Annotated in this window: 30 protein-coding genes, 3 tRNA genes and 1 pseudogene (1 of these 34 only partly in view); 19 read left to right on the plus strand and 15 right to left on the minus strand. The window is 72.5% G+C overall.

The genetic code is table 11. The features are described 5' to 3' along the window. The 5 genes from nirB to ACIRS4_RS31525 form a co-directional block, all read right to left on the minus strand. Nucleotides 1-2,453: the 5' portion of a nitrite reductase large subunit NirB gene (gene nirB, locus ACIRS4_RS31505; RefSeq protein WP_404202503.1), read on the minus strand. Its footprint begins 145 nt before the window's first position; only the first 2,453 of its 2,598 coding nucleotides appear in the window; its start codon is at nt 2,451-2,453; the stop codon falls past the left edge of the window. Then, nucleotides 2,453-3,664, minus strand: coding sequence for an NAD(P)/FAD-dependent oxidoreductase (locus tag ACIRS4_RS31510; RefSeq protein ID WP_404202505.1), 1,212 nt, complete (start codon nt 3,662-3,664; stop codon nt 2,453-2,455). The genes nirB and ACIRS4_RS31510 overlap by 1 nt, the downstream gene beginning before the upstream one ends. Nucleotides 3,665-3,813: 149 nt before the next feature. After that, on the minus strand, nt 3,814-4,452 hold the full coding sequence (locus ACIRS4_RS31515) for a class F sortase (protein ID WP_404202507.1): 639 nt from the start codon (nt 4,450-4,452) through the stop codon (nt 3,814-3,816). A 113-nt stretch (nt 4,453-4,565) separates the two neighbouring features. After that, a complete protein-coding gene (locus tag ACIRS4_RS31520) occupies nt 4,566-5,090 on the minus strand; it encodes a hypothetical protein (protein ID WP_404202509.1) in 525 nt (174 codons plus the stop codon). Between the two features lie 282 nt (nt 5,091-5,372). Beyond that, a complete protein-coding gene (locus tag ACIRS4_RS31525; RefSeq protein ID WP_404202512.1) occupies nt 5,373-5,843 on the minus strand; it encodes a gamma-glutamylcyclotransferase family protein in 471 nt (156 codons plus the stop codon). A 171-nt stretch (nt 5,844-6,014) separates the two neighbouring features. Between ACIRS4_RS31525 and ACIRS4_RS31530 the strand changes: the two genes are divergently transcribed. Further along, the gene (locus tag ACIRS4_RS31530; protein WP_404202514.1) at nt 6,015-7,661 is read left to right on the plus strand and encodes a M4 family metallopeptidase; all 1,647 of its coding nucleotides are present in this window, start codon (nt 6,015-6,017) and stop codon (nt 7,659-7,661) included. A gap of 134 nt (nt 7,662-7,795) precedes the next feature. After that, on the plus strand, nt 7,796-8,506 hold the full coding sequence (locus ACIRS4_RS31535) for a DUF6215 domain-containing protein (RefSeq protein WP_404202516.1): 711 nt from the start codon (nt 7,796-7,798) through the stop codon (nt 8,504-8,506). Nucleotides 8,507-8,610: 104 nt separating this feature from the next. Here ACIRS4_RS31535 and ACIRS4_RS31540 read toward each other — a convergent pair whose 3' ends face one another. Further along, nucleotides 8,611-10,113 carry an MFS transporter gene (locus tag ACIRS4_RS31540; protein ID WP_404202518.1) on the minus strand — a complete coding sequence of 501 codons (1,503 nt, stop codon included), beginning with the start codon at nt 10,111-10,113 and terminating at the stop codon, nt 8,611-8,613. A 199-nt stretch (nt 10,114-10,312) separates the two neighbouring features. Between ACIRS4_RS31540 and ACIRS4_RS31545 the strand changes: the two genes are divergently transcribed. Beyond that, nucleotides 10,313-11,041: a TetR/AcrR family transcriptional regulator gene (locus ACIRS4_RS31545; protein ID WP_404202520.1), complete on the plus strand. Its 729-nt coding sequence runs from the start codon at nt 10,313-10,315 to the stop codon at nt 11,039-11,041. 29 nt (nt 11,042-11,070) lie between these two features. On the opposite strand, the gene ACIRS4_RS31550 is transcribed toward ACIRS4_RS31545, so the two are convergent. Further along, nucleotides 11,071-13,167: a molybdopterin oxidoreductase family protein gene (locus ACIRS4_RS31550; protein ID WP_404202522.1), complete on the minus strand. Its 2,097-nt coding sequence runs from the start codon at nt 13,165-13,167 to the stop codon at nt 11,071-11,073. 332 nt (nt 13,168-13,499) lie between these two features. Between ACIRS4_RS31550 and ACIRS4_RS31555 the strand changes: the two genes are divergently transcribed. From ACIRS4_RS31555 to ACIRS4_RS31565, 3 genes are read left to right on the plus strand one after another with little or no spacing between them, the layout of a single operon-like run. After that, a complete protein-coding gene (locus ACIRS4_RS31555; RefSeq protein WP_404202524.1) occupies nt 13,500-15,020 on the plus strand; it encodes an amino acid adenylation domain-containing protein in 1,521 nt (506 codons plus the stop codon). Beyond that, nucleotides 15,017-16,321: a hypothetical protein gene (locus ACIRS4_RS31560; protein ID WP_404202526.1), complete on the plus strand. Its 1,305-nt coding sequence runs from the start codon at nt 15,017-15,019 to the stop codon at nt 16,319-16,321. The genes ACIRS4_RS31555 and ACIRS4_RS31560 overlap by 4 nt, the downstream gene beginning before the upstream one ends. 17 nt (nt 16,322-16,338) lie before the next feature. Then, a complete protein-coding gene (locus ACIRS4_RS31565; RefSeq protein ID WP_404202528.1) occupies nt 16,339-17,106 on the plus strand; it encodes an enoyl-CoA hydratase-related protein in 768 nt (255 codons plus the stop codon). A 96-nt stretch (nt 17,107-17,202) separates the two neighbouring features. Here ACIRS4_RS31565 and ACIRS4_RS31570 read toward each other — a convergent pair whose 3' ends face one another. Further along, a complete protein-coding gene (locus ACIRS4_RS31570) occupies nt 17,203-17,880 on the minus strand; it encodes a vancomycin high temperature exclusion protein (protein ID WP_404202530.1) in 678 nt (225 codons plus the stop codon). Nucleotides 17,881-18,096: 216 nt separating this feature from the next. On the opposite strand from ACIRS4_RS31570, the gene ACIRS4_RS31575 reads away from it, so the two are divergent. From ACIRS4_RS31575 to ACIRS4_RS31595, 5 genes are all read left to right on the plus strand, one after another. Next, nucleotides 18,097-18,930, plus strand: a complete 834-nt coding sequence (locus tag ACIRS4_RS31575; RefSeq protein WP_404202532.1) for a sirohydrochlorin chelatase — start codon at nt 18,097-18,099, stop codon at nt 18,928-18,930. A gap of 57 nt (nt 18,931-18,987) precedes the next feature. Continuing rightward, complete coding sequence (locus ACIRS4_RS31580; RefSeq protein ID WP_404202534.1) at nt 18,988-20,283, plus strand: deoxyguanosinetriphosphate triphosphohydrolase; 1,296 nt, start codon at nt 18,988-18,990, stop codon at nt 20,281-20,283. A gap of 148 nt (nt 20,284-20,431) precedes the next feature. Beyond that, on the plus strand, nt 20,432-21,697 hold the full coding sequence (locus ACIRS4_RS31585; RefSeq protein WP_404202536.1) for an NAD(P)/FAD-dependent oxidoreductase: 1,266 nt from the start codon (nt 20,432-20,434) through the stop codon (nt 21,695-21,697). A 56-nt stretch (nt 21,698-21,753) separates the two neighbouring features. Next, a complete protein-coding gene (gene dnaG / locus ACIRS4_RS31590) occupies nt 21,754-23,655 on the plus strand; it encodes a DNA primase (protein WP_404202538.1) in 1,902 nt (633 codons plus the stop codon). Nucleotides 23,656-23,936: 281 nt separating this feature from the next. Then, nucleotides 23,937-25,061 carry an RNA polymerase sigma factor gene (locus ACIRS4_RS31595; protein ID WP_404202540.1) on the plus strand — a complete coding sequence of 375 codons (1,125 nt, stop codon included), beginning with the start codon at nt 23,937-23,939 and terminating at the stop codon, nt 25,059-25,061. A gap of 463 nt (nt 25,062-25,524) precedes the next feature. On the opposite strand, the gene ACIRS4_RS31600 is transcribed toward ACIRS4_RS31595, so the two are convergent. The 4 genes from ACIRS4_RS31600 to ACIRS4_RS31615 all read right to left on the minus strand — a co-directional run bounded on the left by ACIRS4_RS31600 (nt 25,525) and on the right by ACIRS4_RS31615 (nt 31,228). Next, nucleotides 25,525-27,453, minus strand: a complete 1,929-nt coding sequence (locus ACIRS4_RS31600) for an ABC transporter ATP-binding protein (protein ID WP_404202542.1) — start codon at nt 27,451-27,453, stop codon at nt 25,525-25,527. After that, on the minus strand, nt 27,453-29,186 hold the full coding sequence (locus ACIRS4_RS31605) for an ABC transporter ATP-binding protein (protein WP_404202544.1): 1,734 nt from the start codon (nt 29,184-29,186) through the stop codon (nt 27,453-27,455). Before ACIRS4_RS31605 ends, ACIRS4_RS31600 begins: the two co-directional genes overlap by 1 nt. 196 nt (nt 29,187-29,382) lie before the next feature. Further along, a complete protein-coding gene (locus ACIRS4_RS31610; protein ID WP_404202546.1) occupies nt 29,383-30,834 on the minus strand; it encodes an FGGY family carbohydrate kinase in 1,452 nt (483 codons plus the stop codon). Nucleotides 30,835-30,922: 88 nt separating this feature from the next. Beyond that, nucleotides 30,923-31,228: a YtxH domain-containing protein gene (locus ACIRS4_RS31615; protein ID WP_130436903.1), complete on the minus strand. Its 306-nt coding sequence runs from the start codon at nt 31,226-31,228 to the stop codon at nt 30,923-30,925. Nucleotides 31,229-31,389: 161 nt separating this feature from the next. On the opposite strand from ACIRS4_RS31615, the gene ACIRS4_RS31620 reads away from it, so the two are divergent. The 5 genes from ACIRS4_RS31620 (at nt 31,390) to ACIRS4_RS31640 (ending at nt 37,222) form a co-directional block, all read left to right on the plus strand. Continuing rightward, nucleotides 31,390-31,462, plus strand: a tRNA-Asn gene (locus tag ACIRS4_RS31620). Between the two features lie 5 nt (nt 31,463-31,467). Next, a tRNA-Asn gene (locus tag ACIRS4_RS31625) sits at nt 31,468-31,540 on the plus strand. A gap of 211 nt (nt 31,541-31,751) precedes the next feature. Beyond that, nucleotides 31,752-31,828, plus strand: a tRNA-Ile gene (locus ACIRS4_RS31630). Nucleotides 31,829-31,993: 165 nt separating this feature from the next. After that, complete coding sequence (locus ACIRS4_RS31635; protein WP_404202548.1) at nt 31,994-32,797, plus strand: hypothetical protein; 804 nt, start codon at nt 31,994-31,996, stop codon at nt 32,795-32,797. 1,116 nt (nt 32,798-33,913) lie between these two features. Further along, nucleotides 33,914-37,222: a FlgD immunoglobulin-like domain containing protein gene (locus ACIRS4_RS31640; protein WP_404202550.1), complete on the plus strand. Its 3,309-nt coding sequence runs from the start codon at nt 33,914-33,916 to the stop codon at nt 37,220-37,222. Nucleotides 37,223-37,322: 100 nt separating this feature from the next. On the opposite strand, the gene ACIRS4_RS31645 is transcribed toward ACIRS4_RS31640, so the two are convergent. Continuing rightward, a complete protein-coding gene (locus ACIRS4_RS31645) occupies nt 37,323-38,318 on the minus strand; it encodes a hypothetical protein (RefSeq protein ID WP_404202552.1) in 996 nt (331 codons plus the stop codon). 162 nt (nt 38,319-38,480) lie between these two features. Between ACIRS4_RS31645 and ACIRS4_RS31650 the strand changes: the two genes are divergently transcribed. Next, nucleotides 38,481-38,765, plus strand: a complete 285-nt coding sequence (locus ACIRS4_RS31650) for a hypothetical protein (protein WP_404202554.1) — start codon at nt 38,481-38,483, stop codon at nt 38,763-38,765. Between the two features lie 198 nt (nt 38,766-38,963). Here the strand turns inward: ACIRS4_RS31650 and ACIRS4_RS31655 are convergent. Then, a pseudogene (locus ACIRS4_RS31655) lies at nt 38,964-39,842 on the minus strand (LysR family transcriptional regulator). A gap of 130 nt (nt 39,843-39,972) precedes the next feature. On the opposite strand from ACIRS4_RS31655, the gene ACIRS4_RS31660 reads away from it, so the two are divergent. Both ACIRS4_RS31660 and ACIRS4_RS31665 read left to right on the plus strand, forming a co-directional pair. Next, entirely contained in the window at nt 39,973-40,362 is a 390-nt protein-coding gene (locus ACIRS4_RS31660) for a VOC family protein (RefSeq protein ID WP_404202556.1), read from the plus strand. Nucleotides 40,363-40,644: 282 nt separating this feature from the next. Then, the gene (locus ACIRS4_RS31665) at nt 40,645-41,004 is read left to right on the plus strand and encodes a hypothetical protein (protein ID WP_404202558.1); all 360 of its coding nucleotides are present in this window, start codon (nt 40,645-40,647) and stop codon (nt 41,002-41,004) included. 54 nt (nt 41,005-41,058) lie between these two features. Here ACIRS4_RS31665 and ACIRS4_RS31670 read toward each other — a convergent pair whose 3' ends face one another. Beyond that, the gene (locus ACIRS4_RS31670) at nt 41,059-42,024 is read right to left on the minus strand and encodes a YihY/virulence factor BrkB family protein (protein WP_404202560.1); all 966 of its coding nucleotides are present in this window, start codon (nt 42,022-42,024) and stop codon (nt 41,059-41,061) included. Nucleotides 42,025-42,138 lie beyond the last annotated feature (114 nt).

Raw genomic sequence — 42,138 nt, forward strand, 5'->3', positions numbered from 1 at the left:
TTCTCGGGGTCGTTGATGGTGGTCGCCCACTCGTCGGCGTAGTGCGCCACATGGGCCGTCATCAGGGATTCCAGCTCCTCGCAGATGCCGAGGGAGTCCTCCACGACGACGTCCCGCACATGGTCCAGGCCGCCGGGGATGCGCTCCAGCCAGGTCGAGGTGCGCTCCAGACGGTCGGCGGTGCGGATGTAGAACATCAGGAACCGGTCGATGAGGCGCACCAGTTCGGCGTCGGACAGGTCCTGGGCCAGCAGGTCGGCGTGGCGCGGCGTCGCGCCGCCGTTGCCGCCGACGTACAGGTTCCAGCCGTTGGAGGTGGCGATGACGCCGAAGTCCTTCGACTGGGCCTCGGCGCACTCGCGGGCGCAGCCCGAGACCGCCGACTTCAGCTTGTGCGGGGAGCGCAGGCCCCGGTAGCGCAGTTCCAGGTCGATCGCCATGCGGACGGAGTCCTGGACGCCGTAGCGGCACCAGGTCTGACCCACGCAGGACTTCACGGTGCGCAGCGACTTGCCGTAGGCGTGCCCGGACTCGAAGCCGGCGTCCACCAGCCGGGTCCAGATCAGCGGCAGTTGCTCGACGCGCGCGCCGAACATGTCGATGCGCTGACCGCCGGTGATCTTCGTGTAGAGGCCGAAGTCGCGGGCGATCTCGCCGATCACGATGAGGCCCTCGGGGGTGATCTCGCCGCCGGGGATGCGCGGCACGACCGAGTACGAGCCGTTCTTCTGCAGGTTGGCGAGGAAGTGGTCGTTGGTCTCCTGCAGCGCCGCCTGCTCGCCGTCCAGGACGTAGCCGCTCGCGCCGATCGTCGGGGCGAGGGAGGCGATGATCGACGCGATCGCGGGCTTGCACACGTCGCAGCCGTCGCCGCCGCGGGCGCCGTCGCGGCCGTAGCGGTCCAGCAGGTCCTGGTAGGTGTTGATGCGCAGGGCGAGGACGATCTCGTACAGCTCCTCGCGGGTCTGCCCGAAGCAGCCGCACAGGCCCTTGTCGACCGCGACGCCGCTCGCCTCCAGCTCGGCGGTGACGAGCTGCCCGAGCACCTTGACGCAACTGCCGCAGCCGGTACCGGCCTTGGTGCACTTCTTGACCTCGGGCACGGTGGTGCAGCTGTGCTCGGTGACCGCGCCGCGGATCGCGCCCTTGGTGACGTTGTGGCAGGAGCAGACGACCGCCTCGTCCGGCAGCGCGGACGGGCCGAGCTGGGCGCCGCCTCCCGCGTCCGCCGGCAGGACCAGCGACTCGGGGGCCACCGGCGGCACGGAGCCCGTCAGCGCCCGCAGCGTGCCGTAGGCGTCCGCGTCGCCGACGAGGATGCCGCCGAGCAGGGTGCCGTCGCGGCCGATGACCAGCTTCTTGTACAGGCCGGAACGGGAGTCGGAGTAGACGACGTCGAGGCAGTCCTCGGCGGTGCCGTGGGCGTCGCCGAAGGAGGCCACGTCCACGCCGAGCAGCTTCAGCTTGGTGGACAGGTCGGCGCCGACGAAGGACGCCTCGTCCGAGGCGATGGTCGCCGCAGCCGTCTCGGCCTGCTCGTAACCGGGGGCCACCAGGCCGTACACCCGGCCGTCGGAGGCCAGGGCGCACTCGCCGATCGCGAAGACGTGCGGGTCGTTCACCGTGCGGCACTGCTCGTCGACGGTGATGCCGCCGCGCTCCCCGACCGTCAGACCGCAGTCGCGGGCGAGCTGGTCGCGGGGGCGGACGCCGGCGCTGAACACCACCATGTCGGTGGCGAGTTCGGATCCGTCGGACAGCTTCATGCCGGTGACGGCGCCCGATGCGTCGACGACGACCTCCTGGGTGCCCACCCCCGTGTGGACGCTCAGGCCCATGTCCTCGATGGTGCGCAGGAGCGCCGCGCCGCCGCCGTCGTCGACCTGCACCGGCATCAGGCGCGGCGCGAACTCCACGATGTGGGAGGTGAGTCCGAGTCCCTTGAGGGCTCCGGCCGCCTCCAGGCCGAGCAGACCGCCGCCGACGACCGCGCCGACCGTCGCCTTCCTCTTCGCGTACTCCTCGATCGCGAGGAGGTCGTCGATGGTGCGGTAGACGAAGCAGCCCTCGGCGTCCTTGTTCGGCACCGGCGGCACGAACGGGTAGGAGCCGGTGGCCAGGACGAGCACGTCGTAGTCGAAGACCTGCCCGGACCGGGCGGTGACCCTGCGGGCCTCGCGGTCGACGGTCACCGCCGGGTCGCCGACGTACAGCTCGATGCCGTGCGCGGCGATGAACTCCATGTCGGTCATGGAGAGTTCCTCGGGGGTCTTCCCGGAGAAGTACGAGGTGAGGGCCACGCGGTCGTACGCCGGGCGAGGCTCCTCGCAGAGCACGACCACGCGGTGCGTGGCGGTCAGGCCGCGCTCGGCGAGCGCTTCGAGGAAGCGCTGGCCGACCATGCCGTGGCCGACGAGCACGATCGTGGGGTTCGCCCCCGGGGTGGCCGTCATCAGAAGCCTCCATCGTTGGTGAGCAGGTGGAGCAGGGGGCCGTCGTCCGGGAGCGGCTCTGCTCCCTCCCAGGCGCGGGCGAGCGCGCCGACGGTGCCGAGTTCGCCGACGAGCACGCCGCCGACCAGGCGGTCGTCGCGGACGACGACCTTGCGGTAGGTGCCGCGGGTGGCGTCGGCGAGCTGCACGACGTCGTCGCCGGGGCGCGGCTGCGTCTCGCCGAACGCGGCGAGGTCGAAGGGGCCGTGCCCGGAGAGGGTGAGCCGGGTCAGGGAACGGGTCCCGGTGTAGCGGGAGTCGGCGTCACCGGCGAGCAACGCGGCGAGCGCGTCGGCCTGTTCGTAGGCGGGAGCCGCAAGCCCGTATACGGTCCCGTCGTGCTGCGCGCAGTCCCCGATCGCGTGGATGTGCGGGTCCGAGGTGCGCAGTTCGTCGTCGACGAGGATGCCCTTGCCGACGTCGATCCCCGCGTCCCTGGCCAGGCCGGCGCGCGGGGAGACCCCGCAGGCCAGCACCACGAGGTCGGCGTCGAGGGCGTACCCGTCGGCCATCTCGACCGAGCGGACCGCACCGCCGACGCAGCGGACGTCCCGCACCCGGCACTCGGTGTGGATCTCCACGCCGAGTCCGGCGAGGTGAGCGCGCACCAGGGCCGAGGCCGCCGGGTCGAGCTGGCGTTCCATGAGCCGCTCGGCCTGCTGGGCGAGGACGACCTGCGCGCCGCGCAGCGCGAGGGCGCGGGCGGCGGAGACGCCGAGCAGCCCGCCGCCGATGACGACGGCCCGCACGCCCGGCCGGACCGCCTCGGACAGGCCCAGGCAGTCGTCCATGGTCCGGAAGGCGTGGACGCCCTCGGGCAGGACGTGGTCGGGGGTGAACAGGCCGCGCAGCGGCGGCAGTACGGGGTTGGAGCCGGTGGCCAGGACCAGCGTGCCGTACGCGATGCGGGAGCCGTCCGCGCAGACCACGACTCGCCGGTCGCGGTCGATGCCGGTCACCCGGGCGCGGACGGTCCGGGCGGGCGCGGGAGTCGCGATCACCTCGGGGGCGTACCGGCCGGCCAGCACCTCGGCGAGCAGGACCCGGTTGTACGGGGCGTGCTCCTCGTCGCCGACGAGCAGTGCGGGCGTGCCCAGCTCGCCGAGCCGGCGGGCGAGTCGTACGCCCGCGAGGCCGGCGCCGATCACCACCACACGCGAATTCGAGGTCATGCCGTCGAGCGTGCGCTGCGGAGGTTTCCCGACCGCATCACGGTTGTTTCCCCCGGGGAACGCTGCCCTCAGCGGGGCGGTACGGCGGGTGTGAGGGTTCCCGGGTGCGGTGGAGGGCCCCCTGTGAGGCCGCGTCCCCGCGGCTCAGGTCACCGGCGGGCGCCGGTGAGGTGGGCGAAGACGACCACGTTGCCCCGGTAGCCGGTCGAGCGGGAGTAGCCGCCGCCGCAGGTGATCACCCTGAGTTCGGGACGCGGGGCGGCGCCGTACACCTTGCGGTCGGGGAAGGCGCTCGCCTCGTACACCTCGACCGCGTCCACCGTGAACACCGCGACGACGCCGTCGCGTCGGGCCACCTCGATGGCCGCGCCCTTCTTCAGCGCGCCCAGGTCGTAGAAGACGGCCGGGCCGTCGGCGTTGTCCACATGGCCGGCGACGATCGCGGTGCCCGTCTCACCGGGGGTGACGCCGGCCTCGTACCAGCCGGCGAGGTTCTCGCGTGCGGCGTCCGGCACGTCGAGGCTGCCGGATGCGGTCAGGCCCAGCCCCGTCAGGGGGGCGTCCACGTGGATGGAGGGTATGCGGACGCGGTCGGGCGGGGAGGCCGGCAGCGCGGGCGCGGCGCGGACGTCGGCGCCGCCGGGGCGGGCCTCGGCCGCCGACGGCTGGGGCGGGGCGGGGTGGTCGGCCGCGCCTATCAGCAGCCACACGCCCGAGCAGAGCGCGAGCCCGGTGACGACGGCTATCGCGGTGTTCGCGACCCCGCGGGGCCTGGGCTTCCTGCGCATCCGGCGATCCCCTCTCGGCGTTGGGCCCCATGCCCCCTCCGGGCCGCGAGGGGCGTCGGGCCCGGAGGGGGAGGGACATGCGGTACCGGCGGACGGACAGCGGAGGGTGTCCGTCAGATCCCGTCGCCTCTCGCCCGGCGATGCAGGAGCCAGGTACCGCCCGCGGCGGCGACGGCGAGAGCCGCCACGCCGGCCGCGGTCTGCACGGGGTCGGGGCCCAGGGCGCCGCCGACCCCCGTCTTCACACTTCCGCGCGGATACACCTGTCCCCGCGCCGGACTCAGCGTCACCACCAGGTCCCCGGTGACCTTGTGCCCGTCGGAGGCGCACTCCGCGACGATCTCGTACGTCCCCGGATGTGCGCTCGGCGGCACCCGGAACCGGCCGAGCGCGGCGCCGCCGTCCGCGCCGGGGGCCAGCGTGAACCGGCCGGCGCCGACCGCGCCCGCGTCGCCCGCCGCCGCGCCCCTGCCGCCGCAGGCGGTCGTGGTCACGGTGACGTCGCCGCCCGGCACGGCGGTGGCGGGGGCCACCACCAGCCGGCCGCCGCCCGCGCCGTACGCCGGCACGGCGACCGCTCCCGCCGCGGCGAGGGCGAGCGTTCCACCGGTCAGCAGACGGGCGGCCGTTCGTCGCATCGGTGCTCCTCGAACTCGTCCAGGACCACGGCCCGCGGCACCCCCATGTGCCGCTGCGTCGGTCGCGCCCTGCCCTACCGAGCAAAGGGCCGGCGGCGCGAGCGCGCTTCCTGAGAAAACGTCAGAAAGAGGGTGAACGGGTGTCAGGCGGCCGCTACGAGGCCCCTTCGCCCCGGCGTTTCACCAGGTCACCGCCGTCCGGCGACCCCCGCCAGGAAAACCCCCGAAGAAGCGTGTGAACGGGTGACCGCACGATCCGGCTCAGCCTCGCCCCGGCCCCGCTCAGTCTTCTCCGCCCCTCTCACCCCGCCCGCGCCAGTCCCCGCTCTCGATGCGGCCGCCCCGGGTCCGCAGCCGCGCCGCCACGGGGGGCGCGGCCAGGTACAGCCAGGCCCGCACCCGGCGTCCGTCGCCGCTGAGGACCACCTCGCGGGCCACCCGCTCGTACAGGTTGCGCGGGTCGCCCGGCCGGTACTCCTCCAGCCGGTCCAGCTCGGCGAGCAGGGCCCGGTACGTCTCCGGCAGGGCGGTGACGAGGTCGCCGGTCACGACGCCGCCGGGTTCCTCCACGACGTACGGATAGCCCGGCCCGTCGTACAGCACGGCGTCACCGAGGCGGGCCGGCTCCTCGGAGCGGATACGGCCACGAAGGAAGAGCGCGTGGTTGGGCTCGCCGGGGCGGAGCGTGCCGTAGACGAAGAACGGGAGCTCCGGCGCGGGCTGCGTGGTGCTCACGGCGGTCGTGGTGGTCACGGAAACGATTCTCTCCCCTCACCGCACCCGCACGCGGCGCTATGGACATGACATGTCATGGCCTCTTAAATCTCAGGACGACCTCAGCGCCACCCCCACGCGCCGCACGGCGCAGCACGCCTTCCCGAACGCGCCCTTGCGCGCGCGTTCCCGAGGACACCGAGGAGACAGATGAGTCGGATACGGCAGCACGCCCGAGGCTCCCGACTGGCCACGGCCGGCATCGCCGCCACCACGGCCACCCTCATGGCCGCCGTACTCACCCCGGCCGCCGACGCGGCCGACCGGCCGACCCGGGCCGTCGCGCTGGACAACGCGGCCGCCGCGCTCGCCGATCACGCGGCGAGCCTGGGGCTGACCGAGGCCCAGGGCACAGCCGTCCGTGACGTGATCGTCGACAAGGACGGCGTCCAGCACATCCGCTATGACCGCACCTACCGGCAACTGCCGGTGCTGGGCGGCGACTTCGTGGTCCACCTGGCCCCGGACGGCGCCTACCGCGGCGCGGACCGCGCCACCCGCGCCGAGATCGCACTGCCGGGCATCATCCCCACGCTGACCGCCCCGAAGGCCGCCGACACCGCCGCGAACGCCCTGCGGGCCCGCCACCTCGGCCAGCCGCTGAAGAAGGTGACCGCGAAGCCGAGACTGGTCGTCGACGCGCTGCACGGCGCCCCCAAGCTCGCCTGGCAGACCGACGTCGCCGCCCTGGACGCCCAGGGCAATCCGGTCGCCCGCGCCGTCCTCACCGACGCCCGCACCGGCGCCCAGATCGACGCCTGGGACACCCTGGAGACCGCGACCGGCGACGGCAAGTCCCTCTACGGAGGCACGGTCGCGCTGGAGACCACCGCCTCGGGCTCGGCGTACCAGCTCAAGGACCCCACCCGCGGCAACACCTACACCGGCGACGCGGCCAACAAGACCGACCTGTGCATCTTCGGCATCTGCATCAGCCGCGCCCCCGCGACCCTGTTCACCGACACCGACAACCACTGGGGCACCGGCGCGAGCGCCGACCGCGCCACCGCCGCCGTGGACGCCCAGTACGGCACCGACGTGACGTGGGACTACTACAAGAAGGTCCACGGCCGCAACGGCATCGCCGGCGACGGCAAGGGCTCCTACAACCGCGTCCACTACGGCACCCGGTACAACAACGCCTTCTGGGACGACAGCTGCTTCTGCATGACCTACGGCGACGGTGACGGCACCCAGCTCGGCCCGCTGGTCTCCCTGGACGTGGCCGGCCACGAGATGTCCCACGGCGTGACCTCCAAGACGGCCAACCTGACCTACTCGGGCGAGTCCGGCGGCCTCAACGAGGCGACCTCCGACATCTTCGGCACTCTCGTGGAGTTCCACGCGGCCAACTCCTCCGACGTCGGCGACTACCTGATCGGCGAGAAGATCGTCCGCTCCGGCTTCGGCCGGGACGCCCTGCGCTACATGGACAAGCCCAGCAAGGACGGCAGCTCCGCCGACTACTGGAGCAGTTCGGTCGGCGGTCTCGACGTCCACTACTCCTCCGGCGTCGCCAACCACTTCGCCTACCTCCTCGCGGAGGGCAGCGGCGCCAAGACCGTCAACGGCGTCAGCTACAACTCCCCGACGTCCAACGGCTCCACGGTGACGGGCATCGGCCGGGACAAGCTCGGCAAGATCTGGTACCGCGCCCTCACCGTCTACATGACCTCCTCCACCAACTACGCGGGGGCGCGCACGGCGACCCTGAACGCCGCCCGTGACCTCTACGGCGCCGGCAGCACGGAGTACAACGCGGTGGCGGCGGCCTGGAGCGCGGTGAACGTGAACTGACCCCTCCTGACCGGCACTTCCGTGCGGAAACCGCTTCCCCGGATCCCGCCGACCGGTTAGGCTCCCCCGGCGCGCGCGAGCGATGCGCGCCGGGGGAGTCAGGGGACCAGGATGACCAGGGGGTACCGGCGGTAATGGCGGACGTTTCGGGAAGACCGGAGGGCTCCGGGAGCCCGTCGAACGCGTGGGGCCAGGCCATCGCCGCGTTCGTGGTGGTGGGGGCGCTCGGCGGCGGGCTGTGGGTGCTGCAGCAGTCGTCCGCGGAGAGCAGCGCGAGCACGCTCACCTGCTCGACGTCGACGCCGTCCGCGTCGGCCTCCGCGCCGGCGGCGGGCAAGAAGAAGGTCGACCACCTCACCGGCCATCAGCTCTGCCAGGTGCTGAACCGCCCGGACCTGCCGACGCTGCTCGGCACACCGGGGGAGAAGCCCACCTCGCTCGGGAGCGCCGACGACGGCATCTCGCTCGGCGACGGGCCGAGCCCGGAGGCGAAGGTCGGACTGAGCACGTACACCGTGCAACTCTCGGCGTCCTACGACGACTTCCCGGTCGCCGGGATGGCCGGCCTGCTCGGCGGCGGCGCCCGGGAGCAGTCCGTGCTCGGGCGTCCGGCGGTCCTCTACTCGAACCGGACCATCGGGTTCAAGGTCCGCGGCGACAAGAGCGAGAGCGCCCCCAGCCATGTGGCCCGCTGTCTGGTCGTCGCCCGGGACCCCAAGGACGGCGGCGGCTCCTACGAGGTGGCCATCTGGCGCCAGGACTCCGGGACGCCCGACGACGCGGCGCTCCTGCGCGTCGCACAGACGGTGCTCCCCACGATCCCCGGCTGGACGCCCGCCCTTTGACGGCGCGCCCGCGGCGCTCGCCGCGGAGAACAGCCGAAAGGCCGGCCCCCTGACGGGGTGCCGGCCTTTCTGGCGCGGGAAGCCGGAGCGGTGGGGCGTCAGGTTCAGGCGGCGAGTTCGGCGTCCTGAGGTGTGTTCGGCGTCTGCGGCGCCGGCTTCTTGTCGCGCATCACCAGCGTCGCCAGGACCGCCGCCGCCAGCACGCCCACCGCGCTGACGGTGAAGGTCGTGGTCATCGAGGAGGTGAACGCCTCGCGGGCGGCCTGCGCCAGGGTCGCGTCGTCGCCCGCCGTCGCGAGGGCGCCGACGATGGAGTGGCGGGCCTGCTCGGGGGCGTCGGCCGGCATCTCGGCCCGGTAGCCGTGGGTGAGCAGGGAGCCCAGGATGGCGATGCCCAGGGCGGTGCCGGCCTGCTGGACGGTGTCGTTGAGGGCCGAGCCGACGCCCGCCTTCTCCTCGGGGATGGTGCCCATCAGGGCGGCGACCGCCGCGGGCATCGCCAGTCCGGCGCCGAGGCCGAGCAGAGCGAGGCCCACCGCCGGGACCGTGAAGCCGCCGTCCGCCTCGACCGTCGTCAGCAGGGCGAAGGAGGCGGCCATCACCAGCATGCCGGCGAGGATCACGAAGCGGTCGCCGATCTTCGCGGCGAGCTTGACTCCGCCGCCGTTGCCGATGAGCGCGGTGACGGCGAGGGGCAGGAAGGCGAGGCCGGCCTTGAGGGCGGAGTAGCCGAGGACGAACTGCAGGTACTGGGTGAGGACCAGCAGCAGGCCGCCGTTGCCGATCTGCACCAGGGTCAGCGAGAGGGAACCGCCGCTGAAGTTGCGCTGCTTGAACAGGACCAGCGGGACCATGGGGGAGGGGGTGACGTTCTCCCAGATCACGAAGCCCGCCAGGAGGACCACGGCCGCCGCGAAGGTGACGGCGCCCCAGCCGGTGAACGCGCCGTGCTGCGGGATCTCGATGATCCACCACACCAGCGCGGTCATGCCCGCCGCCGACAGCACCGCGCCGAGCGGGTCCGCCTTCTGGTACGGGCCCTTCGACTCCGGCATGAGGGTGACGCCGGCGACGACGGCCAGGGCGACGACGGGGACGTTGATCAGGAAGATCGACTGCCAGGAGAAGTGGTCGATCAGCAGTCCGCCGAGCACCGGGCTGCCGACCAGGCCGAGCATCGACACCGAGCCCCAGGCGGCCATGGCCTTGCCGCGCTCCTCCTCGTCGAAGACGGTGATGAGGATGGACAGCGTCGAGGGCATGATCAGCGCTCCGCCGACGCCCATCGCGACACGCGAGGCGATCACCTCGCCCGGGGTGGTGCAGAAGGTCGCCGCCAGCGAGGCGGCTCCGAAGAGCAGCAGCCCGGCGAGCATCACCTTCCGGCGGCCGAACCGGTCGCCCAGGCTGCCGGAGGTCAGCAGCAGGCCCACGAAGACCAGGATGTAGGAGTCCAGGATCCACTGGGTGTCCTGGGCGCTCGCCCCGAGCTCCCCGGTCATCGACGGCACGGCCACGGTCAGCGCCATGCTGTCGACGACCAGCACCAGCGTGCTGAGGCAGAGCACGACGAGGATCCACCAGCGGCGTGGATTGCGGGTTTCCATGGGGCTTCCCTTCGCTCCCTGACCGGCGCTGCGAACGCCGTTCCTTCGATGCGAACACTGTACGCAGCTGGGAACGGTGTGCGCAAGACTTGATTTCTGTACGCTGGATGCGAACGTTGTACGCAGGATCGTCGCGAGGTGCGCGCAGCCCTCCGCGTCGGGCCGACGTCACCGTGAACGAGCCCAAGGAGCCGATGCCGTGGCCGCCAAGGCGAACCCGAACCCCATCCCGTCCGTCTGGGCCCGGCAGCGCCGTGAGCCCGAACAGCCCGCGCTCAGCCGGGACGCGATCGTGCGGGAGGCGATCGCGATGCTGGACTCCGACGGCGTGGAGGCCCTGAGCATGCGCAAGCTCGGCGCGCGCCTGAACGCCGGTGCGACCTCCCTCTACCGGCACGTCGCCACCAAGGACGAGCTGATGGAGCTGGCCGTGGACGCGGTCGCCGCCGAGATCCACGTACCGTCCGCCGGGCCCGACTGGCGGGCCGCGGTCACCGGGGCGGCGTCCTCGTTCCGGGCCACCGCCCTGCGCCACCCCTGGCTCTCCTCGGTCCTCGGCCAGGCGGGCCTGGCCTACCTGGGCCCCAACCTCATGGCCTACTCCGAGCGCCTCGCCGCCCTGTTCGTCGACGCGGGCTTTCCCGAGCCGAACGGCGCGATCGACACCGTCCTGTCGTACGTCATCGGGATGAGCACCACCGAGGGCGCCTGGCTGATCACGGTCGCCCGCTCGGGCGAGACCGAGGCCGAGTTCATCGCCCGCCTCATGCCCGCCGCCCAGGAGGCGGCCGCAGGGCACGACCACCTCGCCGCCTCCTACGCCGACGCCGGGCCCGCCACCGCCGACCCGGCCGCCCTGCGCGACGCCAAGTTCGCCTACGGCCTGGAGGTCGTCCTCGACGGGCTCGCACTGCGGCTGCCCCGCTGACGAGGGCCGGGTGACGCGCGAAGGCCCCGCTACGGGGTCACGGCCTCCAGCCGGACCGCGCACACCTTGAACTCCGGCATCCGCGAAGTCGGGTCCAGCGCCGGGTTGGTGAGCGTGTTGGCGCGGCCCTCGCCCGGCCAGTGGAAGGGCATGAAGACGGTGTCGGGCCGGATGCCGGCGGTGATCCTGGCCGGCGCCACCGCCCGGCCCCGCCGGGAGACGACGGCGACCGGGTCGCCCTCGGCCGCCCCGATCCGCGCCGCGAGCCGGGGGTGCAGCTCGACGAACGGGCCGGGCGCGGCGGCGTTCAGCTCGTCCACGCGGCGGGTCTGGGCGCCGGACTGGTACTGCGCCAGGACCCGCCCGGTGGTCAGCAGCACCGGGTACTCGGCGTCGGGTTCCTCCGCCGCCGCCCGGTGCGACACCGGCACGAACCGGGCCCGCCCGTCGGGGGTGGCGAACCGGTCGAGGAACAGGCGGGGCGTGCCGGGGTGCTCGGGCGGAGCGTCGGGTGCGCCGGCGTCCGCGGGACACGGCCAGAACACGCCGTCCTCCTCCGCCAGCCGCCGGTAGGTGATCCCGGAGTAGTCCGCCGGACCGCCGGCGCTCGCCCGGCGGAGTTCCTCGAAGACCTCCTCGGCGTCGGTCGGGAAGCCCTTCTCCACCCCGAGCCGCGCCGCCAGTTCGTGCATGACCTCCAGGTCGCTGCGCACACCCTCCGGTGGGCTGACCGCCTGCCGTCGCAGCAGCACCCTGCCCTCCAGGCTGGTCGTGGTGCCGGTCTCCTCCGCCCACTGGGTGACGGGCAGCACCACGTCCGCGAGAGCGGCCGTCTCCGACAGCACCACATCGCAGACGGCGAGGAAGTCGAGCGACTTCAGCCGCTCCTCGACGTGCGCCGCGCGCGGCGCGGACACCACCGGGTTGGACCCCATCAGCAGCAGCGACCGCACGTCCCGCCCCAGGGCGTCCAGGAGTTCGTACGCGCTGCGCCCCGGCCCGGGCAGCGAGGCGGGGTCCACGCCCCACACCCCGGCCACGTGCCGCCGCGCCGCCGGGTCGTCCAGCTTGCGGTAGCCGGGCAACTGGTCGGCCTTCTGGCCGTGTTCGCGCCCGCCCTGCCCGTTGCCCTGCCCGGTCAGGCAGCCGTACCCGGACAACGGGCGTCCGGCCCGGCCGGTGGCCAGGCACAGGTTGATCCACGCGCCGACCGTGTCGGTGCCCTTGGCCTGCTGCTCGGGGCCGCGGGCGGTCAGCACCATCGCCGCCTCCGGCTCGCAGAACAGCCGTACGGTCTCCCGCAGTTGTGGAACGGACACCCCCGTGATCCGTTCCACGTACTCCGGCCAGTGGGCCATCGCCGCGGCCCGCGCGTCCTCCCAGCCGGCCGTCCGCTCGCGGACGTACCTCTCGTCGACCCGCCCCTCGGCGACGACGAGGTGCAACAGCCCGAGCGCCAGCGCCAGATCGGTCCCCGGCCGGGGCGCCAGATGCAGGTCGGCCTGTTCGGCGGTCCTGGTGCGGCGCGGGTCGACGACGATCAACGTGCCGCCGTTCTCGCGCAGTTCGCGGAAGAACCGCAGCGCCGGCGGCATGGTCTCGGCGAGGTTGGAGCCGACGAGGATCACGCACCCGGTCCGCGGGATGTCCTCCAGCGGGAAGGGCAGCCCGCGGTCCAGGCCGAAGGCCTTGATGCCGCCGGCCGCCGCGGACGACATGCAGAAGCGCCCGTTGTAGTCGATCTGCGAGGTGCCGAGCACGACCCGCGCGAACTTGCCGAGCGCGTAGGCCTTCTCGTTGGTCAGCCCGCCCCCGCCGAACACCCCGAGCGCGTCCGGACCGTGCTCCGCGCGGATCCTGCCCAGTTCGCCGGAGATCCGGTCGAGCGCCTCGTCCCAGCCGGCGGGCGCCAGCTCGCCGTCCCGGCGCACCAGCGGGGTGGTCAGCCGCACCCGGGACGACAGGACCGCCGGCGCCGTACGGCCCTTGCCGCACAGCGCGCCCCGGTTCACCGGGAAGCCGGTCCGCTCGATCACCTCGACGCCCCCCGTGGGCAGGGGCGACAGGGCCATCCCGCACTGCAGGGCGCAGTACGGGCAGTGGGTGGGCGTCGAGGCGGTCTTCATATGCCCCAGCGTGCTTCGGCCGTGTTACGCGTCGTGCGGCGTCCTGTTACGGCGGTGTGGTGGTGCCCTCCCCGACGCCGGCCGCCCGGCGTGAGGCGTGGCCCGGCCCACCTGTGGGTTGCCGCCATACACCCCCGGAGTTGCCTCTGTTGCGAAAGGCGGCACAAGTGGCGCATTTCATCGCAAAATTGGCTGGTAGCACCTAGTTGAGAGTTGAACCGACGCCACTACAGTCGTTCGGCGCAAGGCACTCGCACGGCTTTCGAAACCACGGGCATGCCGCCGTCCCCGGCCATGTCACCGACTCTCGAAGCAGCCTGGAGGTCCGCCCCATGCCTCTGCGTCACCTCACCCCCCACGACCGGTGGCTCTTCCGCCGCTACGGCCACGGCCCCGCCGTCCCCGTCCCCGACCCGCTGATCCACCGCGCCGTCGAACGGCACGCCCGCGCCGCGCCCCACGCCGTCGCCGCCGAACACCGGGGCGCGCTGCTCACCTACGGCGAGCTGAACCGCCGGGCCGACGCCCTCGCCGCCCGCCTCGTCCGCGAGGGCGTCCGCCCCGGCGACCACGTCGGCCTCTTCGTACGCCGCTCCCTGCCGATGCTGGTCGGCCTGCTCGGCGTCCTGAAGGCGGGCGCCGCCTACGTCCCCCAGGACATCGGCCTTGCGCCCGCCGCCCAGCTCGCCCACGTGGTCCGCGCCGCCGCCCTCCGGATCGTCCTCACCCGGGCCGAACACGCCCCGCGGGTGCCGAGGGGGCCGCGTGTGATCGCCCTGGACGAGCCGCTGCCGTACGAACCCGCCGCCGGCCCGCTCCCGGCCCCCTCGCCCGACGACGGCTGCTACGTCCTGTTCACCTCCGGCACCACCGGCCGCCCCAACGGTGTGAAGGTCACCCACCGCAACGTCGCCAACATCCTGCTCACCGAACCCGGCGCGCTCGGCATCCGCCCCGGCGACCGCGTGGCCCAACTCCTCAACGTCGCCTTCGACATGGCCGCCTGGGAGATCCTCGGCTGCCTCGCCCACGGCGCCACCCTCGTCGTCCGCGGCGAGGACATCCCCGCCGCCGCCCGCACCGCCACCGTCCTGATCGCCACCCCGACCGTGCTGTCCGGCATCGACCCGGCGGCCTGCCCCAGGGTGCGCGCGGTGGCCGTCGCCGGGGAGCCCTGCCCCCGCCCGCTCGCGGACGCGTGGGCGCGCCGGGCGGCCTTCCACAACTGCTGCGGCCCGACGGAGACGACCATCGTCAACACGATGAGCCGCCACGACCCCTGCGCCCCGCTCCTGACGATCGGCCGCCCGACCCCCAACAACACCGTGTACGTCCTGGACGCCGACCGGCGGCCCCTGCCCATCGGCGAGACCGGCGAGATGTGGGCGGGCGGCGACTGCGTCTCGGCCGGCTACCTCGGCGACGACGCGCTCAACGCCGAGCGCTACGCCCCCGACCCCTTCCTCGGCGGCGGCCGCCGGATGTTCCGCACCCGTGACCTCGGCCGCTGGACCCCCGACGGACAGCTCGAACACCTCGGCCGCACCGACGACCAGGTCAAGGTGCGCGGCTTCCGTGTGGAACTCGACTCCGTCTCCGCCGTCCTGGAGCGGCTGCCCGGCTGCGCCCGCGCGGTGACGCTCAAGCGCGACGACCGCAGCCTGGTCTCCTTCGTCAGCCCGGCCGGCGTCGACCCCGACGCGGCCCGCCGTGCGGTCGCCGAGGCGCTGCCCTACTACTGCGTGCCCGAGAATGTCATGCCCCTGCCATTCCTGCCGGAGACGGACCGGGGGAAGATCGACAAGCAGTCGCTGCTGCGGCTGGCCCGGGAGCGCACGGCGGTGACCCGATGACCACCGCCCACGACCGCCGCCCGGCGGCCGGCGTGACCGGCTCACCCGACGGCGCCCCGGCGGAAGCCGTCGCGCTTCCTCCGCTCACGTCCCGGGCGCGCCGCCTCCTCAAACACCCCCGCCTGATGCACTACAACCGCCTGGCGGCGCTGGTCCTCCTCGTCAACGCCGCGTTCGCGTGGGCCGCCTGGCCGCTCGCCGACCGCACCCTCGCCCACGCGGCCCTCGCCGACCTCGCGCTCGCCGTCCTCGTCCGCCAGCAGCACGTCGTCAATCTGTTCTTCCGGCTGGCGACCGCCGCCCCCACGACCTGGCCGCTTCGGCTGCGCTGGACCCTCGGCAAGGTCTACCACTTCGGCGGACTGCACGTCGGCGGAGCGCTCGCCGGGACGGCCTGGTTCGTCGCCCTGACCGTCAGAACCGGCGCGGACGGCTCCCCGGGACCCGAGACCTACGTCGGCTGGACGCTGATCGCCCTCCTCGCCGTCATCGTCGCCACCGCCCTGCCGCCCTTCCGCTCCCGCCACCACGACCGCTTCGAGAAGATCCACCGCTTCGGCGGCTGGAGCGCCCTCGCCCTCTTCTGGACCCACACCCTGCTGACCGACGCCGGCCCGGTGCCGGTGACCGTCCTCGCGCTCGTCACCTTCAGCGTCGCCCTGCCCTGGCTGCGGCTGCGCAAGGTCGACGTCCGCGTGGAACGCCCTTCCGCCCATGTGGCGCTGGCCCGCTTCGACTACGGCGAGACCCCCTTCGCCGGCTCCTCCACGGCGATCAGCCGCAGCCCGTGGACGGAGTGGCACTCCTTCGCCAACGTCCCGGAGCCCGGCCGGACCGGCTTCCGGCTCACCGTCTCCCGCGCCGGCGACTGGACCGGCGCCTTCATCGACGACCTGCCCTCCCGCGTCTGGGTCAAGGGCATCACCACCGCCGGGGTCGCCAACATCGAGGTCCTGTTCGAAAAGGTCGTCTACGTGGCGACCGGCAGCGGCATCGGCCCCTGCCTGCCCCATCTGCTCGCCGCCGAGGTCCCCTCCCGCCTGGTCTGGGCGACCCGCGACCCCCGCACCACCTACGGCGACGCCCTCGTCGACGAGATCCTCGCCGTCCAGCCGGACGCCGTCGTCTGGGACACCTCCCGGCACGGCAAGCCCGACATGGTGCGCCTCGCCTACGCCGCCTACCGGGACTTCGGCGCAGAGGCCGTGATCTGCATCTCCAACAAGAAGCTGACCTGGCAGGTCGTGCACGGCCTGGAACGGCGGGGCATCCCCGCGTACGGCGCGATCTGGGACTCGTAGACCCACAGGAGGGCGACATGAACCACCTCAAGTTCGAACGCCACGGCGCGGTCGCGGTCGTCCGACTGCACCGCCCGCACGTCCGCAACGCGCTCAGCGGCGATCTGCTCACCGAACTCCTCGACGCGCTGCGCCCGTCGGACCGGGACCCCGGCGTCGGATGCCTCGTCGTCACCGGCTCCGAGCAGGCCTTCGCGGCCGGCGCCGACATCAGGGAGATGGCCCGCAAGACGGCCGTGGAGATGGCGGCGGAGGACTACTTCGCCGCCTGGGAGGAGTTCGCCGACCTGCGCGTGCCGAAGATCGCCGCCGTGAACGGCGTGGCACTGGGCGGCGGCTGCGAACTGGCGATGATGTGCGACCTGGTGATCGCGGGCGAGTCCGCGGTGTTCGGCCAGCCGGAGATCAAGCTCGGGGTCATCCCGGGCATCGGCGGCACCCAGCGCCTGACCCGGCTCGTCGGCCGCGCCAAGGCGATGGACCTGATCCTCACCGGCCGCACCATGAGCGCCCGCGAGGCGGGGGACTGCGGGCTCGTCTCCCGGGTCGTGCCGGACGACCGGGTGCTGCCGGAGGCGCTCGAAGCGGCCGGGACCATCGCCTCGTACGGCCGCGCGGCGGTGCGCGCCGCCCGCGAGTGCGTCGACCGGGCGCTGGAGAGCGGCCTGCGCGACGGCATCCGGTTCGAACGCCGTTCCTTCCACGCCCTGTTCGCGACGGAAGACCAGAAGGAGGGCATGACCGCGTTCCTGGAGAAGCGGGAGCCGACCTTCCGGGGGAGGTGACGGACGGCGGACGCGGCGTCGGCGCGGTTCGGCGCGGGACGGCAGCGGGAGAGGCACCGCCGCCGCTGCCGTCCCGCCCCGACCCCGCCCGCCCGGCTAGCCCGCCGAAGCCAGGGCTTGTGCCACTCCCGGTTCCCGCGGGCCGAGGAACCGGGGGTCCGGTTCGAACAGGGCGTCCAGCGCCGCCTTGCCCGCCGCGAAGATCTCCCGGGTGCCGCCGTAGTACCAGGTGGCGTCGTGCTCGTCGCTCACACCGATGCCGTACGACTCCACGCCCGCCTCCCGGCACAGCGCGACCGCCCGCCGGATGTGGAAGCCCTGGCTGATGAGGACGGCCCGGTCCACGCCGAAGATCTTCTTGGCGCGCACACAGGAGTCCCAGGTGTCGAAGCCGGCGTAGTCGCTGACGATCCGGGCGCCCGGGACGCCGTGCCGCGTCAGATAGGTCCGCATCGCGTCGGGCTCGTCGTAGTCCTCCCGGCTGTTGTCGCCGGTGACCAGGACGACCTTCACCCGCCCGTCCCGGTACAGCTCGGCCGCCGCGTCCAGCCGGCGCGCGAGGTACGGCGACGGCCCGCCGCGCCACAGGCCCGCGCCGAACACGACCGCGACGTCGGTGCGCGGCGCGTCGGCCGTGGTGCGCAGCCGGTCCGCCGTCGACACGTACAGCCAGGTCGACGGCAGCAGTCCGAGCACGCACACGGCCATCACGCCCTGCACCAGCCGCCGCCGTCCCGCACGCGTGCGCGGCAGTCGCGGCCGACGGATCCCCATCCTCGTCCCCCGTCTGTCGTCCCCGTCCTCGATCCCGGATCCGGCGCCCGGCGATCTGCCCCTCACCTGGGAGGACGCGCTCCGCCCCGCTCCGGTTCACTCGGCCCTCCGCCCCCGCGCCTCCTCACACCGCCCGCACCCCCGCCGTGAAGCGCCGGAAAATACTCGTGACGGCCACGCAACGGGGACGCAACCCCGCACCGCGAGGATCGGTCCATGAACCGGATCAGCTCCCAGCCCGCCGCCCGGCTCACCCTCGTGCGGCCGGCGCCCCGGCCGGGGACGGACGGCCGCCGCCGGCCCGGCCCGCCCGCGCTCGTCGCCGTCGCCCACGGCAGCCGTGACCCGCGTGCCCTGAGCACCGTCCACGCGCTGCTCGACCGCGTCCGCGCCCTGCGCCCGGAGCTGCCCGTCCACCTCGGGCACATCGAACTCAACGAGCCCCTGCTGACCGACACGCTCGCCCGGCTCGACGCGACGGACACCGCCGACGCCGTCCTCGTCCCCCTGCTGCTCAGCCGCGGCTACCACGTCAGGCGCGACATCCCCGAGACGGCCGCGGCCGCTCGCGTACGCACGCGCGTGGCCGCGCCGCTCGGCCCGCACCCCCTCCTCGTGGACGCCCTCCACGCCCGTCTCACCGAGGCCGGCTGGCGCGCCCCGAGGACCGACGCCGAGCGCCGCACGAGCGCCGTGGTCCTCGCCGCGGCCGGCTCCCGCGACCCCGACGCGGCCGTCGACACCGGCCGCACCGCCCGGCTGCTCTCCGCCCGCCTCGGCGTCCCCGTCGTCCCCGCCTACGCCACCACGTCGGCCCCCACCGTCCCCCTGGCGATCAAGGCCCTGACCGCGCGAGGCCGCCACCACGTCGCCGTCGCCTCCTACTTCACAGCCCCCGGCCGCTTCGCCACCGAGTCCGCGGCGGCCGCACCCGGCCCGGCCGCGGCCCCCCTCGGCCCCCACGAGGCGATGGCCCGCCTCGTCCTGCACCGCTACGACCAGGCGGCGGCGACCCCGGCCCGCACCACCGCCCACCTGGCCTCCGCCTGAGGCGGGGGGCGCGCCCCCCCCCCCCCCCCACCCCCCCCCCCCCCCCCTGCTGAGGGCATGGAAGGCACCGCAGGCACCACGCCCCCCCCCCCCCCCCCCCCCCACCCCCCCCCCGCACGGGCCCCCAGGGCGGCCGAGCCCGACAAACGCCCGGGCCGTACGGCCTTCCAGCGCGACCGCGCCCGCATCCTGCACTCCTCCGCGCTGCGCAGGCTCGCCGGCAAGACGCAGGTCGTCACGCCCGGTGCCGCCGGCAGTCCCGCCTGGGACGCCACACCGCGCACCCGGCTCACCCACTCCCTGGAGTGCGCCCAGGTCGGCCGTGAGCTCGGAGCCGCCCTCGGCTGCGACCCCGACCTCGTCGAAGCGGCCTGCCTCTCCCACGACCTCGGCCACCCCCCGTTCGGCCACAACGGCGAACAGGCCCTGAACGACTACGCCCACGACTGCGGCGGCTTCGAGGGCAACGCCCAGTCCCTGCGGCTCCTCACCCGCATCGAGCCCAAACGCTTCACCGCCGAGGGCTCCGTCGGCCTCAACCTCACCCGCGCCACCCTGGACGCCGCCACCAAGTACCCCTGGCCGCGCGGCGCGCACCCCACCGACCCCGCCTCCCCGAAGTTCGGCGTGTACGAGGACGACCGGCCCGTGTTCGACTGGGTCCGCGAGCACGCCCCCGGCACCCGCACCTGCTTCGAGGCCCAGGTCATGGACTGGTCCGACGACGTCGCCTACTCCGTGCACGACGTCGAGGACGGCCTGCACGCCGGCCACGTCGACCCCGCCAGCCTGCACGCCGAACCGGAACGCCAGGAGGTCTTCAGCGTCGCGGTGGGCCGCTACGTCCCCGCCGGCACCGACCCGGCCGAACTCGCCGCCGCCCTCGACCGCCTCCAGGCCCAGGAGTGGTGGCCGCACGGCTACGACGGCACCGCGGTCGCCCAGGCCCGGCTGAAGGACGCCACCAGCCAGCTCATCGGCCGCTTCTGCCTCGCCGCCGAGAGCGCCACCCGCGCGCGGTACGGCCTCGGGCGCCTCACCCGCTACGGCGCCGAACTCGTCGTACCGCACGAGACACGGCTGGAGTGCGCGGTCCTCAAGGCCGTCGCCGACCGGTACGTGATGCAGCGCGCCGAACAGGAACTGCTCCGCGCCGACCAGCGCGTCGTCATCACCGAGCTCGCCCAGGCCCTCACCGCCCGCGCCCCCGAGGACCTCGACCCCCAGTTCCGCGCCCTGTTCGAGCAGGCGCCCGACGACCGCGCCCGCAAGCGGGTGATCGTCGACCAGGTCGCCTCCCTCACCGACGCCTCGGCCCGCTCCTTGCACGCGCGGCTCACGACACGCGCCTGAAAACGCGGATGTGACTCATAAGTGACTCGACGTGGCCTGATCGGGCCACTCCCTCTTCCCCCCTCACGCTCCGTGCGGGACGCTCGTGTGGCGGAACGAGCAGTGTTCACTGGAGGGCCACCCCCCGGACCCCCGTAGGAGGCATCACGTGGTCGACGCGGATCAGACATTCGTCATCGTCGGAGGAGGCCTGGCCGGCGCCAAGGCGGCCGAGACGCTCCGGACGGAGGGCTTCACCGGCCGCGTGATACTGATCTGCGACGAACGGGACCACCCCTACGAGCGGCCACCGCTGTCCAAGGGCTACCTCCTCGGCAAGGACTCCCGCGAGAGCGTCTTCGTGCACGAGCCCGCCTGGTACGCGCAGAACGACGTCGAGCTCCACCTCGGCCAGACCGTCGACGCCGTCGACCGCACCGCCAGGACGGTCCGCTTCGGCGACGACGGCACCCTCGTCCACTACGACAAGCTGCTCCTGGCCACCGGCGCCGAACCGCGCCGCCTGGACATCCCCGGCACCGACCTCGCCGGCGTCCACCATCTGCGCCGCCTCGCCCACGCCGAACGCCTCAAGGGCGTCCTGGCCGCCCTCGGCCGCGACAACGGCCATATCGTGATCGCCGGCGCGGGCTGGATCGGCCTGGAGATCGCGGCGGCGGCCCGCGAGTACGGCGCCGAGGTCACCGTCGTGGAGCCGGAGCCGACCCCGCTGCACGGCGTCCTCGGCCCCGAGCTCGGCAACGTCTTCGCCGAGCTGCACCGCGACCACGGGGTCCGCTTCCGCTTCGGCGTCCGGCTGACCGAGATCGTCGGCCAGGACGGCATGGTGCTCGCGGCCCGCACCGACGACGGCGAGGAGCACCCCGCGCACGACGTGCTCGCCGCGATCGGAGCCGCCCCCCGCACCGGGCTCGCCGAGGCGGCCGGCCTGCGGCTCGCCGACCGGACCCACGGGGGCGGCGTCGCCGTGGACGCGAGCCTGCGCACCTCCGACCCCCACATCTATGCCGCCGGCGACGTCGCGTCCTTCCCGCTCGGCCTCTTCGACACGACGCTGCGCGTGGAGCACTGGGCCAACGCCCTCAACGGCGGCCCGGTCGCGGCCCGCGCGATGCTCGGCAAGGACGTCGCCTACGACCGCGTGCCCTACTTCTTCACCGACCAGTACGACCTGGGCATGGAGTACAGCGGCTGGGCGCCGCCGGGGACGTACGACGAGGTGGTCATCCGGGGCGACGCGGGCAAGCGGGAGTTCATCGCGTTCTGGCTCCGCGAGGGGCGGGTGCTGGCCGGGATGAACGTGAACGTGTGGGACGTCACAGAGGCGATCCAGAAGCTGATCCGCGCGGGGGTCCGCGTGGACGCGGACAGGCTGGCCGACCCGCACGTCCCGCTGGAGGGCCTCGCGCCCTGACCGCCGGCGAGGCGCGCGCCGGATGAAGGACCGGCCCGGCCCCGTAGAATTCACGCGTGGCTGGGCGGATCAATGATGAGGATGTGAAGGCGGTACGGGACGCGGTCCCGATCGACGCCGTCGTGTCCGAGTACCTCCAGCTGCGCAACGCGGGCGGCGGAAACCTCAAGGGGCTGTGCCCGTTCCACGACGAGAAGTCGCCGTCCTTCCAGGTCAGCCCCAGCAAGGGGCTCTTCCACTGCTTCGGCTGCCAGGAAGGCGGCGACACCATCACGTTCGTGATGAAGGTCGACCACCTCACCTTCTCCGAGGCCGTCGAGCGCCTCGCCGCCCAGGCCGGCGTCACCCTGCGCTACGAGGAGGGCGGCTACAACCCCTCCCACCAGCGCGGCGAACGCATCCGCCTGGTCGAGGCCCACAAGATCGCCGCCGACTGGTACGCGGAGCAGCTCGCCCTCAGCCCCGAGGCCGACACCGGCCGGGTCTTCCTCGCCGAGCGCGGCTTCGACCAGGCCGCCGCCGTCCACTTCGGCGTCGGCTACAGCCCCCAGGGCTGGGACCACCTCACCCGCTTCCTGCGCGGCAAGGGCTTCAGCGACAAGGAGCTGATCCTCTCCGGCCTCGCCCAGGAGGGCCGCCGCGGGCCCATCGACCGCTTCCGGGGCCGGCTGATGTGGCCCATCCGCGACATCGGCGGCGACGTCGTCGGGTTCGGCGCCCGCAAGCTCTACGAGGCGGACAACGGGCCCAAGTACCTCAACACGCCCGACACGGCGATCTACAAGAAGTCCCAGGTCCTCTACGGCATCGACCTCGCGAAGAAGGAGATCGCCAAGTCCTCCCGCGCCGTCGTCGTCGAGGGCTACACCGACGTCATGGCCTGCCACCTCGCCGGGGTGACCACGGCCATCGCGACCTGCGGCACCGCCTTCGGCGGCGAGCACATCAAGATCCTGCGCCGGCTGCTCATGGACAACGGCTCCGCCCGCGTCATCTTCACCTTCGACGGCGACGCCGCCGGCCAGAAGGCCGCCCTGCGGGCCTTCGAGGACGACCAGAAGTTCGCAGCCGAGACCTACATCGCCATCGCCCCCGACGGCATGGACCCCTGCGACCTGCGCCTGACCAAGGGCGACGACGCCGTGGCCGACCTGGTCGAACCCCGCACCCCGCTCTTCGAGTTCGCGCTGCGCCAGATCGTCGTCCGCTACGACCTCGACACCCCCGCGGGGCGGGCCGCCGCCCTCGACGAGGCCGCGCCCATCGTCGCCCGCATCAAGAACAGCGGGGCCCAGCACGAGGTCGCCGTCCAGCTCGCCGGCATGCTCGGCATCCTGGACACCCAGTTCGTGGTCAAACGCGTCGCCCAGCTGGCCCGTTGGGCCCGCGAGCGCGGCGGCAAGGGCCCCGCGCCGGCCGGCCGCGGCCCCCAGCGGTACGAGGCCGCCCCCCGCCCCGCCGTGACCGGCCCCGCCCTCACCCTGCGCAACCCCGTCTACGCCACCGAACGCGAACTGCTCAAACTCGCCCTCCAGCGCCCCGATTTGGTCTCCCCGGCCTTCGACGCCTACGGCGTGGACGAGTTCACCGCCGCCCCCTACGCCGCCGTACGCCAGGCCGTCCTGGACGCGGGCGGCGCCGAGTACGGCACCCAGGACCCGCAGGACTACCTGGTCCGCGTCCGCGAGGCCGCCCCCGACGACGCCGTCCGCGCGATGGTCACCGAGCTCGCGGTCGAGGCGATCATGCGCAAGACGGTGGACGAGGTCTACGCCGGCGCCCAGTTGGTCACCGTCCGCCGCCGTGCCGTGGAGCGGCGCGTGCGCGACGTCCAGTCCCAGCTGGCCCGGCTGGCCGCCGGCGGCGATCCGGCCCAACTGGCCGCCGTGCAGAACGAACTGTGGGTCCTTCAGCAGTACGACCAGTCGCTGCGCGAGCACGGGGCCGCGGCGCTCTGATCCTGGCGGGGCGCGCCGGGCCGCTGTGCCGGCACGGTCACCACGGGGTCACGGGACGAACGCAAAAAGTCATCGCACGCCCCTCGTGGCGGCGATGTGTCGTACCCCACACTGGTTGCGGTGCCTGAGTCCTCGGAGCGCGGCCGGTCCGTCCCCCCACGGGTCCCACACCCCGCGGTTCCCCCACCGCGTACGGGACGGACAGCGGCGAGGCCGCCGACTCCGCCCCCGAAGCAGCGCTGTCGCGCATTCCGGCAGCGAAAATCCTGGAGGTCGCCCCCGTGCAGACCCAGACCCTCACCCCCACCGAGACGCGCACCGACGCGTGTACCGACGGCACGGAACCGGAACCCGAGACGGACGCCCTGGCCGCCCTGGCCACCCCGGCCGCTCCGGAGGCCCCCGAGGCCCCGGAGGACGGCGGGCCGGCCGAGGACGCCGGGGCCGCCCCCGAACCCGCCGAGGCGCCCGTTCCCCGCGTCGCCGACGGCGCCGGCCCGTCCTCCGACCTGTTCCGCCAGTACCTGCGCGAGATCGGCCGGATCCCGCTCCTCACCGCCGCAGAGGAGGTCGAGCTCGCCCGCCGCGTCGAAGCCGGCCTGTTCGCCGAGGAGAAGCTGGCCGGCACCCCCGACCTGGACAGCGACCTCGCGCTCGACCTCGACCGGCTCGTCGTCATGGGCCGGATGGCCAAGCGCCGCCTGATCGAGGCGAACCTGCGGCTCGTGGTGTCGGTGGCGAAACGGTACGTCGGCCGTGGCCTGACCATGCTCGACCTCGTCCAGGAGGGCAACCTGGGCCTGATCCGGGCGGTCGAGAAGTTCGACTACGCGCGCGGCTACAAGTTCTCCACGTACGCCACCTGGTGGATCCGGCAGGCCATGTCCCGGGCCCTCGCGGACCAGGCCCGCACGATACGGGTGCCCGTGCATGTCGTGGAGCTGATCAACCGGGTCGTGCGGGTGCAGCGGCGCATGCTGCAGGAGCGGGGGTACGAGCCGACCGCCGACGAGGTCGCCGCCCACCTCGACCTCGCGCCGGAGCGGGTCGGCGAGGTGCTGCGGCTGGCGCAGGAGCCGGTGTCGCTGCACGCGCCGGTGGGCGAGGAGGACGACGTGGCCCTCGGCGACCTCATCGAGGACGGGGACGCGGCGAGCCCCGTGGAGTCGGCGGCGTTCCTGCTGCTGCGGCAACACCTGGAGGCGGTGCTGTCCACACTCGGCGAGCGTGAGCGCAAGGTGGTCCAACTCCGCTACGGCCTCGCCGACGGCCGTCCGCGCACCCTGGAGGAGATCGGCCGGATCTTCGGCGTCACCCGGGAGCGGATACGCCAGATCGAGTCCAAGACCCTCGGCAAACTCCGGGACCACGCCTACGCGGACCAACTCCGGGGCTACCTGGACTGACCTCCCGGGGGCTGCCGCCCCTCAGTCCCCGCTGTCGACCGTCTGGGGGCTGCCGCCCCTCAGTCCCCCCGGCTGTCGACCGTCTGGGGGCTGCCGCCCCTCAGCCTCCGCTGTCGACCGTCTGGGGGCTGCCGCGCCCAGCCCCCCGCTGTCGGCCCTGAACGGGCCTCGTCCTCGAACTTCCCCAGAGGGGCCCCGGACGGGCTGAAAACCCCGCCCCCTCCAGCCAGGCGACCGGGGTCGATCCTGGCCGCCCAGCCCCAACCGAGCCGACCCCACCCACCCCTCCCGACCGCCGGGCCGGCCCACCCCTCCTCACGAGGCACCCGGAACTGAGCCCGGTTCGCCCACCCCTTTCCCGACCGAGTCGCGTGGTGGGTGGGCACAGGGCGGGGGTCTGGGGGCGGCAGCCCCAGGGGGTGGACGCCGGGGGCATCCCAAGGGCGGGAGCGGACACCCGCGGTCAGTCCACCTCGGCCACCGCCTGCGCGAACTGAGCCTCGTACAGTCGCGCGTACGCCCCGCCGGAGGCGAGCAGCTCGGTGTGCGAACCCTGTTCCACGATCGAGCCGTTCTCCATCACGAGGATCGTGTCCGCGTCCCGGATCGTGGACAGCCGGTGCGCGATCACGAACGACGTCCGCCCGTGCGCCAGCTTCGCCATCGCCTTCTGGATCAGCACCTCCGTACGGGTGTCGACCGAGGACGTCGCCTCGTCGAGCACCAGGATCACCGGGTCCGACAGGAACGCCCGAGCGATGGTGATCAGCTGCTTCTCGCCCGCGCTGACGCCGCTCCCCTCGTCGTCGATGACGGTGTCGTACCCGTCGGGCAGCGTCCGCACGAACCGGTCCGCGTGGGCCGCCCGCGCCGCCTCCTCGATCTCGCCCCGGGTGACCTCCCGGGACGCCCCGTAGGCGATGTTCTCCGCGATGCTCCCGCCGAACAGCCAGGTGTCCTGCAGCACCATGCCGATCCCGGCGCGCAGCTCGTCCCGCGACATCGCGGCGATGTCGACGCCGTCCAGGGTGATGCGCCCGCCCGAGACGTCGTAGAACCGCATGAGCAGGTTCACCAGCGTGGTCTTGCCCGCGCCCGTCGGGCCGACGATCGCGACCGTGTGCCCGGGATCGACGACCAGCGACAGATCCTCGATCAGCGGCTTCTCGGGGTCGTACCGGAAGGACACGCCCTCCAGCGCCACCCGTCCCCGCAGCTCCGCGGGCCGCACGCCCGCCACCGGGTCCGGCGACTGCTCCTCGGCGTCCAGCAGCTCGAAGACCCGCTCGGCGGAGGCGACGCCCGACTGCACGAGGTTCGCCATCGAGGCGACCTGCGTCAGCGGCATCGAGAACTGGCGCGAGTACTGGATGAAGGCCTGCACATCGCCGATGGACAGGGCGCCCGACGCCACGCGCAGACCGCCCACCACCGCCACCAGCACATAGTTGATGTTCGACACGAAGAACATCAGCGGCTGCATGACCCCGCTGTTGAACTGCGCCCGGAACCCGGCCTCGTACAACGCGTCGTTCTGCTCGGCGAACTGCCGCGCCGACTCCTCCTGCCGGCCGAACACCTTCACCAGGGTGTGCCCGGTGTACATCTCCTCGATGTGGGCGTTCAGCTTGCCGGTGGAGCGCCACTGCTGCACGAAGTGCGGCTGCGACCGCTTGCCGACCTTCGCCGCGACGACCGCCGACAGCGGCACGGTGACCAGCGCGACCAGCGCGAGGATCCACGACACCCAGAACATCATCGCCAGCACGCCGATGATGGTGAGCAGCGAGTTGATGAGCTGACCCATCGACTGCTGGAGGGTCTGCCCGATGTTGTCGATGTCGTTCGTCGCCCGGGACAGCACCTCACCGCGCTGCCGCTGGTCGAAGTACGACAGCGGCAGCCGCGACAGCTTCGTCTGCACGTCCTCGCGCATCCGGAACATCGTGCGGTTGACGGCCGCGTTGACCAGCCGCGTCGCCACCGCCATCAGCAGGCCGGCGACGAGGAACACCCCGATCGCGAACAGCAGGACCCGGCCGACCGCGTCGAAGTCGATGCCCTGGCCGGGGATGAAGTCGGTGCTGCGGAGCATGTCGGCGACCGCGCCGTCGCCGCGCTGCCGCATCGAGTCCAGGACCTGCTCCTTGTCGGCCCCCGCGGGCATCTGCCGCCCGACGATGCCGGCGAACACCAGGTCGGTGGCCTGGCCGAGGATCTTCGGCCCGACCACGTTCAGGCCCACGCTCAGCACGACGCAGGACAGCATCGCGTAAAGGGTGAGCCGTTCGGCCTTGAACCGGCCGAGGAGCCGCCTGCCGGACACCTTGAAGTCCAGCGAGCGGTTCTCCGGACCGCCCCCCGCCATCATGCGACCCATGGGCCCGGCCATCAGGCAGCCTCCGCTTCCGTCAGCTGGGAGAGCACGATCTCCCGATAGGTCTCGTTGTCCGCCATCAGCTCGGTGTGGGTGCCCGCCCCGACGACCCGGCCCTCGTCCAGGACGACGATCCGGTCGGCGTCCCGGATGGTCGCCACCCGCTGGGCGACGATCACCACGGTTGCCTCGGCGGTCTCCCGGCCGAGCGCCGCCCGCAGCGCCGCGTCCGTGGCGTAGTCGAGGGCGGAGAAGGAGTCGTCGAAGAGGTAGATCTCCGGCCGCTGCACGAGCGTGCGCGCGATCGCGAGCCGCTGCCGCTGGCCGCCGGAGACATTGGTGCCGCCCTGCGCGATGGGCGCGTCCAGCCCGTTGTCGAGCCCCCGCACGAACCCCGCGGCCTGTGCCACCTCCAGCGCGTGCCACAGCTCCTCGTCGGTGGCGTCGGGGTTGCCGTAGCGCAGGTTCCCGGCGACGGTGCCCGCGAACAGGTACGGCCGCTGCGGCACGAGCCCCACGGTCCGCGCGAGAAGCTCCGGGTCGATGTCGGCGACGGGCACCCCGTCGACCAGGACCTCGCCGTCGGTGGCGTCGAACAGCCGCGGGACCAGCCCGAGCAGCGTCGACTTGCCGCTGCCGGTCGAGCCGATCACGGCGGTCACCTCGCCCGGCCGGGCCACCAGGTCGACCGCCTTGAGCACCGGCTCCTCGGCGCCCGGGTAGCGGAAGCCGGCCGCGCGCAGCTCCAGATGGCCGTGCCGGCGCAGCTCGCGCACCGGCGACGACGGCGGCACGACGCTCGACTCGGTGCCCAGGACCTCCTGGATGCGCTCGGCGCACACCTCCGCGCGCGGCACCATCATGAACATGAAGGTGGCCATCATCACGGACATGACGATCTGCATGAGGTAGGCGAGGAACGCCGTCAGATCGCCGATCTGCATCCCGCCGCTGTCGATGCGGTGCGCGCCGAACCACACCACCGCGATCGACGACAGGTTGACGGTGGTCATGACCACCGGGAACATCAGCGCGAGCAGGTTGCCGGTGCGCAGCGAGATGTCGGTGAGGTCGTCGTTGGCCTTCCGGAAGCGCTGCTCCTCGTACTCGTCGCGGACGAAGGCGCGGATGACGCGGTTGCCGGTGATCTGCTCGCGCAGCACCCGGTTCACCGTGTCCAGCCGCTCCTGCATGGACCGGAACAGCGGCCGCAGCCGCCGGACGATCAGCGTCACGCAGATGCCCAGCGTGGGCACCACGGCCACCAGCACCCCGGACAGCGGCACGTCCAGGCCGAGCGCCATGACGATGCCGCCCACGCACATGATCGGCGCCGACACCATCAGTGTGAACGTCATCAGGGCGAGCATCTGGATCTGCTGGACGTCGTTCGTCGTCCGCGTGATCAGCGAGGGCGCGCCGAACTGGCCGACCTCGCGGGCGGAGAAGGCCTGCACCCGGTCGAAGACGCCGGCACGCAGGTCCCGGCCGAGCGCGGAGGCGGTCCGCGCGCCGTAGTACACGGCGCCGATGTTGCACAGCACCTGCACGAGCGAGATGCCGATCATCAGCCCGCCGAAGGACAGGATCGCTCCGGTGTCCCCCTTGACGACGCCGTCGTCGATGATGTCGGCGTTGAGGGTGGGCAGGTAGAGGGTGGCGCAGGTCTGCAGGAACTGCAGCGCCACCAGCAGGGCGATGGGTTTCTTGTAGGGCCTGAGATAGGTCCGCAGAAGTCGTATGAGCACGCTACGTCTCTCGGAGTCGGCGAGGCGGGGCATTGGTTGCCCGTGGCCCCTATCGTCGGACACCACACCGGCGTTACCTCAACTGATTAACGAGGGAACGCCGTGCTATGGGCCACCTCCGGCGGCGCATCTGCCGGCGGAACCAGTGGAACCACTGGAACCAGTGGAACGGGCGGAACGGGCGGAACCCGCGGACCTAGCGGAACGCCCCCGGGTGGGTCTGCTCGCGGACCGACACGTACTGCTGGCGGACGGCCTGGCCGACGGCGAGGTCGTCACCGGGTTCCAGGACCTGGGCCGCCGCGCCGTTCCAGCGCGGCGGGTTACGGGGGTCGAGGGTGCCCTGGGAGACGCCGAGCGCCCAGGCGGCCTGCCGGGCGGCCCCGATCGCCGCGTAGTCGGCCGGCTGCGGCACGACGACCTGCGCCCCGAACAGCGCGGGCGCCGCCGCCTGCACGGCAGGCAGCTCGGCCGCCGCCCCCAGCAGGAACACCCGCCGCACCTCCACGCCCCGGCCGCGCAGCACGTCCAGCGCGTCGGCGAGCCCGCACAGCATGCCCTCGAAGGCCGCCCGCGCGAAGTGCTCCGGCTTCATCGACTCCCGCCGCAGCCCGGTCAGCGTGCCCGCCGTGTGCGGCAGGTTCGGCGTGCGCTCGCCCTCCAGATAGGGCAGCAGCACCAGTCCGTGCGATCCCGGCGTCGACTTCATCGCCAGTTCCGACAGGCTCTCCAGGTCCGGCACGCCGAGCAGCTCGACGGCCCCGCGCAGGGTCCGTACGGCGTTCAGGGTCGTGACGACGGGCAGGTGCATGCCCGTCGCGTCGGCGAGCGAGGTGATCATCCCGCTGGGGTCGACCAGGGCCTCGGGGTGCACGGCCATCACCGAGCCGGACGCGCCCAGCGACACGACGGCGTCGCCGAGGCCGATGCCGAGCCCGAACGCGGCGGCCATGGTCTCGCCGGTGCCGACGGAGATCAGCAGGCCCTCCGGGGTGGTGCCGGCCGCGTCGGCGGGTCCGATCACCTCGGGCAGCATGGCCTGGTGACCGAGCGCCAGCTCGACCAGGTCGGGCCGGTAGCCGCCGGTGGCGGCCGACCAGTAGCCGGTGCCGGACGCGCCGCCCCGGTCGGTGGTCCGGCGCACGGGCCGGCCGAGCAGCTGCCACACCAGCCAGTCGTGGGCCTGCATCAGCACGGAGGAGCGCAGGGCGGCCTCGGGCTCGTTCTTCGCCAGCCAGCGCAGCTTGGTGACGGGATGCGCGGCCTGCGGCACCGAACCCACGGCCTGCGCCCAGGCCTGGCGCCCGCCGAGCGCGTCGATCAGATCGGCCGCCGCTACCTGCGCCCGCTTGTCGCCGCCGACCATCGCGGGGCGCACGGTGTTGCCCTGCGAGTCCAGCGGCACGACCGCGTTCTGCTGCGCGGACACACCGATGGCCTGCACACCTTCGAGGAGTCCGCCGCCCGCTGCCTCCCCGAGGGAGAGCAGCCAGGCCTGCGGATCGACGTCGGAGGGACGGCCGCCACCCTCGGCGCCCTCCAGCGGATGCGGCGCGTACCCCTGCCGAAGCACGGCCCCGTTGTCCGCGTCGCAGACCACGATGCGAGTGAAATCGGGTGAACTGTCCAACCCGGCGACTATCCCCATGGCGAAAATTCTGCCGCACGGCGGGGGGTGGCCGTGTCGGCTCGGGGGGTCCCGGGGTCAATCGGGTCTCTCGGGGTCTCCTCAGATGTCAGGTGTTGCTGGTGCCCCAGTCGTCGGAACCGTTGCTGTGCACGGACCGCTCGCGCAGCGAGCGCACCCGGTCGGCGACGGAATCGGGCATCCGATCGCCGACCTTGTCGCTCACCACGTGGTAGGCGCGGCCCGCGAACTGGCGGCTCTGCTGCGCCGCCGTCTCCGCGGTGTTGCGCACGGCGGGGTTCTGCGCGATCTGCCGGGCGGACTTCTTGAGCTGTTCGTAGCGCTCGCGGCCGGCCCGTGTGCCCAGCACGTAGCCCAGGGCGAGTCCGACGACGAACGTGAGCCGGTAGCGCATGGCGGCCACCCTTCCCTCGTGTAGGTCTGCAAGGTGCGGCATCGGCGCCGGAAGGGAACCGATTGGCGGAGCACCCCCCTGCTTGCGCTAATGTATGTGTCGCAGCGAGCGCCCGCCCCCTGGCGAATACCCAGGTCGGCACGTTCGATGCGACGAGGCATTCCTCCGTAGCTCAATTGGCAGAGCAGCCGGCTGTTAACCGGCAGGTTACTGGTTCGAGTCCAGTCGGGGGAGCTCGGTCCTCCGTAGCTCAATTGGCAGAGCAGCCGGCTGTTAACCGGCAGGTTACTGGTTCGAGTCCAGTCGGGGGAGCATCGTGATCGAGGACCCCGTAGGGGTCCTTTTTCATGCCGGTCCCACCTCGGCCCCGCCGCTCCGCCGCCTTCGGCGCCGCCGGGAACTCCGCAGGTCGCGGCACGGCCCCCGGGGCCGCGTGCGACGGCGGACCAGCCGAAGCGTGAGATCGTATGAGCGGCTATGCTGCGGCAGACGGCGCGCACACATGTACGCGACACGCCGCTATGGGGCGGTAGCTCAGCCGGTTAGAGCAGCGGACTCATAATCCGCCGGCCGTGGGTTCGAGTCCCACCCGCCCCACCAGTGCAACGCTTTGACCTGCGGAAAGCGTTCTTTTTTTGGGTGTCTGACGGTCAACTCTGCCCGAACGTAGAGGGATTCGAGCTGACCGGAAGGCTCGACGACCTGCCCTGCCCTCCGAACCGCACGTCTGCCTCATTCGTCTGCGCCCCCGGGGGCCCGGAGCTCATGTCCCGTACCACTCCGCCCCGCCCCGTAGACGTCGAAGCGGCCTTCCCGGAACTGGCTGCGCTGCGCCGGCCCGCCACCCGGCTGAATCCCCGGCGGGGCACCCCCACGGTGCACGACAGCTCCGTCGGTGGTCCGATGCTGTGGCCCGCCGATGAGGCGTGGCCGGTCTGCACGGCTCCGCACAAGCGGGGCAGCGGCCATCGGTACTCCGATGTGGTGCGCGAGCGAGAGATCCTGGAGCGGGCATGGCGGCGTGATCCGCGGTCCGGCCCGAACGCCGAAGAGGCCGGGACACTCGCCGGGTTCAAGCGCGGCCGGCACGCCCCGTACCTCGCCGACACGGATCCCATCCCGCTGCTCGGCGTGGCCCAGCTGTACAGGCGTGACGTCCCCGGCCTGCCCGACACGGGAGAGGGAGACCTGCTCCAGGTGTTCTGGTGCGGCTTCGAACGGCACGGCGACACCCGTCACGACCTTCATGTACAGCTGCGCCGGCGCCACTCGAAGGACGTCACCCGGCAACTGATGGCGCAACCGGTCCTCGAGGTCGTCGGCCGCCCGGAACTTGTCCCTTCGCCCTGCGTGCTGCACCCCGAGAAGATCGTCGAGCACCCGTACTTCATGACTCTCGACCCCACCTTGTGGGACCGCATCGACGCATGGGAGGGGACGGAGGAGGACGAAGGGCCTCAGTACGTCTCGGACCTGTCCACGGCCCCCGGCTGGAAGGTCGGGGGATACATCGCCTGGGCTCTCACTGGGCCGGGGCCTTTGCCCTGTTCTGTCTGTGGCGCGGAATAGGTTCCGCTCCTGACGGCCGACCAACGTGAGTGGGATCCCAGCACGACGAGTTGGATCCCGTACGAGGACCAGCAGGACGCGAACGTCATGGAGGCCAACGCCCCCACCGGGGTCTCACCGGGCCGCGGCCGTCTGACCATCGCCGTGTGTCCCCGCGACGCGAACCATCCGATCGCCCTCGTCACCCAGTGACGGGGCACTGATGGCATGAAGTTCGAGGTGACTGGCCGCCGGGGTGGACGGCCGGGACCACGAGCGCGCGGGCGATCGCTGGAGCGGCCCTCCGCCATCAGCTGCGACACCTCCTGCTCCGCGGAGTGAGGCGCGCCGGCGGATCGCACCGACGGGCCGGCAACTGAGGCCGCTGTCCCGGAACCACGGCGCGACGTCCCTCCTGGTGCATGAAGCCATGCTCACGGCGGTACGGCGAACCGCCCTCACGATCGCGCCGGTCCGCGCGACCCTCGGCTTCACCTGCTGGTCACCGGTGGCACCCCGACGACCGCCCAGTCCTACTTGGCTGCGCGGAGTCAGGCGGGTCCGCGGCGTCAGGGCCCGGCGACGACGCAGGACTCGGAGGTGGCGTGAGTGACTCGGTCCGCTTCGACATGTCGGACCAGGCACCTGCCGCGTTCGGCGGCACCAAGGGCGCGGGGGCGGGTCCCGGCCGGCCCGGTTCCCGGGCGGGGCCCGGGACCTCGTCGCCCCCTCAACACCGAGACGGGGGGCGCCGGCCCCGACAGAGACCGTCGCCTTCGAGCTCGAGGACTCGCGGAGGGCTGTGAGCGGATGCTGCTGCGGCAACCAGCCCCGGGCTTGACGCCGATCAGAGCGGCGAGGGCGTGACAGCCGTTGTGTCGGTGAAGTTGGATCATCCCGAGTTCGAGGGCACCACCCGCAGTGGGTCGGGCGACCCACCGGTGCGGACCTGCGTGGGACAGGCCGGCAGGAACGCCTCGGGAGGTGGCTGGACGGGCTCCTGGAGCAGCCTCGGCCGCACGGCGTATCGGGCCTGCCGCCTCGCCGACCGCGAGAATCAAGTGCTGGTAACCTCGGGCCACTTGTGGCGGGTGGGGAGCCCGCGCAAGCTTTGGGGAGGATCCTTTCTTGCGCATTATGAAGAGCCGTCGTGCGCGCCGCACGGCGGCCGCCTTAGCGACGGCCGCGGCACTCGTCTCTGTAGTTCCGCTGAGCGCGGGGACGGCAGCGGCGGACGGCAGTCAGGCGGAGCTGGTCATTCCGGCGGAGCTGTCGCTGGACCCCGACGCGGGCGAGCTGCCCGTCGTGGGGCTGACCGGATTCGTCCAGGGCGGAAACTACGGAGAACACCACTGGTACTCGTTCGCAGACGGAACGCGGACCCGGTTTCCCTTCTTCGGACCGATGGAAACCGGCACAGATGTGATCGCCACCTTCCCAGGGACCCATGGCGCACAGCTGTGGGATCCGGCGACGAAGACAACGCAGACGATCACTGCGCCCCCGGGACAGCAGCCCAAGACCATGATCGGACAGTCCCTCGTCACGCGCGAGACGCGCAAGCCCTGGGTCTGGCACCTGCTGACCCTCGACCACGGCAACGTGACGGACCGCTTGCTCGAACTCCCCGAGAAGGCAAAGCTTCAGACGTCGTTCGGGGGTCGTGGGCACCAATACGGATTCTTCCTCACCTACACCCTCGACGGTGTGTCGAAGACCGTGTGGATCGACCGTACCTTCACCGCGCGGCCGGTGAACCTCGGCCCGGCCGCCACCGGCGGAGCGGACGTCAGGGGAGGCAAGTACCTGTTCCGCTTCCCCGTCCCGGGCCGCATCCAGGTCTGGGACGTCACGGGCGACTTCTCCGCACCGCTTCACGAACTCGACTGGGCCGGCGGAACGCCGGTCGCCCTCCTCGGTGACCGTGTCCTGGCCCGAATCCCGGGTGAGGGTGGCGACCGCCTCATCGCACGACCGCTCTCGGGCGACCCGGCGGAGCAGGACGTCCTCGACCGGATCACCGGAGACACCCCGGTCGGTCCCGACGGACGCGTGATCGCCGTGCGTTCCGGGACCCACACCGAGCGAACGGTCCACTCCGTCCAGGCCGGAGACAGCGGCGGAGCGCCCCTCGTGACCAAGGTCGCCGACATTCCCCTGGCCCCCACCCGGTACTGGGGGCTGTCGGCCGCCCAGGGCGTCCTGGTGACGAGCGAGACGCTGCCGTGGACCACGCCACTGGCGCGCGAGCGCACAGTCACGGTGAGCGGTGAGCTCGCCGCTGGGGCGCGGCGAGAGCTGGACGGTGAGGGCCTGTGCGCCGCCGCGGAGGCGCTGTGCTCGTGGCCGGACCAGACGGGCGACGGCCGCACCCTGTTCCATGACAACCGGGACCGGTCCCTGATGGTCGAGGCCGGCGGGACCCTGCCGGGCACCCCGCTCGAGGGGCTGCCCGGTCACTCCGTTGAGGCGCGGCACGCGTCGGGGCGCTACATGGCCTTCGACACCTACGACTACGAGACGCAGGTGGCTGACCTGGACACGGGGCGCGTCGTCCTGCAGCGTCACAGCAACAGGTACCGGACAGCGCTCGTAGGCGGCACGCTGTGGCAGGAGACCTCAGGGGGCGGGGTCGAAGCCGTCGACGTGCGCTCCGGTGCGGTCACACGATCCTTGACGGTCCCCTGCGAACTGTCGGACCTGCAGGTGTGGAGTTCATTCCTCTACTGGAAGTGCCGGTACGGCGACGCACGGGCGGGCATCGTGGATCTGACCACCGGTGCCGGCATCGCCGTGCCTGAGCACAGCCAGGCGCAGCTCGGCGACGGCTACCTCGCACACTCGCAGGACGGCGTCCTCTCCGTCACCCCGCTGCGCGGGAGCGGTGCGACGCGCGTGCTGGGAAGCCTCTCCCGGTACACGAGCGCGTTCGCCGTGGACCGCTTCGGAGGCCACGTCTATTACGCGGACCCGCAGGAGCGGCTGCACGTCGTCCCCAGCGGCATCCTCGCCTCGCCTTTGGCCGTCCTCGACGCCTCCCTCCCCGAGGTCCTCGACCATGAGGCCGCCGGCGCGTCCTGGACCGGTAAGTGGTGGCTGAACAAGCCCGCCGCGTCCTGGACGATGACCGTCAAGGACAAGGCCGGGACCGTGGTGCGCAGGCTCCGCGGAGGCGAGGCGCGCGGCCTGGTGAAGGCCGGGTGGGACGGCAGGGACGACAACGGTGCGGCCGTGGCCGACGGCGGCTACCGCTGGGAGATGAGCGCTGTGCCCGCTGACAGCGTCGGCGGCGAAGTGCGCCAGAGCGGTCAGGTGTTCCTCACCCACGGCGGTCTGGGCGCCTACAAGCCGGTCCCGCCGGTGCGGGTGCTGGACACGCGCAGCGGTCTCGGCGCCCGGAGAGCCAGGGTCGGCCCGGGCGGCACCGTGACCCTGCAGGTCGCCGGACGCGCCGGGATCGCCCCGGCCGGAGTGTCTGCGGTGGTGCTGAACCTGACGGCGGCCAACGCCTCGGCGGGCACGTACGTGTCGGCCTACCCCTACGGCACGCAGCGGCCGACTTCCTCCAATCTGAACGTGGCCGCCGGGCAGACCGTGCCGAACCTCGTGACGGTCCCGGTCAGGGACGGCAAGGTGACGCTGTACAACTTCGCCGGCACGGTCGACCTGATCGCGGACGTGGCCGGGTACTACTCGCTGAACGGCGAGGGCGACCGGTTCCTGCCGGTGGAGCCGGCGCGGGTGCTGGACACGCGCAGCGGTCTCGGCGCCCCCAAGGCCAAGGTGGGCGCGGCGAAGACGGTGACCGTACAGGTCGCCGGCCGCGGAGGGGTCCCGGCGGCCGGAGTGTCGGCGGTGGTCATGAACCTCACGGCGACCACCCCGACATCGGCGAGCTTCGTGTCCGCCTACCCCCATGGGACGCAGCGCTCCAGCGCGTCGAACCTGAACCTGACGGCTGGCCAGACCGTGGCGAACGCCGTCATCGTCCCCGTCAGGGACGGCAAGGTGACTCTGTACAACCACGCGGGGACGGTCGATCTGCTGGCCGACGTGTCCGGCTACTTCACCACCAACGCCTCGCAGGGGGCACGGTTCAGGCCGCTGGCCCCGGCCCGGGTGATGGACACCCGGACCGGCCTGGGCGGGCACACACTCCGCCCGGGGCAGAGCGTGGCGCTGCCTCTCTCAGGAAGCGGCGGGGTCCCGGCGAGCGGGGCCTCCGCGGTGGTCCTCAACGTGACGGCGACCGGCGCGACGGCGCCGACCTACGTGGCAGCGACGACACGGGCAGGGACTGCGAAGGTCTCGAACGTCAACCTGCTGCCGGGCCAGACCGTGCCGAACCTGGTGGTGGTGCCGGTGGTCGACGGGAAGATCTTCCTCTACAACCACGCCGGTACGACCGACGTGATCGTGGACGCCTTCGGCTACTACACGAACTGAGCACAGCGGCCCACACAAGGGTGGCGCACCGTCGCGAGGCGGTGCGCCACCCTTCGCCTTTTCTCGAGCCGCCGGGTGGGACACACATTCGGCGAAAGGGCTAGTGGCCCGCTGTGGTGCCGCTCTTGTAGGGGACACGCTGGTGCGTTTGCGTGCCGCTTGTGCGGCCGCCGCCGTTCGTCGAGCCGGCCACAGGGGCCAGCTTGCAGCCCTTGGGCAGTGCCGGGAAGGCGGTCGTCGTGCCCTTCGCTCCACCGCCTTCCACCTTTGTGTAGAGCGAAGGCGTGTACGTGTAGGGGTTCACCAGCCGCGCGATGATCCCGGCGCTCGTCGGGAGCTGGGGGTGGGCACGGTCCAGGTATCCGAGGACCGGCTCCTTGCTGCCCGCGTCCCAGAAGGTGGCCTTCGGGCCGCCCGGGCTCATGACGAGGGTGGCCACCGTACCGGCGCCGATGAACTGATCGCGGCTCACCGTGCACTTCCCCGGAGGGACCGGGGCGCCGGTCGAGACGAGCCTGCCGTCCTGGGAGAGCCACACCGTCATTCCGCCGTAGACGCCCTTGTCGGACGTCTTGCCCTTCGACTTGTCGACGGACAGCCTGCGGTAGTCCACTCCGGCCCTGCGGATCAGCGCCGTGTACGCCTCCCTGTTCTTGTAGACGAAACCTTCGTATCCGTCCGTCAGGTCGAAAGACTTGAACAGCGGGCCGAGGTCGTCACCGTCGTCCTTGGCCAGCACGCCCGAGATGTTGCCGTCGGCCCACAGTGCGACAGCGGTCGCGCCGAACCGCCCGCCGACGTACTCCTTGCCTGACGCCTTGTCGATGTGGAGGGTGCCGAGAACGGTCTCATCCCGGAGAATCACGGCGGTGAACACGCCTTGAGCTTTCCGGTAGACCTTGCCGGTCAGCCCGTCAGCGAGCCGCTCGGTGAGGATCAGCTCGCCCTCCGGGTTCCCGAAGGCGACGCCCCGTGCCACGGCGGCAGAGGTGTTCGGCGCGCCGACGGCTATGGCCGCCTGGGCGCCGGCGAACGGGGTCAGGACCGCACCGGCGACGACGGCGGTGGCGAGGACGGTGCGTAACGCAAGACGCATGACGACTCCTGTGATTACAGGTCTGATCAGAGAAAGCCGGGCCCCGCTGACGTCTCGGTCGTGTCGGACCGAAGAGAAAGGGCTGGCTGCAGAGACGAATGTACGAATTGAGCGTCAGGGAGTCGTCTGTTCCATGTCACGGCGCCGTGACAGCAGTTGTAGGTGGCAGCTATCCGGACTGCCGACCACCGGTTCGCCCGCCTCGGCTCTGATCAGTCGAGGCTGACTCCGGGAGTGCGGCTGAACTTCCAGCACCTGACCTCGCAGATCGTCCGACATGCGCAGGGACATCTGGGGGCCGTCGACGGCACCCTGCTGCCGCAGGGGCTGCTGGACACCGTCCCGGCCGTCGACCTGTACGAGGACTGCTGGGTCTACGTGGTCTCCTCGGACTCCGGGGCGTCGCTGCCGATGACTTCGCGGAACTCGCCGCGCGTCCCCGCGTGATGCCGTGCAACTCACCGTTCTTCGCCCTCTTCGAAGCGGGGCCGCCGGTGGAGGCCCTGTGGTGGCGTTCCCTGCACGAACGGGAACCCGTGCCCCTGTGGCTGCGGAAAGGCGTGGCCGAGGCGGGGCGGTCCGTCCATGTTTTGTGAGCCCTGAACCGGCGTAGATCGGCTCCATGCCCTCAGTCGCGCGGAGTCTCTACTCGCCCGCGCGCACGCCCAGCAGGGAGAGGAACGCGGCGGCCGCCGGGGGCGGGGTGGATCGGCTCCAGACGAGGCGTTCCACCCGCACCGGGCCGTCGGTGATCGGTACGCAGCGCAGGCCGTGCAGTTCGGGGGTGAAGGCCGCGGGCAGCAGGGCGATGCCCAGTCCGTGGCGGACCATCCGGAGCATGAGCTCGACGCCGGACACCTCGAACGCGACCTCGCGCCGCAGGCCCGCCGCAGCGAACGCCTGGTCCGACTGGGCGCGGGCGGCGCTGCCGTCGGCGAAGTCCACGAACGCCTCCTCGGCGAGGAGGTGCAGGTCCACCTCGTCGTGCGAGGCCAGCGGATGGCCCGGGGCGACCACCGCGACGTGCCGGCCCTGGCCGAGTTCCCTGTCGTGGACGCCCCGCGGGACGAATCCGGGCTGTACGCCGAGGAACGCCGCGTCCATCGTGCCTCAGCGTACCTGCTCGACGAGCTGCTCGCTGGAGCCCGCCCGGAGGGTGAACCGGACGTGCGGGTAGCGCCGGCGGTAGTTCCGGATCACATCCGGCAGGTCGACGGCCGCCACGGTGGGGATCGACCCGACGGTCAGCCTGCCGCGTATCTCGCCGGTGGCCGCCGCGACCTCCGCCCGGGCCCGCTCGGCCGCTTCCAGGGCCTGGCGGGCGGCGGGCAGGAACGCCTCACCGGCGGTGGTCAGCCGCACCCGGCGGCTGGTCCGCTCGAACAGCCTGGCGCCCAACTCCTTCTCCAAACGGGCCACTTGATGGCTGAGTGCCGACTGGACGACGTGGCATCGCTCGGCGGCGCGGGTGAAGTTCGCGGTCTCCGCCACCGCGAGGACGTAGCGCATCTGCTGCAGATCCATGGATCCATCGTGGAACGCGATGAATCGCATGACAAACATGCATTGGACTCATGGATGCCGGTCCGGCGATGCTCGGAACAGAAGGCGCCGCCCGAGCCCGGCGGCGACCGGCCCCCTTAGGAGAGACCCCATGCGCGTGATCGCCTTCGACCACCTCGTCCTGAACGTCGCCGACATCGAACGCTCGCTCGCCTTCTACACCGGTCCCCTCGGGCTGGAGCCCGTGCGGGTGGAGGAGTGGCGGGACGGCAAGGCCCCGTTCCCGTCCGTGCGGGTGAGCCCCACGACGATCATCGACCTCGTCCAGGCGCCGGCCGGACAGGAGGAGGGCTCCAACGTCGATCACATCTGCCTGGTGGTCGAGCCGCTCGACTGGCAGCAGGTCATCGACTCCGGCGTCTTCACGGTGGTGGACGGCCCCGGCAAGCGCTTCGGCGCCCGTGGCACCGCGATCTCCCTCTACGTGCGGGACCCGGACGGCAACACCGTGGAACTGCGCTGGTACCCGCCGGAGGTCTGAGAGCCGCCTGCGGCATGCCTGCCGAAGGTGTCGTCAAGAGCCGGCAGGAAGAGGTCGGCTCCCGGCTGGCGAGCGTCCGCGAAGGGTTCGGCTGCGGCTCCCGCTCGCCCGGACGGCGCCGTCGCCTCGCCCCGCCACCTCCGGGGAAGCCGACCATGGGGGCCCCGGCGGCCCCGGCGGCTGAGCGGGGTGTGCGGCCGGGGTGGGCGCGGTGCGCGGGCGCGTGACGCGAGGTCTGGGCGCGCCGGGCCCGGGTAGACGGGTCGCGGATGAGGAGGTCTCGTGAATCTGGCACGGGGATCGAGCGACGACACCGGCAGCCTGCTCTGGGGGCTGGGCGCCATCGCGCTCTACGCGCTGATCAGTTACGGCCTGGACTACCGGGCGCGCGCCCGGCGCGGCTCGCGGCATCCGGCGCGGGACGCGCTGCACGACCTCAAGGACCGCGAGGAGCCGCAGTCGCCGCGGCACCGGATCGTCAGCCGCGTGATCATGATCGGCGGCGGGGTGCTCACCGGCCTCGTCGCCTACACGACCAGCGGGGCCCTGCGGGCGGTGGCGGCCGGGCTGACCGCCGTGGTGGCGGTGACGGCGTGGGCGTACTACGACCATCGCACGGAGATACGCGACTCGGCGGGGTGAGAGCGGCGGCGACGGTGCCGGTCGGTGAAGCCGGCGGGCACCGCCGTGCGCCCGTCAGTCGCCGGAGCCCGGGTCGGGGCGCACGGCCTCGGCGATCCCGGCGCGGGCCGCCTCCAGTTGGGCGGCGAACGCGATCCCGAGGAACAGGGCCACACCCGTCAGGTTGGCCCACAGCAGCAGCGCGACGAACGCCGTCAGCGGCCCGTACACCGCGCCGAACGCCCCGCTCTCCGCGACGTACAGCGCCAGCAGCCAGGTGGCCGCGACCCACAGCACCAGATGGACCGCCGAGCCGAACGCCAGCCAGGTGTAACCGGGTTGGTCCCGGCGCGGGGCCCAGCGGAAGATCACGGCAGAGCCGACCCAGGCGAGCAGCACACCGAGCGGGACCCTGAGCGGACCCCACCAGTCCAGGTGGGTGCGCGACAGCCCGAGGGCCTCGACGACCGCGTTCCCGACGGCGTCCCCCGCGACGAGGACCAGGAAACCGGCGACCATCGGCATGCCCGCGGCCAGCGAAAGCAACAGCGAGCGGCCGTACTTGGCGAGGAAAGGGCGGTCGCGTTCGACGCCGTAGATACGGTTGGCGCCCCGCTCCACCTGCCCCATCGCCGAGGCCAGGTTCAGCAGGGCGAAACCCAGTCCCAGCCACATCGCGACGGCGCTTCCCACGCCCGAGCCGGCACTGTGCTCGGCGGCGCCGAGCGCCTCCTCGACCAGCCCCGAACTCGCGCCCGGGACAATCCGGCGGAGGGTGAGTTCGACGATCCGGCCCACGCTCTCGGTGTGCGCGGCGGTGGCCACGCCGACCAGCGCGATGGTGAACGGCACCATGCCGAGGACCACTTGGAACGCGAGCGAGCGGGAGCTGCTGAAGCCGTCGGCGTAACGGAACCGCGCGAACGCGTCCCACAGCAGCCGGCGGCCGCCGTAGCGCCGGAGGGCGGTGAGCGCCTCGTCGCCGGAGAGTTCCTCCCCGATCATGTCCCGCGTCTGCGGGACATGCACAACGGTCCCCATACCGCCCCCCGTTCAGTTCCTAGTGCCGTGACCGGAAAGGTTTGCCGGGAAGCTCGCGGCGTCCGGCGCGGTGGATCGCAAGGCGGAGCATCGCCCGTGTACTGGATGTACTCG

The sequence above is a fragment of the Streptomyces sp. NPDC101166 genome, from assembly GCF_044768125.1.
Classification (GTDB): domain Bacteria; phylum Actinomycetota; class Actinomycetes; order Streptomycetales; family Streptomycetaceae; genus Streptomyces.

Coding starts and splice junctions, on each gene's coding strand:
- ACIRS4_RS31510 (WP_404202505.1), bottom strand. CDS start 3,664: ATGACCTCGAATTCGCGTGTGGTGGTGATCGGCGCCGGCCTCGCGGGC.
- ACIRS4_RS31515 (WP_404202507.1), bottom strand. CDS start 4,452: ATGCGCAGGAAGCCCAGGCCCCGCGGGGTCGCGAACACCGCGATAGCC.
- ACIRS4_RS31560 (WP_404202526.1), top strand. CDS start 15,017: ATGACCACCGCCCACGACCGCCGCCCGGCGGCCGGCGTGACCGGCTCA.
- ACIRS4_RS31600 (WP_404202542.1), bottom strand. CDS start 27,453: ATGGCCGGGCCCATGGGTCGCATGATGGCGGGGGGCGGTCCGGAGAAC.
- ACIRS4_RS31670 (WP_404202560.1), bottom strand. CDS start 42,024: ATGGGGACCGTTGTGCATGTCCCGCAGACGCGGGACATGATCGGGGAG.
- ACIRS4_RS31575 (WP_404202532.1), top strand. CDS start 18,097: ATGAACCGGATCAGCTCCCAGCCCGCCGCCCGGCTCACCCTCGTGCGG.
- ACIRS4_RS31530 (WP_404202514.1), top strand. CDS start 6,015: ATGAGTCGGATACGGCAGCACGCCCGAGGCTCCCGACTGGCCACGGCC.
- ACIRS4_RS31555 (WP_404202524.1), top strand. CDS start 13,500: ATGCCTCTGCGTCACCTCACCCCCCACGACCGGTGGCTCTTCCGCCGC.
- ACIRS4_RS31520 (WP_404202509.1), bottom strand. CDS start 5,090: ATGCGACGAACGGCCGCCCGTCTGCTGACCGGTGGAACGCTCGCCCTC.
- ACIRS4_RS31660 (WP_404202556.1), top strand. CDS start 39,973: ATGCGCGTGATCGCCTTCGACCACCTCGTCCTGAACGTCGCCGACATC.
- ACIRS4_RS31610 (WP_404202546.1), bottom strand. CDS start 30,834: ATGGGGATAGTCGCCGGGTTGGACAGTTCACCCGATTTCACTCGCATC.
- ACIRS4_RS31635 (WP_404202548.1), top strand. CDS start 31,994: ATGTCCCGTACCACTCCGCCCCGCCCCGTAGACGTCGAAGCGGCCTTC.
- ACIRS4_RS31580 (WP_404202534.1), top strand. CDS start 18,988: ATGGAAGGCACCGCAGGCACCACGCCCCCCCCCCCCCCCCCCCCCCAC.
- ACIRS4_RS31535 (WP_404202516.1), top strand. CDS start 7,796: ATGGCGGACGTTTCGGGAAGACCGGAGGGCTCCGGGAGCCCGTCGAAC.
- ACIRS4_RS31550 (WP_404202522.1), bottom strand. CDS start 13,167: ATGAAGACCGCCTCGACGCCCACCCACTGCCCGTACTGCGCCCTGCAG.
- ACIRS4_RS31640 (WP_404202550.1), top strand. CDS start 33,914: ATGAAGAGCCGTCGTGCGCGCCGCACGGCGGCCGCCTTAGCGACGGCC.
- ACIRS4_RS31570 (WP_404202530.1), bottom strand. CDS start 17,880: ATGGGGATCCGTCGGCCGCGACTGCCGCGCACGCGTGCGGGACGGCGG.
- ACIRS4_RS31565 (WP_404202528.1), top strand. CDS start 16,339: ATGAACCACCTCAAGTTCGAACGCCACGGCGCGGTCGCGGTCGTCCGA.
- ACIRS4_RS31645 (WP_404202552.1), bottom strand. CDS start 38,318: ATGCGTCTTGCGTTACGCACCGTCCTCGCCACCGCCGTCGTCGCCGGT.
- ACIRS4_RS31540 (WP_404202518.1), bottom strand. CDS start 10,113: ATGGAAACCCGCAATCCACGCCGCTGGTGGATCCTCGTCGTGCTCTGC.
- ACIRS4_RS31615 (WP_130436903.1), bottom strand. CDS start 31,228: ATGCGCTACCGGCTCACGTTCGTCGTCGGACTCGCCCTGGGCTACGTG.